Source organism: Cytobacillus gottheilii (assembly GCF_001636345.1).
Classification (GTDB): Bacteria; Bacillota; Bacilli; order Bacillales; family Cytobacillaceae; genus Cytobacillus; species Cytobacillus gottheilii.
The window spans coordinates 2,063,988-2,121,658 of the sequence record NZ_KV440945.1 but is presented as its reverse complement, the minus strand read 5'-3'; the positions used below and the strand labels follow the sequence as shown (position 1 = coordinate 2,121,658).

Here is a 57,671-nt window from a genome sequence, read left to right as displayed (position 1 = left end):
TATTGCTCATCTTCACCGGTTTGGTAGCTAGAAATAAGTGAATCACTCATATAATGTTCTTTTACATACTTTTGCACGGTAACACCGTCCCCGTTTTTACTCCACATGAAAAAAGCAATTAATAGGACTACAATCATAATCATGATTAATTTATATTTTTTCATTCCTTTGCCTTCTGTTGAAGCACTGAGTTTTTACTCACGAAACAGATTGCCCTTTCATCCTTCCATTAATATCAGTATACTTGCTTCTAAATAGTTAGGTAACAAATAATTGTGCACAGGGGTTAAAATACATAATAAGGCTATATTTTAATGGCATTTCATCGTTCAAGAGACTGTTATGCTCCAAAAATAAAAAACTAGACGGAAATATGATTCCTCGTCTAGTTCATTTGTTTCCCTATTGTTTAGGCTTTATTCTTGAGAAAACCAATTTATGTTTTAAACTTCAACTATTGGTCCTAATGACTTTTCTTCCATACATTTTTGAAGCAATTCTTGTACTGCAATAGCTTTTACAGGCTTACTGAACAAGTATCCCTGATATTCGTCACAGCCATCCTGCTTTAAGGATAACAGCTGTTCATTTGTTTCCACACCTTCAGCTATTACATTTAGATCAAGGCTATTAGCCATATTAATAATTGTTTTGACAATGGCTGCATCTTTCCCGCTTTCGTTGACTGTACTAATAAATGAACGGTCAATTTTTAATGTATCAAGCGGAAAGGACTTTAAATAGCTTAATGAAGAATACCCTGTACCGAAATCATCCAGGGATAATTTTATGCCCATCTCTTTTAATTGATTAAGCACTGGAATCGCATAAACCGGATCTTGTACAATCGTTTCCGTTAATTCAAGTTCCAGGTATTGTGGATCAATTTTAGTATTTTCGATAATTTCCATCACCGTATCTACAAACGAGGTCTGCTGGAATTGGCGTGCAGAGATATTTATACTCATTCTTACGGGAGCATATCCCTGTATCTCCCATTCCTTTGCTTGTCGGCATGCCGTTTCAATTACCCAAGTTCCAATCTGGATAATCAATCCTGTCTCTTCAGCGAGTGGGATAAAATCTGCAGGTGAAACGATGCCCATCTTAGGATGGTTCCAGCGGATTAATGCTTCAACCCCCATAATATGACCAGTGTTCACCTGTATTTGCGGCTGATAATATAGTTCTAATTCGTTATTAATGACCGCTTTGCGCAATCCAATCTCTAGTCTCATTTTTTTTGCCATCAGCTCATTCATATCGGCTGTAAAGAATTGAAAATTGTTTTTTCCATTCTCTTTTGCCCTGTACATTGCTGTGTCGGCATTTTTCACAAGCAAATCAGCTTCACTGCCATCTTCAGGATACATACTGATGCCAATGGAAGCCGAGATAAACAGTTCGTTATCCTCAAAATGAAATGGCATTAACAATTCATCTAAAATCTGCTGTGAAATTTTTGCAGCATGCTGATGATTCATTTGCGGGAAGATTAATATATATTCATCTCCTCCCTGTCTGGCAAGCATGTCCTTTTTCTCAATATATTTAGACATTCGCTTCGATACTTCCACGAGAAGCTGATCACCGACACTGTGGCCGAGTGTATCATTTATATATTTAAAACGGTCAAGGTCAATAAAAAGAACTGCCAATGATTGATGATTGATTGCTGCCTGTTCGATACTTAAGGAAAGATAATTATTCAAGAACCTTCTATTCGGTAAGTTTGTTAATGGATCACGATAAACAAGCTCCGTTATTTTCTTCTCATTCTTTTTCCGTTCAGAAATGTCCCGGATGATTCCACTGAAATACGTATTTTCATCATTCGTCAAGGTTGATAGTGTTAATTCAATTGCAAAGACCTCTCCATTTTTGCGAAGAGCTTCTAACTCAACCGACTTTCCAATAATTTGTTCTTTTCCAGTAGCAACATAATCCTTCAAACCCTTACTATGCGCCTTGCGGTAGCTAACAGGAATAATAACGTCCAGACTCTGCCCAAGAATTTCATTTTCTTTGTAGTAGAATATAGCTTCAGCTGCGTTATTCCAGGCAATAATGGTTCCCTCACTGTCAGCTAAAACAATCGCATCATTCGCAGTCATAATAATGGATTGATACATATTATCCAAAAATTGAAGCTGATCGGTTTTCTGCTGAAATCTTCTATCTAAAAATGTACTAACCAAAATAATGGTGAGAAGCAGAAACATTCCAATTCCTATAGTGAACCCCATGACTGTTGTATAGATTGCAGCTGAGGAATGAGCGTGTGCGTGATTGTGTTCAATTCCCATAGATTCATATGTCGCTGCAGCCATCCCGGTAAAATGCATGCCGGAGATTGCGGCACCCATAACTAAAGAACTCGCTATCTTTTTTAGATGTGTGTACTTTTGATTTGCATTTTTTTCAAAATAAAAGAATAAATATAAGGCCGCTAATGAAGCAACAAAAGCAATAATAATCGACAAAACGAATAATAATGGATCATAAATAATCGCAGCATCCATTACCATGGCTGCCATTCCTACATAATGCATTAATGCAATTCCAGCTGATAAAAAGGCAGCTCCTATAAAGATAAATAATCCCCGGTTTAAGCCTACACTAACAATAGCAAAAGCAATGGCACATGCAACTACAGCCAAAACAATTGATAAAACCACCAGAAAGGTATCGTACATAACAGGAATACTAAGATGATGAGCCAACATGGCAATAAAGTGCATAGACCAGATACCAAAGCCTAATGAAAAAGCACCAGCAGTAAGCCAAATATAACGAACCATACCTGAAGATCTTCTTAGGCGGCTGACAATATTTAAGGATGCGTATGAAGCAATAACAGCAATTAAAATGGAAATGAAAACAAGAGTTATATTATAGTAGCTGGTAAGCTCCATGGAATGTACCTTGCCTCTCTTAAAATTCTATAGTGGTAATGAATTATTATAGTTAAATGTTCCTATACGTCATATTATAATAGGTAAAAATGTTATTTACCGTATTTAAAATATTTAATTTTTTCGTAAAAGAATCAGATTTTTTAAAATAGATTATCTCTCTCATGCAATTACCTTTTTAGAGTATAAAAAAAGCCTTTCCTTTTCGGATAGGCTTTTCGCATGTATGTAGACAATCATACGAGTTTGCGCCTAAGGACCCGGGGTTGAAAATAAATCCCTGTGGGCCCAAACGCTTGTTTATTCGTTTAGACAGAGGTATTTTCCTTTGTAACTTCCCTGTTTTCTTTCCAGATTTTATAATGAGTAAACATTGTAAATAGCAAGAAGAAGTTCATCGCCCAAATTGAAATCACAGGACTTAAGCCTCCAAATTGAATGGTTGATGATCCTTTTAGGTACATAGCGATATATGATTCAATAACGATCAGAACAATTGCTCCAAAACCGGAAAATGCAATACGAATCATGATTTCTCACTCCTTCACCTTATTTATAATAATTATAAATTAGATTATGAAGGAATACAATCAAAACGTTCAAAAAATCGTAAAATATTTCTTTGAAATATTATTGACAAATACAATTATACCGAGAAAATAAAAAAAGGATTAGCGACGTTTCAAGTCACTAATCCTTTTCTCATTAAAGCTCATCAAATCCGTTATCGACTTGATTCACTTTCGTATATTGACGTGATTTTTGCTCGAAAAAGTCTGATTTGCCTTGGTCAACTTCTTCATATGCTACAATCCAGCGCAGTGGATTTGTTCTAAAACCTTCAAACGGTCGTTCAAAACCGAGCTGGTTGCTGCGCACATTTGCGTAAAATTTAATATACGCTTCAAGATCACTTAGCAGAACACCTTCTAATTTATTACCAATAACAGTACGTGCCCATTCAATTTCAAGCTCTGCCGCTTCTTTAAATGTTTCTTTCACAAACATTTTTAGTTCTGGTGTATCCAATTCAGGATTTTCAGCTATTATTTCTTTAAAGATCTTCACAAATAAATCCACGTGAATTTGTTCATCACGATTTATATAGTTAATCATCGTGGATGTGGAAACCATTTTTTGATTTCTTGCAAGATAGTAGAAGAAAGCAAAGCCGGAATAGAAGAACAAACCTTCTAATACCACATCGTAAACAATAGACTTTAATAGATTTTCAGCAGTTGGGTCCTTTGCAAAATCTTTATAGCCGTTTGTAACAAATTCATTTCTTTTTATTAATGTTTCTTCTGTACGCCAGTATTCAAAAACTTCGTCCTGCTTTTGTTTTGAAACAATACTTGATAGTACATATGAATATGAATGATTGTGAATGACTTCTTGCTGTGCAAGAATGATCATCAAGGCTGAAAGGCTGGAATCTGTCAGATAATCTGCAACCTTGCCGGCATAATCCGTCTGGATACTATCAAGCAGAGCTAATAACCCGATAATTTTCAAGAAGGAATCTTGTTCATCTTTTGATAATGCAGGAAACTGCTTAATGTCTTGAGACATATTAATTTCAAATGGCGTCCAAAAGTTAGCCAGCATTTTTTTGTATTTAGGATATGCCCAAGAATAACGGACATCATCCCAGTTTAATATATTTGAAGTTGAGCCATTGATAATAGCCGTAGACCGGTTTGGGGCGGTCTCATCCATAATTTTTCTTTTATTGATCGTTACCATTCGTATTTCCCCTTTCAAATCAGCTGGAGCATGATTCACAATCTTCAATTTCAGAAGATGTTGATCGAATATAATAGCTAGTTTTTAACTTTTCTTTCCAAGCTGTTGTATGAAGATCAAGAAGGTCTTTTGCTTTGATTGTATTTGGTACATATAAGTTAAAAGAGATTGCCTGATCAATATGTTTTTGACGCTGCGCATTCTGCAGAATACTCCATTTTTGATCCAATAAGTAAGCAGATTTATAATACCATGTTGTCTCACTGTTAAGGTCTGGAGCAGTTACAGGGATACGATAATCCTTTTTCTCTTCAGAATATTGCTTATTGAAAATAGGATCGATGCTTGGTGTGCTTCCTGCGATCAATGCTGTTGAAGCATTAGGAGCTACTGCTAATAAATAAGCATTTCTCATTCCATTTTTTTGCACAGACTCCATTAACCCTTGCCAATCCAGATTGCTGTCTGACTGCAGATATCCGCGTTTTTCAAAATATGCTCCAGTATCCCAATCTGAGCCTTCAAATGCAGGATATGATTCTTTTTCAGCAGCAAGTTCCATAGAGCTTTGAATCGTTAAATAAGCGATTTTTTCATATAGCTCGTCTGCAAATTGAACTGCTCTTTCGCTTTCCCAAGCAATTTTACTGATCGCAAGCAAATGATGCCAGCCAAATGTCCCTAAGCCAATTGCACGGTACTTTTGGTTTGTTAACTGCCCTTGTATAACAGGAATCGTATTAATATCGATAACATTATCAAGCATTCTAACCTGGACCTTAATAAGTCTTTCCAAAGCAGAATCGCTGACAGCACGTGCTAGGTTAATGGAAGAAAGATTACATACAACAAAGTCTCCTGGCGTTTTTTCGATCACGATTTTGCCGTCCTTTGTATATTCCTCTATTCTTTTTGTAACACTTTGGTTTTGAACTATCTCTGTACAAAGATTTGTGCAATAGATCATTCCCTTATGTCCATTTGCATTTTTACGATTCACTTCATCACGATAGAACATAAACGGAGTGCCTGTTTCAAGCTGGCTTCTAAGAACGGATTTCATAATTTCGATAGCTGGAATGGTTTCACGGCTAAGCTGCTCATTATCAATACACTCTTGATACTTTTCTCTGAAAGAGCCCTCACCATCTTTTTCATCAAAATAATCCTCCAGCGAGAACCCCATTACTCTTCTGACTTCATGAGGATCAAATAAATGCCAGTCTCCTCTATTCTCAACAGCCTCCATGAATAAATCAGGGATACAGATGCCAGTGAAAAGGTCATGTGTACGCAAACGCTCGTCCCCATTGTTTAATTTAGCATCTAAGAAAGAGAAAATATCCTTATGCCATACATCTAAATAAACACTGATTGCTCCTTGTCTCTGACCAAGCTGATCTACACTTACCGCTGTATTGTTTAACTGCTTCATCCATGGCAAAACGCCGGAAGATGCCCCTTTAAAGCCTTTAATATCACTGCCTCTGCTGCGGATTTTGCCTAAGTAGACACCAATTCCTCCGCCATTTTTAGATAATGCAGCAATATCCGTATTGCTGTCGTAAATAGAATCTAAGCTATCGTCAACTGTTTCAATAAAGCAGCTTGAAAGCTGCCCCCATTTTTTCCCGGCGTTTGACATAGTCGGTGTTGCTACAGTCATATATAAATTACTTAGTGCCCAGTAAGCTTCTTTTACTAGTTCAACTCTTTGAGAGCGAGCTTCATTTTGCATCAAAATCATACTGATCACCATGAATCTCTCCTGAGGCAATTCATAGATATTCTTTTGACGGTCTTTCGCTAAATATCGATCAGCGAGCATCTTAATCCCTAAATAAGTAAATAACTGATCTTTTTCAGGGTTAATAAAACGCCCTAGCTCATCAATTTCAGCTCTATCATATTTCTCTATTAGTTTACCTTCATATATATCTAATGAGACGAGTTTATGTAATAGATCATAAAAGCTGCCATATTTGTGATCTGCCTGATATCCTCGATTCTCACCTGCATGACGATATAATTGCTGTAAATATAAATGAGCTGCAACATATGTCCAATTAGGTTCATCCATTGAAATAAAGGATAAGCACTCTAGTATTAGCTGATCATAAAAAGAATTTTCATTTAGGCTGTCTAATTGCGCAGCTTTCTTTTCTAAATTTTGCATTTGCAGTTCAGGAAACATTTCCTGCAGTTCCTGAAAGTTAACAACTTTTGTTAAACTCGTCATTGATAATTCCTCCTTCAACATGAAAGAATCAGCGGAATGCTGTTCTTTTGGAAACACATTATGCACCTGATGCACATTATGTAAATGTCCTTTTTCAGGTGTCTTTAAACAGTCGAGAATACGCTCTATCCCACAGATTTGAGCCAAGCAAAACGAAAATTAAAGGTTTCATGCTGTATGCTGCTTCAATTTAACCAGAATCAAAAAAGTTTTTGATGTTTCCAGGAAACATCGATCATCTTTTTGACCGTTGCTGATTATCATTTTCACAAAAAAAAACACTTCCCGAAGAAAGAAACTTTTGCTCGCGCAAGCAGTTTCTCTGGCTTGTGCATTTTTTTAACTAGTTGCCCCTCACGTCATATTGCCATTTGCAACTATTTATATCAGTGGTTCACTATTTTGATTGCTGCTTAAGATGATAGGCGCAATCATCAGCGTTCTAGCGAATTCCCTCTTAAGTCCGGATGGTCTTGTGTAATTATCTATATATAGTTAACACTATCAAGAGCAACACTAGATATTGTATGTAATTCTATCATATGCAAAAATATAATTCAATTTTTTTATTTTGCTAGAACACTCTGTTTTTACCCTTTCTTCCCGAAAAACACTTGTTCCAGCACGATTTCCCAATAAAAAAATATTTTTATCAGATTAAAAAAATAATAGAACGTGCTATAAATACACGTTCTACGATTCTCTATACAACATCATATCCTTGTTCATCAATTGCTGCTTTGATCTTATCTAGTGTAACAGATGCAGGATTATATTCAACCTCAACCTTGCCGCTTTCAAGATGAACTTTCACCTTGCTTACTCCAGATAATTCGCCGACACTGTCCTCTATTGCTTTTACACAATGGCCGCAGGACATGCCGCTGGCTTGTAAAGTTATGTACTCCATATGTGCCCCTCATTTCTTCATCAATTTTTGAACGGTTGTAAGAAATTCATCTAATACCTTGTCATCACCTTCATGAATACGCTCAACTATACAGCTCTTCAAGTGACCTTCCAGCAGCAGTTTTGCCACGCTATTTAAAGCAGATTGAGTAGCAGATATTTGTGTAATGACATCATCACAATATGTATCTTTTTCAATGAGACCTTTTATGCCCCTAATTTGACCTTCAATTCGATTTAACCTGGTAGTCAGGTTTTTCTTGACCTCATCTGAATGATGGCTTTTACGAACATTTTGATGATCGCAAGCTGTATGATCTGCAGCATCCATATTCATGGGCTAGCCCCCTTTTTTAAGGGTATTATACTCTGGCAACGTATTTAAAGGCAACAACATTGATACTTTGTTAACTTCCCCTTGCTTCAATTATTTTAACACTACATACTTAAGGATGCATTCGACCTTTGGCTGTTTTACACTTGTACAAAGATAAAGAGCCGCCTATATAGGCAACTCTTTACATCTCTCTAAGATCTGAAATAGCTACTTCTGTTCGCTCTTCTAAAGGGCCGCGCAAATGCACTGTTGCCATTTTATTTTCTTCATTGATGCCATCGATCCAAACAGATGCACCATTATATTGAACCTCAATATCTGCACTTGATGATAAAATTTGTTTCACACGGTTTATTTCCACCAGGACACCCCTTTTCCCTTGTATGTGATCAGAGTTATTTTAAACAGTTCTGCAAGTTTTATACGCTACTTTAGAATCCTGGAAAATAAATAATCATCTAACTTTTTTATCATTAATAAGACGATTATTAAACAGATGCCAAACAGTACTGGATGCCAGTATTGGTTTATATGCAATATTCCGGCCCTCTCTAAGATAACATTAATTGAAAAATCACCTACCAGCAGGATGGAACAAGCTGAGAAAGAAAAAAAGTATAGAACAATAGCTGCTAAAAGCAAGCTATAAACCATCCAGTATGCAGTATTAAATGCAATACTATCTCTTGATAATTCAGAAAACCAGCCAATAGTATAATGGTGAGTTCTCCAGAACGCTTGAATAATAATCGTCAGCCCTTGCATACATGTGGTAATTGCCATATAGATTGTCAAAAACCTAGTAAACGGAATTTGCAGCTTAAGCAAGTTTCTCCACATTTTCAAAACGTAAATAGAAATGAATAAAATGATAATCGTATACCAAGATTTCCACCAGTAATGCTCATAGATGTTGATCCAGGTAAAAACCTCCTCTATCAAAAAAACACCAAATAATAAGAGCACAACAATTCTTAGCTTCATTTTGAAAGTAATCATTACCATTAACAGACTTGGAATAAATAGTGCCTGTGACATACTCGATCCAACTGTGTTATCATACCAATGGTCCCGAAATACTTTTGGGTGATATGCATATGCATCAAATAATATTAGTACAAAGAAATCCAAAAAAAAAGCAAGTCCCATGGTGAAAATATATAAAGCAATGTACAATCGTAAATCTGTTTTTTTGTATGTGAACCTAATCATTATACAGCCGATGATTCCTAAAATTGCATACCATAACATGTTTTGCATTTAATCACATCCAGCAGGAATCTTTCATTCACGTTATTTTTTCCTATCAACACCATAATATGCAACAGCTGATTGATTGACGTATTCCAATTATTCTCCTATACTTTTGTAGTGCTGAATCGGACAATAGTCCAAGTATGCTACGATAACATTTAAAAAAGGTGAGCATATAAATGGATTTTGAAATTAAGTTCTTATCATTTTATGTAATTAATATACACGGTGAAGGCGAAAACGTAAGTAAGTCGAATAAACATTACCAGACATTAGATCAGGCTGCTTACGAAGAAAGTCCGCTAAAGGATTTTCTTGATGGAGAACTCACTAAGATTAATAAAAGAAAAGTAGAAAGACATCCTAAATCAGAAAATGCACCAACTAAAATTGGCCGCTTTATTACGGAAGAAGGACATGATCTCACCTCTAATCCAAACTATAATGTATTTGCAAAGGTTAGAAACGCTGCTACTAAAGAAGAGTTTCAAGATGCCAACGAAGCAATTGTAGGAGCTTATGCGGATACAGCTGCAATTCGGGGCGGTGTGCTGCTCATTATTTCAGCAAAACTTCGAAAGTACTTTGATGAACCTTTTCTATTTATTATGAAGTGTGATTTCGAGCCAAAAGTAGCGTCTATCTCTGATGAAGCAACCCTAATCAGAAATGTCGAAATGGCCATTACAACAAAGAATATGAAATCAATACAATATCCTTACATGCCCGAAGAAGGAATAATTGAGCCGAATGAAGTTAAGATTCACCAGGCATCACATGCCCGCTATTTTGAAGACTTTTTAAAGTATGTGGAGTACGGAGAATCAATGCCGGAAATTATTAAGTCTCAAGTAATGACAATGGTTCAATCACATATAGAGGAATCATTTGAAGGCGAAAGCGAAGAAAGAGAACAATTCGAAACTGCAATGGATGTTTGGGCAACTAGCCCTAAAAGAGAACTGCAGGAACGATTTAGTACAGAACAAGTAGTAGAGGCCACAGCACAAATTACAGAGCTAACACCCGAAGCTGAGCTGAAAATGAAGTTAGATCATATTTCAATAAAGGGACTGTTAAGCGATTACGGTGAGCAGATTCATTTGGCCAAAATCAATCAAAAATATGTGCTGCTGATAGAAGCTGATATGATTCAATTTGAACAAGGCTACTCTCCTATAGAGCTGCTCCGCCCCGACGAACTTGATACCGTCCTAGACAAAATGAAAAAGAAATATTAACAGGAATAACTTCGGTAAAGACTGCAAACACTATAAAGGAACAAACTGTTTAAGTGCTCGGTGATACACAGCAAAATGCAAAAAGCTGGCAATATGTATGCCAGCTTTCAAAATCAAGAAATGGTTTATTTAGTTGAAAAAATACTGCTGTTGTTTACAACTTGCAATTCTTTTATGTTTTCCTTCATTTCATTGTTACAGATAGGGCAAAGAGGCTTCTCGCTGCTTTTAAAATTGTCTCGCACCCAGCAATTACATGTTTCGGATGTACATTCCCAAATCTTAACCTCTTCCGTTTTTACTTCTTCCATGTTTCTTCTTCCAAATCCCTTTGCCATAAACAGGCACCTCCTAGAAAGAGTAAAACCCTATGAGAAAATAAAAATCACACGTTAATATAAAGAACGTTTGTTATAGGTTCTTTATAACAAGTGTGGTCAAAGCACAAAAATATTCAAATATTTATCTTTTTTATTATAACACCTTTTGTCTTAGTCGTCAAAGCCGGAAGTTTTGAGCAAAATAGACCAAAGATTTTCATTGTTATACTAAAAAAGTGTATAATGGCTAAGTTGACTGTTAGAAGGAAAGGATGAACATAACATGAATATCAATAGTTATACTGTTGAACAAATAAAAGATCCTACTGGAATACTCTCAGGTTTAAGATATGAGTTTTTCTTAAGTTTAGAAGTTGATGAAGAGGATGAATTATATTCAGAAGCTGGTATTAGCTTACGCGTCTTATATTTTAAAGATGAACAGGATTCCCGAATTTTAAATTACCATTTCCAAACAGGAACTGGTGAAATTCTTGATTTCGCTTTAGAGGAAGATGAAGAATCTGAGATCCTGCAATTCTGCAATGAGCACGCTGCTTCCGCAGAATAAGAACAAAGCAAAAAGCTGAACCATGATTGTGGTTCAGCTTTCTCTTTTCGCTCTAAACTTCTATTGTTTTGCCTTCTTCAATAATATGGTACATTAAATGAGCTAAATGATGGATTGGAGTATAGATTTCCTCATCTTCCTCCTCATCCTCTTCCAGTTCTTCATTAAATTCCAGATCATTCAAATGCAGGGCCGCAAATTGGTAAAAATCTTTTAATTCAAAAGCATAACAAGCATCTGGCTCCTCTTCTTCCCCTTCATAATGAAGGACCATATAGGATTCCTTGCCATTCTCATCTACACCATCAAAATATACAAAGAAACCAATATTAGTATCTAATTCAAAAAGGTGCCTTGTACCGCCCTCTGTGGCTCTTTGAAAATCTTCTTCATTTAATTTTAATACATTCATTGCATCGACACGGTCTTCTTTATGAAACTTAACAGAAAATGCTTTCATTTTGTTCGCCACGCTTTCTCAATTGATCATAGCATAAATAGTTTGATTTTAGTATTATAAACCATTTTATCATTCATCAAACATAATCTTTGTATACAAACCTCATTCATTTACAGTAAGATTAATACAAATCGTACGTTCATTTTTAATAATCAGTTTTTTCTTATTACTATTTCATCTGGGGGAATCATGAAATGCTAACTTCAAAGGAACTTGAGCAAATTCAGATGCTGCAAATTCTTTGTGAGAACCATGACAATATTCAATTGAAGCTAAATTGGGATATGCTAAAGAACAGAAATGATGAATTGAAAACTGACTTTTTTTATTATCACAATCAAATGTTAGCAGGTTTTGCTGCAATATATGGATTTGGCAGTGAGGCAGAGATTTGCGGGATGGTTCATCCAGATTATAGAAGAAGGGGCATCTTTTCAGCCTTGCTCGCTGAAGCTAAACCTATATTAAAGACATATCAAAGTATATTAATTAATGCTCCATCAAACTCAGCCGCAGCAAAATCATTCCTAAATGCGAAAGAGTATAAATATTCTTTTTCAGAGCACCAGATGAAATGGATACCAAAAGAATTAGCTTTAGAGAAAGATCATGTTATACTGCGTCATGCAATTCAATCTGATTTAGAGAAAATGAGTTTGATTGACCATCTCTGCTTCGGTATTACAATAGAGAACGCTATTGTTACAAATAGAAAAGCACTTAGTAATAATGATCAAACAAATTATGTCATTGCCTTCGAGCAAGAAGATGTTGGAAAAATTCGCATCCAAAATGATGGGACAGGGTTCTGGATATATGCGTTTGCCATTCATCCCTCATTTCAGGGCAAAGGGATTGGCAGAGCTGCATTAACCTCATGTTTAAAATCACTAACTAAAAAAGGTGGCGAATCCATCCATTTAGATGTAGTCGCCACCAATTATAATGCTCTTAAGCTATATCATTCCTGCGGCTTCAAAGAATATGGCTCACAGGACTATTATTCATATTCAATTTAATATAATGACCAAAAATAAAAAGCCGAAAACGGCTTTTTATTTTTTGCTTAGTTTTTTGTTACATTTACAGCTTGAGGGCCACGCTGGCCATCTTCTATATCAAATTGAACTTCTTGGCCTTCTTCAAGTGTTTTAAAGCCTTCCGTTTGAATTGCAGAGTAATGTACAAATACATCCTCTCCACCCTCTACTTCGATAAAGCCAAAACCTTTTTCAGAATTAAACCATTTTACTTTTCCTGTTGCCATTTTTGTTTCCTCCTAATATCTTTAAATCAGAGCAGAAAATAACTGCCTATAATCATTATGCCTAATTTATCTGGATTTTATAATTCATTATTGCGATTTCTATTTCTTCTGCGGTCTCTATCTCTTCCACTTTCTCTGCGATCACGGCCGCGGTCTCTGTTTCCACGCGGTCTATCGGTATAGCGTTTACGATCACGCGTACCGCTTTTTGGCTTTTTAGAGCGCAGTGGTTCTACTGCAGTCAATTTAACCGGAGTAACGTCAGGATCTTTTGTAAGAAGCTTTAAAGCTGCAGCTAGCATTGTTACAGAGTCTGTATCTTCAAGCAAAGATTCTGCAATACGCTTGTAGTCGCCATGTTCATTTTTTTCTACAACATTCATTAATTTATTAATAGTTGCCTGCTGATTGCCTGCCAATACGTCTTTGAAAGATGGAACTGGCTGTTTCGCCATTTTGCTCTTTGTTACATTTTCAATGATCTTTAAATGATCGATTTCTCTAGGTGTTACAAATGTAACAGCCAATCCTTTTTTACCTGCACGTCCCGTTCTTCCAATTCTGTGAACATATGATTCAGGATCTTGAGGAATGTCAAAGTTGTAAACGTGAGAAACACCAGAAATATCAAGTCCGCGTGCAGCAACGTCAGTCGCAACCATGATATCAATTGTCTGTTCTTTAAAACGGCGGATTACTTGATCACGTTTTGCTTGCGGAATATCACCGTGAATTCCTTCAGCTGAGTAGCCACGCTTAATTAATCCTTCAACCACTTCATCAACACGTTTTTTTGTGCGTCCAAAAACAATAGCAAGTTCTGGTGACTGAATATCCAGCAAGCTGCAGAGTACATCAAATTTTTGTTTCTCATGTACCTCCATATAGCTTTGCTCAATATTTTTAACTGTCATTTCTTTTGCCTTAACTTTTACGATTTGTGGTTCAACCATAAACTTTTCAGCAAGAGCTTGAATTCTCTTTGGCATAGTTGCTGAGAACAATAGTGTTTGACGCTCACCTTTGATCTCGCTTAAAATTCTTTCAATATCTTCAATAAAGCCCATATTCAGCATTTCATCTGCTTCATCAAGAACAACCGTTTTAATATTAGCAAGCCTGATTGTTTTTCTTTCGATATGGTCAATTAATCGACCAGGTGTTGCAGCAATAATTTGCGGTCTATTTTTCAAAGCGCGAATTTGACGGTTTATATCTTGCCCGCCATAGACTGGAAGTGTACGAATGCCCTTTACCTGACCAATTCGGTTTAATTCCTCGGCAACCTGAACAGCAAGCTCACGAGTAGGCGCAAGAACAAGACCCTGTATTCCTTCATCTGCTTGAATTTTTTCCAGTAGCGGCACACCAAAAGCAGTCGTTTTACCAGTACCTGTTTGTGCCTGGCCAATCATGTCCTGACCAGTAATGGCGATTGGAATAGCCTGTGCCTGAATAGGTGTTGGCTCCTCGAAACCCATATTAGATAGAGCTTTTACTAGCTCTGTGCTTAAACCAAAATCTGAAAAAGTTGTCAAAATGTATTTCCTCCTTAATTCTTTCCATGCTAATTTTATCAATAATGCTAGTTTTCCCAGCTTTTAATTGTTTTTATCATTATTTTGAATTTAATTTTTATGATTTCTTCTTAGGTCTTTACCTCATTCAAAAAAAAAGAAAACTTTTAATTGATAGTCTTGAATAAATGAGGCAATATTCAAAAACACATAACGTATTTATTTCCTGGTGATCTTACTAGTGCTAATTCAGATCTCTTTCAGTTAGAAACATATAAATATATTTAATTGTTGATGATTATGAAAAACATAATAAACATAATGTCACTTCTATTGACAGGATTTATAAAACCGTTTTCCTGCCACAGCTAATAGTGGATGGAATTCCTTTTGAAGAAATAAAAGAAGTCGGCTTGTGTGGAGTCAGAAAGGGACAAAATATTATGTCAAAGATCTTATAAAGAAAACTTGCCGATTGGCGAGCCTCCGAAGGCGATGCCAGAGGCTAACACTTTTACTTAACCTAAATATCATCAGCTGTAGTGATATTCTCTCAGCTGATCATTTTATGTTCTTAAAGTGCAATAAAAAGGCGATGCATGGCTTTCATGCATCACCTCATGTTAGCAATAATTATGCTTTTGTAACGTTAGCAGCTTGAGGTCCACGGTTACCTTCAACGATTTCGAAAGTTACGTCTTGACCTTCTTCTAAAGTTTTGAAACCTTCAGATTGGATAGCTGAAAAGTGAACGAATACGTCTTGACCTTCAGAAGTTTCGATGAAACCAAAACCTTTTTCTGCGTTAAACCATTTTACTTTACCTGTGTTCATGATAATACCTCCAAAAATGTGTTCACTATAAGTCTTGATTATATAAGCTTAAACATAAAAAGATCGCAACCACTCGAAATGAGGAGTAAAATCGCCTACATTTCAATGCAGTTACGACCACTTATCCATAAAATATATATAACGAACATTACAGCGTTAGCTTTATAATAAGTGATTTAATCCGATATGTCAAATTAATTGTTAGTTCGGGTACTGCATAATTACTGGAAAATTATCCTAAAATGATATTGAATCACCTTTAACTTAAGTTTCGAAATAACATTATAAAGTTGAAGTCTTTTTCGACATACCCTTTTCTGCTGCAATTACTGTATGTTTAAGGAGCATCGAAATGGTGACAGGCCCGACACCGCCAGGAACCGGAGTAATAGCTGATGCTTTTTCAGCACAGCTTTCATAATCTGCATCTCCAATATTTCCTTTATTATAACCAGCATCCAATACCACTGCGCCCTCTTTAATCCATGCACCCTGAATAAAATTAGGTTTCCCTACGGCTGCGACAACAATATCTGCTTGTTTAACAAACTGTTCAAGATTTGTTGTGTAAGAATGACAAGTGGTTACTGTTGCATTTCTATTTAGCAGTAGTGCAGAAACAGGCTTTCCAAGGATGGGACTTCTTCCAACTACGACTGCATGCTTCCCTGAAGCATCAATATTATAGAAATCCATTATTTCTAATATTGCGGCAGGAGTACAGGAAGGATAGACACCAAATCCAAATGCTGTTTGCCCATATCCAAGGCTTGTTACTCCATCAACGTCCTTCTCAATAGCAATCGTCTCAAATGCTTTTCGTTCATCAATTTGCTCTGGAACAGGGTGCTGTAGAAGAATGCCATGAACATTTTCATCTTCATTCAGTCCGGTGATCGTTTCAAGCAGTTCTTCTGTAGTTGTTTCTTTTGGAAGATGGATTCGTTTAGAAATAATTCCTAACTTTTCACATGCATTGCCCTTCATTCTTACATAGGTTTCTGAAGAAGGGTCATCCCCAACAAGGATCGTAGCTAAGCACGGTGTAATTCCCGCTTGTGCTAAAAGGGTAATTCTTTCTTTTAAACTTTCCTTTACACTTGCAGCAACTGCATTTCCATCTAAAATCATTTTCTTCTCCATGTATATCCCTCCAATTAATAAGAAAAGAGACAAGGAAATCCCTCTCTCTGCCCAGACGACCGGCTATACATAGACGCAGCTCCCCAGCGGTTCATTCCGCATTGTCGTCAGTTACTGCGATTTTTAAACATATCCAATTTTTCAATATCATTTTAACACAAAAGACATATAATTCAATATTTTTCATCTCTATCGTTCGGAAAATAGCTCTGGATACATATTATGTTAAAAAAATCATTGGACTCCGCTTATGTTAGAAGGAAGCTGTGCTTCTTGACAGTAATCCAGTGTCCTACCGATTTTTATTTAAAGCAGCTGTTTCTGCAATAGTATTTTAAGATGACAAAGAAACCCAAACGTTTAAACAGATAATAGAAATGATATCTGCTAAACGTTCGGGTTTGTTATCAGCTGACATGCTAATCCGTCAGCATATTTAATATTTGAGAACCGCGATCCTTTTACCTAAAACAATGAAAGCCCTTCCTCTCTTCCATCCTTACAGCTCCTTGGCTGTTCCAGTGGGAATCAGGATTTCAAGGTATCTTGATAAAAGCAACTCTATATTCGTGAATTATAAAATGATCAGCCTGAGGTCGGCCGTTTTAGATTTGGAGAAAGTATACGGTTATGAAAGAAGATGATATAAGAAGAAATCCAACATATAGTTGTCCACAAAATTATTTCTTAATTGACATACCAATTACTCGCTCAGTTATTAAGAGCCGCTTTTCTTATTATTGTCTCTGCCAGAATGAAATGGCGTCTTTATTGCTCAAATACTACAATTGGAATTATACTGGATATCACTGTTGGTGTCAAGGGAATTTACTTTATAACAATTTTTTGAACATTATGAAGTTATTGTTTTGTTTTTCAGTTGCTCTATAAGGATTAGTACAGTCCATGAAAAGTAAGAGGTTTCCAGGTCAAATCTGCACAATTCCCCTTACCTCAAATGGAAAAACTTTTTGAAGCGATTCAGAATTATTCACTCCGTGTTCTCATACGTCTCCTATTTCTCCGGAAATGGTAGAGCTTTAAAAACAGAGCAAAAGCGATGAGCCAAACAGCTCCTGCAGAAAAACCAGCAAGAACATCGCTTGGATAATGAACACCTAAGTATATTCTAGATAGTCCAATTCCAATAATCATCAATCCCATTATAAAGCAGCCTAGCAGGGCATATACTTTCCTGCTCGCTAATAAGAAGATTAGATACGCAACCGTTCCATAGAAGATAAATGAACCCATTGAATGACCGCTCGGAAAAGAAAAACCCGCTTCTGTAATTAAGGGCTGTATGTCCGGCCTTTCTCGCTGAAAGATCCATTTCAGCAGCAGATTGAATAAACCGCCAAATAAATTAACAGCAGCTGCTAAGATTGCCAGGTCCACTTTTTTCAGAAGCAGTAAAATGATTACAGTAACAATGGTACCAATTGTGATCCAAAGAACTGAACCAAAGAAAGTAAAAAAAATGATGATTTCTGTAAGGGTTGGATGAAGAAATCCCTGTACATATGAAATCACAAGCATTTCATAGGATAATAATTCACTCTCATCCAAAGCATCTACCAGTTGAAAAAATATGAACAAAAAAATAGAAATGCTCCCAATAATGAAAGACCAGTATACGATTTGCCGTTGTGTAAAGTTTTTAAATTTCATCTCAATATATACTTCTCCATATCGTTTTTATTCTAATACCCAATGTGCTGTGGAAAAAACCATTCTCTCAATCGTCAATTTATTCTTATCATTGTATCTTATCATTTAGTCTATATCCAAATTTACATCATTTAAAAATGCTCTTTCATTAAAAAGACCCGGACGACTACGCAGAGAAAAAATTCCTGCTAATCTGCCGGGTTATTTATTTTTGAAATTTTCTAGCCCTTTTCTTACGCTTCTTTTTTCACCTTTGTACTCACACGCTTCTTCTTAGCAGTTGCTGTTTTTGTTTTGGGTTTTGTCTTATCAATAGAAGCCTGCAATGCAGCCATTAGATCCGTAACATTCGTTGCCGGTGTCTTTTCAGCTGCTATTACAACTTCTTTGCCAGTTTGTTTTGATTCAATCAATTCAAGCAGTGCTGTACGGTAATCATCTTTATACTTTTCAGGTTCAAAAGAGGTAGTTAACTGATCAATAAGCATGATGGCTGTTTCTAATTCCTTGCCTGTCACCTTGTCCTCAACCGGAACATTCGGTACATCCTGAGGTTTTCTTACTTCATCCGGAAAGTGAATGGTTTCCATGACGATTGTATTTTCATACACACGGACAACTGCAAGCTGTTCCTTAGAACGGATTATTATTTTCGCAATACCGACCTTTTCGGAGTTCAAAAGAGCTTTGCGAAGAAGGCCGTATGCCTTCCCTCCCCCATCTCCTGGCGACATATAATATGTGCGGTCAAAATAGATAGGATCGATCTCCTGAATTTTCACAAAGTCAATAATTTCAACTGCTTTATCTTCATTTTCTTTACGAAGCTTTTCTAATTCCTCTGCTTCTAATACAACAAATTTGCCTTTTGTATATTCATATGCCTTAACAAGGTCTTCATTTTGGACCTCCACTTCACAAACAGGACATACCTTTTCATATTTTATTGGTGAATGACATTCCTTATGAAGTGTCCGTAATTTTATATCTTTATCTTCCGTTGCTGTATGCAGCTTAATCGGTATATTAACCAGGCCGAAGCTAATGCTTCCCTTCCACATCGTATGCATGTTAGGTCCTCCTTCAGTGTTCTACAGCAGATACTTTTATCGTTAAGTTACGCTATAGCAGCTGAATTCACACTATAGAAATTAAGGAAATTATGATTTGAAATGCAGGGCATACTATAGAACACCAATATGCAGAGGGAGGTAGCTTATGAAACCAATGCTCCCAACATTAACCTTTGAAGCCGTCAAAGGAGATGATTGGCATCATGAAGTAAAATATGACGGTTTTCGGGCAATTCTTGAGTGGAATAAGGACGGAATTTTCATCAAAAGCAGAAATGAAAAACCACTTGGAGATCTTTTTCCGGAAATCATGCAGTTTTTACTGGACAATAAGAAGACCTTTTTGCCTTATGTACCTTTTATATTAGATGGAGAGCTTGTGTCTTTGGAGGATTCGTTCAAAGCAAATTTTTCAGCAATTCAAATTAGGGGCCGCATGAGAGCTAAAGATAAAATACTAGAGAAAGCACATAACCGCCCTTGCCGACTTCTTGTATTCGATCTCCTATTATTGAAAGGTGTATCACAGGTTAACAAATCCTATCTTGAAAGGAAAACCATCCTAACTGACTTTTTCTCTATGTGTAATCTTCCTTTAAAACCAAATGAACGAAGCAAAGAACTCATCCAATTAATCCCTGGAACAAATGATTTCCCGGCACTATGGCAGCAGGTCGTTCTTTCAGATGGAGAGGGCATTGTAAGTAAACGGAATTCGTATAGCTATGACGCTGGTAAAAGGTCCGCAGGGTGGCTAAAGTTTAAAAATTGGAAGTATGTAAACTGTTTTATCATAAAGTATGAAAAATCAAACGGTTATTTTTATGCAGGTGTCTTTGATCAGCATGATCATATTATTGGAATCGGCCAGTTTCTATTTGGACTTAAGCCTGATGAAAAAAACGCATTAATGCAAATCATAAAAAATAATAAAACGGATGAAGATCAAAATTTCATTTATGTTGAGCCTGCTATATGCACAGAAATCAAATACTTGGAAATGTATGATGAACAAATGCGCGAGCCTCATTTTCACCGTTTTCGATTTGATCTTCAGCCTGAAAAATGTACATATCAGGATTTTGCACAGCAGCGAAAAAATCTTCCAGCTGAAATAAATATAACCCATCCAGAAAAGCCATTATGGACAAAACCCGATATTAAAAAAATGGATTACATCCATTTCTTGCAAGAAGTATCACCTTATTTGCTGCCCTTTTTACAGGATCGAATTTTAACCGTTATTCGTTATCCTCATGGCATGCTTGGAGAACCTTTTTATCAAAAAAATGTGCCAGATTATGCCCCGAGCTTTATCGAAACAAAGCAGCATGAAGACATTGAGTATATTGTGTGCAACAATCTGCAGAGTCTTCTATGGCTTGGAAATCAGCTTGCTTTTGAATTTCATATTCCTTTTCAAACGATCCATTCAAAAGGACCGAGTGAGATTGTCTTTGACCTGGATCCTCCTTCAGCAGAAGGATTTCATTTAGCGATAAAAGCAGCCCTGCTAATTAAAGAGGTTTTAGATGGCTTGTCCTTAACAGGTTATATTAAAACTTCCGGCAGTAAAGGACTGCAAGTATACATCCCACTGCCAGAAAATCAATTTACGTATGATGATACAAGGCTATTTACAACGTTTATTGCTCACTATTTAATTACAAAAGATCCAGATTCCTTCACAATTGAGCGGCTGAAAAAAAATCGGGGTAATCGTCTGTATGTGGATTATATTCAGCATGCTGAAGGAAAAACCATTATTGCTCCCTATTCTCCGCGAGGAAAAGAACAGGCAAGTGTAGCTGCTCCATTGTATTGGGAAGAAGTGGACCAAACGCTGCAAATTGGAAACTATACGATCATCAACATGATTGAAAGGTTAAAAAATACAGGCGATCCCTTTCATTCGTATTTTGATTCAAAAGTAACTCAGCCTTTTTCTCCTGTTCTGTCCTTTTTAAAACAAGAGGAAAAAAAGATCCCAAAAGTGTAAGATGCTTTTGGGATCCTATTACCTACAAATATTCTGCTAAAAAAGAGGAAGCTTGCATTTCCAGCTCTTTATATTGAGCTATTTCTTCTTGGTATCCCTCTTTATTTTTAATATTGAATTCATTGGCATTCAAGTCAGCACTTACTTGGCAGCTAAAAACGTATGATGCATTACCAATCAAATCAATATGATCTTTATGTACAACACATCTTACTTTACCGCCATTATTATATACTTCTATGATTTCTTCCTTGTTGTTCAATTCCAGTAAGCATGTAACAAGGCTTGAAGCCGACATTGCCGTTCCGCATGCATTTGTAAATCCAACACCGCGCTCAAACGTACGAACATAAATATGTCCTTTTCTAAGAGGCAATACAAAACTGACATTTACACCGTCCGGAAACAAATCATTCGGACCGTTTACATACTCGCTCATACCTTTTTGAATATCAGATTGAAGCTGCTCCTTTTCTACAACCGCAATTATATGCGGATTAGGCACTGCTAAAGCAGTAAATTTTAAGTCTTCAGACAAGGATGGCAGGGGACGCTGTATTAATTCCTGTTCTTCAATATGCAGTGGCAAGTCTTTAACATTAAAAGAGATCGGAGAAATTTCAACTAAATACGTAGGAACGCCATCGTACAAATCATTCTGGACACTTACCTGCAAATCTGCTTTCATTGTTTCAATCACGGCTTCTTTTAAAGAAAGCTTTTCACATACATAGCGCGCAACACAGCGAAGACCATTGCCGCACATTGAAGCTTCGGATCCGTCCGAGTTAAACACACGCATACGTGCATCAGCTCGTTCGCTTGCTTGAACAAATAGAATTCCATCGGCTCCTCCAAGCTCATATTCCCGATTGCAAAGCAAAATAGTTAAGCTGCTTCGCTGCTGATCTGTTAAATCATATGGATGTGTTATTTCATCTATTATAAAAAAGTCATTTCCTGATCCGTGACACTTAATTACGTTAAATTCCATTAAATAATCCTCCTTAATAAGCAATTATAAAAAGATTGCCATAAAAGTTCACTTTCATCAAATGAAAAACAAAGCACCTTCTCATTATTTTAATGGCCAGCGGTTTCATTTACCGCTAAAAGTGACTCGGTCCATTCAATTGCATCTGTATAAATCTTAAATAAATTAGGGCTCGTTATATTTAAACCAGCTGAAATTTGCTCAATCTTTTCCCAATTAGCACTTTCCACCGCTGTCGCGAGATCAAGGACAATTTTTAAATGATTTTCTTTCCCATTAAGTGCATCACAAATAACTTCATCTAATGGAAGATCTCTCAAGATTACTGCCATGGGACTATGAACAAGAGATTCCATCAACGAAAACATGCCTGTAATAAAGTAGCTTGAAGATGAAAACGCCGCACCGGTTATTGCACATATACCTTCACACATTTTTGCACGAATAAGTGACAGCTGAATGATTTCATCACAATTTCCAGCTTGTTTAAAGGACGCTTCTCGCACCAGCATAATATAAATCCATTTTTCAAGCTCATTTAATCCGAGCAGCATAATAGCCTGCCTTATTGAACTTATTCGATTTTTCGGGCGATAAGCCGGTGAATTTATTAATTTTAACAGTTTATATGAAAGAGATATATCTCTTTCAAACAATTCAGCAACTTTATCGATATCCGGATTTCCATTAGAGATATTATTTATAATTTCATAGTATGTATGAAGAGATGCAGGCACATCATATGTTGAAATCGTCACAGGCTTTGAGAAAAAATAACCTTGAAAATAATCATAGCCTCTCCTTTTTGCATCTTCAAAGGCTTCTCTTGTTTCTACTTTTTCAGCAAGCAAAGAAATATTTAATTTTTTTGCTACAAATTCACTTTTTAGCCTATTTTCTTCCGGCGTATTTAATAAATCAATTTTTATAATATCTACGATTCTTAATAAATGGAAGCTATATTTATTATTTTCATCAAGAATAAAATCGTCCAACGCGATTCGATAGCCTAATTGCTTTAATTCAAGGCAAATATCAATCAATTCCTGTGTTGGTTTCACTGATTCCAGTATTTCAACAACCAGTTCATTATGGTCAAAAAAAACAGGAAGCCTCTGTTCAAGCAGCTTTTCTGTAAAATTCACAAAACATGGCTTCCCTGCAGACAACTTATCTATTCCGATATTCAAAAATCCGTTTACAATAACATCAGCTGTTGCTTGGTCACCATCAACTTCAGCGTTCAGCTGATTTCCTCTATATAAAAGCTCGTATGCAAATATTTCCTCATTTTTCGTTAATATCGGCTGTCTTGCAACAAATACCTCCATGATGCTCCCCCTTAACCAGAACAGATATATATACCTAGGATAATAGTACTGTATAAGCATAAAGATTTTTGTCGAAATTTGGCGAAAATTTATTTAACAATATTTACATGTTTTTAATTAGTATATATTCCTGCTCAATTGCCGTTTTTTCAACACAAAAAAAAGCAGAGGAGGCTCCTCTGCTTAATTTTTAGATCTTATAGATTATGAACCTATTACATGAAAAACAAAATTAAACAAAAACAATGCCGCAATGACATAGAGAGGAATCGATACTTCTTTTGCTTTTCCAATAGCAATCTTAAGAATTGGATACAAAATAAAGCCAATAGCAATTCCATCTGCAATACTATACGTAAACGGAATCATTGCAATTAGAAAGAGTGCAGGAAAGCTTTCACTCATATCCTTCATATCTAAATTACGGATGTTCTGCAGCATTAATCCGCCAATAATAATAAGAATTGGTGCGATTGCACTGTTTGGAATCAGCTTAATAACTGGTATAAAAAACGCTGAAGCCAAAAAGAGCATCCCTGCAGTCACAGTCGTCAGTCCAGTTCTTCCACCTGCCGCCATACTAGCAGCACTTTCAACAGTTGAGACAGTAGGACTTGTGCCAAAAACCCCTGATAAAAGAGCTGAAACCGAATTGGCTTGAAACGCACGTGAAAAGCGATCATTTCGATTAATAAAGGATACATGTCCATGGACCAGACCAATATTTTCAAAAACCAGTACCATAGTTAATGAAAAAACAGCGATCCAAAAGGTTATGGACAGGATATTATCAAACGACATACTTCCAAAAACTTGAAAATATTCATTGAACGCAAAATGACCGTTCTGAGAGTCTTGTGGCTGAATCGTTCCAAATAACCAGGCAATTAGTGTTCCTGCCACAACCGTAATCAGGAAATTCCCAGGAACATTGCGGATGAAAAGTACCAATGCCAGTAAAAAGGTTATAATGGTCGCCAATACATGGGGTTCCCCCAGATGACCAAGCGCAATCAATGAGTTTGTTCCTTTTACAACAATACCGCCTTTTTCAAGGCCAATCAGCATAAGAAACAATCCTAACCCAACTGTGATTGCTTCCTTAAGAGACTGAGGAATTGCAGCACTTAATGCAGCTGCAAACCGCGAAAATGCAATCACTACAAAAATAAGTCCCGAAACAAACACAACTGCTAAAGCCTCTTGCCATGAAAGACCCATAGACTGTACCATAGTATATGAAAACAGTGCATTAATCCCCATTCCCGGAACAAGCAGGATTGGAACGTTTGCCCAGAATCCCATGATCAGACATCCGACAACTGATGTGATAATCGTTGCCATAATAGCTGCTTCAAGAGGAATGCCCGCTTCAGAAAGAATGAGTGAATTGACTGCGATAATATACACAATAGTAAAAAAGCCAATAAATCCTGCCATGATTTCTTTTTTGACAGTTGTGCCATTACTGGTGAGCTGAAAAAGCTGATTTAACCACTTATTCATTGTATTACCTAACTATTCAATTAGCCCTCTCCCTACCCGCTCTCCCTGCTAAGACAGGTGAGCCACAAGTCAATATTGTAACAAAAAAAGTGCAAACTGCCAATAGGATACCTAAACCAGCTCAAAGAAAAACTTATTGAAACTTTCTGCTTTTTTAACCGTATAAAAATTAACTTAAAATGAGAGGAATTAAGGATTTTGAATGAAACGAAACAGTATCTAAACGAAGAATTAGCTAAGATTAATGAATGGGAAAAAGATCAGTCGGATTTATGGTTCTGGGAAAAGTTGGGCCGTCTTCCTTTTAAACTGCTCGATAAATTCACACCACAGTTTCTGCAGAATAAAGTTGGGGTCATCTTAGATGAACTTGGCAGCTATATTCAATCTGGCGGCAAATATTTAAGTTCCGTTAAATCCTTACGATCATACTATCCTGAAAAAGGCATTACAGCCCTTGAAGAGGTCGATCGCTTGCCAATCTCCGAAATGGATGAAGCTGTAACAAAGCTTTCAGGAAACAGAAAACGAATAGCCACTGTTCAAGGAGCTAGCACTGGATTTGGAGGTATTTTCACGTTATCCATTGATATTCCGCTTTTGCTTGGAATGCAATTAAAGACATTGCAGGATATCGCCCTCTGCTACGGTTATGATCCAAATGATAAACAGGAACGTATGTTTATTGTAAAGATTCTTCAGTTTGTTTCCTCTGATATAGTTGGCAAAAAAGCAATTTTAAATCAAATTACGCATATGAATAACCCAAGTCTTCCAGCTAATAGAGAAGTTATATCCGAGCTTCAAGGCTGGCGTGAAGTTGTATTTTCATATAGAGATCAAATCGGCTGGAAAAAACTTTTCCAAATGATTCCTGTTGCCGGCCTGTTATTCGGTGCCTTTATTAATCGATCGGCTGTAAATGATATCGCAGAAGCAGGAATGATGCTGTATCGCAAAAGAAAAATTATGGAACGACTGCAGAGCGTGACAGAAGTAATTGAGGAATAGATAAAAAGCAGCGGACAAGTCTGGGTCCGCTGCTCTTTTAGTTCCCTTTAGGCTCTGTTTTTTCTGCTGACAGGCACTTTGGGGGCGTCTTAGATCCCTTCAAGCTTTGTTTTTTCTGCTGGAGGGCACCACTTTGGGAGCGACTTAGTTCCCTCCAGACTCTGTTTTCTCTGCTGACGGGCACTTCTTTTCATGACCGGCTTAATAGCCCTCTAATATTTTTATGGAAGTTTCAAAATTTGATTCTCCATATATTCTTCATCAAGGGTACCTAAAACGATATGGCGGATTACGCCATCTGAATCAATAAAATAGGATGTCGGATAGCCAACCACATCATAATCCCTGCTTACAACTCCATCTGTATCCATTGGAATTGGGAAAGTCAGTTCATGCCTTTTCACGAATTTTTCAGCATCATCATCGTTTCGCTCACTTTGACTCATATTAACTGCAAAAACGGCAAATCCTTCATCTTTATATTTCTGATACAGCTTTTCCATATGCGGCATCTCGATTTCACAGGGTCCGCACCAGCTCGCCCAAAAATTTAAAAGTACTTTTTTCCCGCGCAGCTCACTAAGCTTCTGAGTGTTGCCCTCCATATCAAGCAGGTCAATTTCTGGGGCTAGCTCTCCTACTTCTAAACCCATATTTAAATCATCCACATTTTCAATTTTTTCATATTTTTCTACGCCAAAAGAAATTGGCATAATTCCTTTGTCTTTTAAGATCGTTACATCTATGATGAACATCACAGCGAGTACTGCAATAACAATGATCACTAACTTTTTCACTCTTATCACCTCATGCAAAGCCAATTATATCACTGTTTATAGCACTCGTATATGTTTTCACAAAATTTTAAAAAAGTGAAGAATCATGCTGGCCATAGATGGAAAGCCTTAATGTTCTACTGTAGACAAATAGTCAGCGAGAATAGCTAAAACACTTAATTTTTCTATGTGGCTAAGTTCTTTATGAAAGGTTAATAGCGGTGTATTTGCGTCTTTAAAAAATGATTGATACGAAAGCGGCATATATCCTTTTTGCAATACAACTGCTTCAGATGAAGAGTTAATAAATATTTTAGCATCCATTCGAAACAGAGCATGCTCAAGATAATAACTTTTAGAGCGTTCATAATCCAGAAACTCAATGAATCCTTTACTCCTCTGGTCTTTAAAATGCAATACTGCCTTTTCATTTAATCCAATCAGTTCAATTGTATTTTTCTTTATAAGGATCGTAGCATTCAGCCTGCCGCTATGATCATATAGACCATACGTTTTAGTCAATAATTTTTCTGCAAAATAAGGCATAAACCATCGAACCGCTTTCTGATTTATATCTCTTAGCTCCCCTGCCAAAAATCCATTATGATCATATAGCTGCATATGCAAATTAGGCGAAGGCAAAAACATAATTAATAGCTTTTCGATTGAGGTAACATCCTGTTCAAGGCTGACAGCTGCTTCTCCCATAACACTCTTTGTTTCCTCACTTCTTTTCTTGTTTAAGACAAATACATAATAACAAATAAAGCTATAAACCAGAAATGGACATAATAGCCATACGAAGTATCTATGAAGCGGATCAATCAGACCATACACGGTAAAATATACCGGCGGAATCAGCGCAGCTATTCCTGCATTTAATGCGATAATCGCTTTTTGTTTATAATACATATGCATGTTCAATTTACTCACCTACTATTTTGGACTTATCAATCTCCTACTCTAGTAAGTCTATTATGAGCCTTTTATTTTCATGATAGAATCCACTAAAAATTATATAAAAATAAAATTCTACTGCCGTTTGAACGATTGCATTTCTACCATGCTTACACAAGTTCTCTCTTTGAAAAGATAAATATCGAAGAACTTATAAAAACTAAGATACTAATAACAGTAATAGTTAAAACGCTGTAAAAACCGCTGGGAAATGGTTCATTTTCCAGGACTAAGCCAGAATAGGAGCTTAATAAAGATGGATTCCAGGATAACCCTTCAGGAATCACACTGCTCACCATACTTATGAGAATCACTATAGCAAAGACAATAAACGCAATCATGCCCTGAGATTTAAAAATACTATTAAAAAACAGAAGCATTGATAAAATAAATAGCAGCCATAAGCTATATAAAGAGAGCGACTCAATAAAATCCTTAAGCGGAATAAAAGCAAATAAATTTCCTGTATAATACCATGTGGCAAAATAACCGCACAAAATTGAACATAATAATAGCAATGCTGAACTAAACCATTTCGCTAAAATATATGATGATCTCGAAACAGGTTTTGCCAGGATCATCCCCGCGCTTCCATTCTTCATTTCAGCTGATATCATCCCCATAAAAGCCAGAACAATTGTTAAGATGCCAAGAGTATTGTACTGGCCAATGGAAGCTGCAAACACTTCCTCAGCAGAGGGTGTCGGAATTTCGATCACTGTTCCCTCAGGTAGATTTCCAGCAGAATTAATAATATCTGGCAAAAAATAGAGTGATAGGGGCTGCTGTACACCAATCAAAATAAATACAATCGGCATCCAAACCCATTTATAGCTTCTCCACATTTCAAGCCATTCTTTTTCTGCAAATAATCGCCATTGTTTCACTTTTGATCAGCCACCTTTAAAAACATTTCTTCCAAACTAGTGCTGCTTATTTCCAATTTAAGCGTCCGCCAATTTCTTGCTAATACTTCCTTCATTAATAATTGCTGTGCTGCATAACAATCCTCTGAAAAAATATGAATCATTTGTCCTTCACTTTCCATTTTAAAGTATGGAAATGCAGATTGTAATTGGGCCATAACAACCTGCATATCTTCCTCAAACACAATTGATAGTTTATTTTTTTTATATTTCTTCTTTAAAGACTGCAGTGACCCTCCCTCTACAATCTGCCCTCTATCAAGGAAGATAATTTCATCACTGACTTCCTCGGCATCATGTAATATATGTGTAGAATAAAACACAGTTGTATGTTTTTTCAGCTGCTGAAATAAGGTGAGAACCTCTCTTCTTCCAACCAGATCCAGTGCGGAAACTGGCTCATCGAGCAGCAATATATCCGGCTGATGCGTAATCGCTTGTGCGATTCCTAATCTTTGGCGCATTCCTCCTGAATATTGAGCTATTCTGTTGTTGCCCGCATCACCAAGACCTACGATTTCAAGTAAACTTAGCGCTCTATCGTAAGCAGCCTTTTTGGTTGCACCTGTTAATCTAGTAGAGTATATGAGGTATTCCAAACCTGTCATCCAATCAAAGAAGGCTGGATTTTGAGGTAAATACCCTATGGCAGTTCTTCGTTTTTTTATAGATGCTGATCCATTTACAATTATTTGCCCTTCAGTTGGGTGAATGATTCCAGCCAGCATTTGGAGAATGGTCGTTTTCCCTGCGCCATTTGCCCCTAATAAAGCAATACATGTATTCGCCGGAAGATCAAAATGAATACCTTTAATAACTTCCTTTTTTAAATACTTCTTCTTTAAGTTTTCAGCTCTCAATGTAATCATCTATTTTGCCTCCTTCCAATTACAAAATAAAGAATGGAACCTAAAATATTTCCAACAAGAACAATAAGAATCCACATCCATTTAGGGCCATTTAGTTGTTTATTCCTGAAAATATCAATTAGGGCAAGGATTAAAAGAATACCTTGTAAAATAAAAAATGGCAGCAGTAACTCCCAATTGATTTCATTTATAACTTCCATGCAGTTCCTCCCAGTTCATATTTTTTACTTTCGCGGCTTATTCGCCATCTTAAGCAGTAAAAATGAAAAGCAGCCTGAACCTCCTATTGGCTGAAACACCTTCATTACAGATAAGACGAATAAGTTCAGAAATCGTTCAAAAAATCTTCCCAAACGTACAAAAACTTCTAAAAAAAGAAAAAGCCCCGGAAGGAATCTCCTCCGGGGCTGCTACGCATTATAAAATTCGAAACACTAATGGGATACGGTATCCTTTTCCTTCAAATGCCTTGATGGCAGCGATAATGGTGAAAACAAAAGCTAAGACACCGATTATCCAAATGGTTACAAATCCAATTAATACGATCATTAATACAACACTAATAATGGAATAAACACTGTAAGAAATAAAGAAGTTCAAATACTCTCTTCCATGGTGATCAACGAACGAAGAAGAATCCTTCTTTAAAAGCCAAATAATCAGCGGTCCAAGAAAGGCTGAAAAAAAGCTCGTCACATAAATGGCGGCTGCGATTAACCGCTCGTCTTGAGAAGGACTTCCCATTTTATCTAAATTCATTTTAGCGCTCCTATTCATTTAATAATTATTTTCTTCTTATCTTATTTTACGTACCCGCTCTCTAAAAGTTTCATTCAATTTTTTAGAGTTCTTGATTTGGACAACCTGAATAAAATGAAACAAGGCTGTAATTCCTTAGGCTATATTTTAAAACACTATATTATATCTTTCAAAGGGTGATGGTTTTGTTATCGAAAATTGAGGCTTTTATATTAGGAATTATCCAAGGATTAACTGAATTTATTCCAATATCAAGTACAGGGCACCTCTATATAGGAAGACATTTATTTGGCTTAGACGAAGCTGGGCTTTTTTTAGATACTATGCTTCATATTGGAACGTTATTAGCTGTTATTGTGGTTTATAAAAACGAACTGCTCCAGATTATTAAAAAGCCATTTGGAAAGCTATCCCTGCTCCTGATCGTCGGTACGATTCCTGCCGTTATCATCGGACTTACTTTTAATGACTTGTTCGAGAGCATTTCAAAAACTGGTGTAACTATTGGATGGGAGTTTATTTTTACTGGCTTTATTTTATGGATGGCCGACTCTGTTAAAAAAGGATCGAAACAAATGCACGATCTGTCATATGGCGATGCCATTTTTATTGGTTCTTTTCAGGCAGCTGCTATATTTCCTGCTGTTTCGCGTTCCGGACTGACAATCGCTGCTGGGCTATTTCGGAAACTTGATCGCGAAACAGCCGCCTATTTTTCCTTTCTACTTTCCATTCCGGTTATTGCCGGCGGAATTGTAATGAAGTTTGGCGATATGGTAAATGGACATATAGAAGCTGTTTCTCTTGGCAGTTTACTTATAGCTACTCTGTCATCCGCTCTGTTTGGCTATTTTGCTGTTGTTTGGATGATTAACTTTCTAAAAAAGAAATCGTTAAAAGTATTTGCCGTTTATGTTTGGATATTAGGTGTGACAGTCGTCCTGCTTCAAATAACTGGAGTATTTTGATCTATAGCCTATTCAAGAATAATCGCTGATCATTAGACTTTCATCATAAAAAAACTTGGCAAGAAAATGAGGGAATGCTAAACATTTTTTTACGCAGGTAAATAGAAGTTATATATGAACATAGCACTTCTACAAAACTTGCCGATTGTACATTCTTTGCATAAAAGGGAGAAAAAAATGACAAAAAAGATATTACTGAAGGATGCTTATATTAATCCCATTACTAGATCACCATTTTTAGGAGATGTGTATGTTTCTGATGGAATAATCAGCAAGCTTGCTCCAAGTATTCCAATATCAGAGGATTGTACAGTAATTGAATGTGGTAAACGTCCATTGTTCCCCGGATTTATTGATGTTCACACACATTTAGGGTTATATGATGAAGGAACAGGCTGGGCAGGCAATGATGCAAATGAAACAATCGAACCGCTAACTCCGCATATTCGTGCTATGGATGGTGTCTACCCATTAGATCCGGCATTTTCCGATGCAATTAAATATGGGATCACAACTGTTCATATTATGCCAGGAAGCGCCAACGTTATCGGAGGTACAACCTCAGTTATTAAAACTTATGGAAAAAACATACAAAAAATGCTCGTTCAAGAAACAGCAGGATTAAAGGTTGCTTTAGGTGAGAACCCTAAAAGAATGCATAGTCATGGAAACAAAGAATCTATTACAAGAATGGGCATAATGGGTATGCTGCGTGAAGCCTTTTATTCTGCTTATTATACAGATCATCCAGAAGATATCCGTTTTCGTCCTATCATTCAAGCTCTTAAAGGAGAGATCCCTGTAAGGGTGCATGCCCATCGTGCAGATGATATTATTTCAGCCTTGCGTTTTGCCGAAGAATTCAACCTTGATTTACGGATTGAACATTGTACGGAAGGCCATTTAATAGCAGATGAGCTTAAAAATCGTGCTTTAAAAGTTTCTGTTGGACCGACCTTAACAAGAAAATCTAAAATTGAATTAAAAAATAAAACATGGAATACGTATCAAGAATTAGCACAACGGCAGGTTGAGGTATCCATAACTACAGATCATCCCTATACACCTATACAATACTTAAATGTTTGTGCTGCCGTTGCAGTTAGAGAAGGATTATCTGAGCAAAAAGCTTTAGAAGGAATAACGATCCTTCCCGCACGCAATTTGAAAATAGACCATAAACTTGGAAGCATTGAACAGAACAAAGATGCAGATCTTGTATTATGGAGCTCTCATCCCTTCCATTTCTCTTCTAAACCGATCTGGACAATGATAAACGGCGAAATCATTCATCATTAAGTTTTCACTACCGTGTTTATATATAATAAAGCACAAATTTGCCAAAAACAAACTGCATAAACAATGTAGAAATATGCCAAAAAATGATGAAAAAAATAAGAAAAAAATCTATTCCCTTTTTCTATTTTTTTTAGTATTATACGATAGTAATGAAAATATAGAGACGATGATCTTAAAAAGGGAGCAATAATACATTTTTGTTTGTATATAAAAAGCAGTAGTATATAGGGAAGGCAAATGGTGCGCCACCAGTATAACTGGTTCTAGTGGGTTCGATTCCCACCCCGAAATTTTTTAGCAACATTTACAAAAAATTTCGAGGGTGGACCGGATTCTCTATTTGACGTGGAGAAGGACTGTCCTCAGTTTGGAGGGACCCCCCATGCTTAAGAAACGCGATCTTCAAGATTGCCATGATTTGTACGAATTAATGACGCATCCAGATGTCTTCCCTTTCGTGCGCCAAAAAGCATACTCTGATGATGAATTTTTATTTTTAACTAAACAAACGATTGAAGCTGAAGAACGCGGTGAACTTATATCACGCACCATTCTTGATGAGTGGGGTTCTCCAATCGGCACAATTAATCTTTTTGATATTCAAGAAAATGCTGGTTTCTTAGGCACTTGGCTTGGCAAAGAATATCACGGAAAAGGTTATAACAAATTGGCTAAAGATGCTTTTTTCGAGGAATTATTTTATGATTTAGGCATTGAAACCATTTATATGAGAATACGGGTAGAAAATATCCGTTCTCAGAAAGCCGCTGAAAAACTTCCTTATGTTGTAAAAGCAAATGAAACAAGAAAATCATTATTACAGCAATTAAATGCCAATGGAGCTACTTATAATTTGTACGAAATTCCAAAGGACTTGTATACATTACATGTCCTAAGAACAAATACTGCTATTGTTGAAGATAGCTCTCATTTGTTAGAAGCATAAATATAAAGAAAAAAAGCAGCCCTGAGACAATCGTCTCAGGGTGCTTTTTTCTGCTGCTCAATTTTCGCCTCGCTCCTGAAATATATGACTATTCTGTCTATAATTTATGTATTTTCCCCAAAACATCTTTTCCCCCAGTTACTGGTATGATGCTCCCAGTAATGAAACTGGATTTGTCTTCAACTAAAAAGCTAATTAATCTTGCAATGTCCTCTCCCGTTCCCGGTCTTCCGACTGGTGTATCTTTATCATCCACATGAATGGCATTCTCTATCTCTTTCTCTTTCCATTCGCCCACAATATCACCAGGTGATATCATATTTGCTGTTATGCCATATTGAGCTTCTTCCATTGCCAATGTTTTTGTTAATGAAGCAACAGCCGATTTACTCGCCGCGAAAGCCGATCTGTAGATCCATCCTGAAGAAGCTTCAGCACGGTCAAATCCTATGGTGATAATACGTCCCCATTGTTGAGCTCTCATTTTAGGAATGACTAATTTTGATAAATAAAATACTGCATTTAAATTGCCGTCTACAAGGTATCTCCATTCATCTAATGTGTATTCTGTCATCCTTTTTCGCTCATGTATGTAGGGACCGGCATTATGAATAATAATATCAATATATTCACATTTTTTTAATGCTTCGCTAATAAGAAATTCGCAGTCATCACTGTTCGTTATATCTCCTCGGATGCAAATATTATTGGTTCCAAATTCTTTTGTTAAATGCTGACAAAGTTCTTCCGCTTCTTTCTGACTGTGACGATAATTAATCACGAGATTAATTCCCTCTTGTGCGAGTTTATATGCTGTCATCTTACCGATTCCAGTTGCTCCTCCTGTAATTAAAGCAGTTCTTATTCCCACAAATAATTACCTCGTTTTGTTTTTTATTGTACAGACCTATTATCATTATACTAGTTAGTACCATTCATATATGCAACAAAAACGTTAAAATGAAAAAAATTACACCACATTAGAAGTACAAAAAGTGGTACAAATGCATAGATTATCATGTATATAACTCATGCTAGCTTTCATGTTAACGTAATATTGTTTTCTCAATATAGTCATGAATTCATTCTTACCCATTTAATTGTTTTGCTCTGTTGAAAGGATGATTGTGATGTTTCCGTGGAACTTATTCCCTTTTAATAAAGAAATGAAAAATAACTTCCAGGATTTTAAAAAAATGAAACCGGAAGAAATAAATAAATATGTTCATAATATAATGGGAAATGTATTTCCCCAGCAATCAAATGGCATGCCAAACTTCAATGATATTTTCGGCGGTCTTAACCCTGAAAATGCCGAGTCTAAAAATAATCAGACATCCGCAAAATTGAATGCTTCCGTCTTTGATACCCATGATGATGTTTATGTAAAAGTATTTATAGAAGATAAAGGCTGGCTTCATCAAATGAAGTTATATCATACATCAAATCAAATGATTATTGAGGCAATCCCTGCTTATGAGGATAAAACAACCATTACTTTGCCAGCAGCTGTAAAACGGAAAGGATCAAAGGCTAATTATCAGGATGGCATTCTTGAAATAAAATTACCTAAAAATGCTGAAGCTCAATTTACTGAAATAGAGTTTACTAAACATGAGTGATTACAAAAAAAATAAAGAGCAGCCAGCTGGCTGCTCTTTATCACAAAATTATTTTCCGATAAACATTTGAGTCCAATAATTTCCATCTGCAACATGACCTACACCAAGATGTGTGAAGTTTGCATTTAAGATGTTTTTACGGTGTCCTTCACTGTTCATCCATGCAGTAACTACTTCTTGTGGTGAACGCTGACCCATAGCAATGTTTTCACCTGCAGTTTTATAGCTAATGCCAAACTGCTTCATCATATCAAACGGTGAACCATATGTTGGGCTATTATGGTCAAAGTAACCTTTTGCTTTCATATCATTTGACTTTTCACGCGCTACCTTGCTAAGTTCTGTATCAAGCTTAAGAGCAGGTACACCATACTTTGCACGCTCAGCATTTGTTAAATCAAGTACTTGCTGTTCGAATGCAGATACTTGAGATTTTGCTTGAGTAGCTGTGTTTGATTGAGCTGGTGCTTTTGTTTGTGTATTTGCTGTTGGAGCAGTTGTTTCAGCTTTCGGTTTTTCAGTTTGCACTGGTGCTTTTGCTGGAGCTTCTGTTTTTGGCTTTTCAGTTTGCACTGGTGCTTTTACTGGTGCTTCTGTTTTTGGCTTTTCAGTTTGCACTGGTGCTTTTACTGGTGCTTCTGTTTTTGGCTTTTCAGTTTGCACTGGTGCTTTTACTGGTGCTTCTGTTTTTGGCTTTTCAGCTTGTACTGGCGCTTTTGCCGGTGCTTCTGCTTTTGGCTTTTCAGTTTGTACTGGTGCTTTTGCCGGCGCTTTTGTTTTTGCCTTTTCTGTTTGTACTGGTGTTTTTACTGCCGTTTCTTGTTTAGCCTGCTGCTGAATAGCTGTTTTTTGCAGCAATGCATTTAAGTCTAAATTATAGTAGTTTTTCATATATTTTTGAAGAATGCTATTGATCTGTTCAAAGTTCACATTACTAGCTTGATAGTGATACACTTTTGTTTCTACTTTTGCTTGAACTGGTGAAGCAGCATCTGCTTTATTGATTCCAGGTGCTGACATTAATAGTGTTGCTGCTGCTGCGACTGAAAAAATCATTTTTTTATTCATCTATTTGTTTCCTCCCTGATATCTGTAAAGTTTTTTGTGCTGTCTTGCTTGCAGAATCATCATACCACGGGTTTTTCCGTAATAATTGAGGGAGGATTTAACAAATAGGTATATTGATAGATCATAAATAGTGATATTCATTTGAAGCAATGAGTAAAACTTAATAGCCATCTATGTTTTTCTCAAACTCTGCTGGTTAATTATTCTAAGGTTCTATTATACTAAATTGGCAATGAGCTTAAGAGAATACCAATTATATACTAAGAAATGAGCATTGACAGGTTTTAAGGAGAGGATCTGCCGTTACGTTTATTACACATATGTAACAAAGCTTGCCTATTAAAGACAAGCTTTGTGTAATTCTCTATTAGATGACTGGCAGCAATACTTTTACGGTAGTTCCTTCATTTACTTTGCTCGAAATCAATAGTTCTCCGCCATGCAGCTGGACAAGCTTCTCTGCAATAGCCAAGCCCAGCCCTGTTCCTCCATCACTCCGCGTTCTAGCCTTATTGACACGATAAAAGCGCTGCTTTACCTTTTCTAAGTCTTCCTGAGGAATTCCTAATCCAGTATCAGTCACTTCTATACAGCAGCCATTTTTTGCGGCATATAAAGAAATTGATATTCCGCCTTCTTTTGTATATCGAATAGCATTATCCATTATGTTTTGAATCACTTGTTCTATTCGCCCTTCGTCACCATTAATAATAATGTCAGGATCCAGATTTTTCATTAAGGATAATTTCTTTTCTTTAAGAGTTGAACCGTATTTTTGAAGTGCATCTTCAATTAATTGAGCAAGCGGCAGAGGCATCTTTTCTAATCGATATTCATCTGTTTCCAGCTTCGAAAGATCTAATAAATCTCCAACCAGTCTTTCCATTCTTCCAGATTCGCGATGAATTAAATGTAAATATCTAATTCTATCTTCCTCAGAAGTAACCATATTTGTCATTAATGCATCACTATAACCTTTAACATAAGAAATAGGAGTTCTCAATTCATGAGAAACATTTGCAAGAAACTCCCTCTTTCTTTCATCCTCACGTCTTATTGAATCAGCCATATGGTTAAAGGCAAATGCAAGCTCCCCAATTTCATCCTTGGATTGAATGTTCAGATGCACACCATAGTCTCCTTTTGAAACCGAATCGGCAGCCTGCTTCATATCTAATAGCGGCTTTGTTAGTCTTTTAACCAGCCATGCACCTGTACCTAAAGCAACAATCAGAAATAGAAAGGAAGCAATCATCCAGAGGTAAGCAAAGTCTTGTGTGATTTCTGTAATTTTGGCTAATGGCAAATAAATATAAATAATTCCTTCTAAACGGTCTTGATCAAGAAGAGGAATGATAACACCCATAATGTTTCGGTCAAAGCGTTCCTCAAACCCTTCTTTAAAAACTGCATTCCCCTGCAGCAGCTCTTCACGTTCAGCTTCGCCAATTAATGTTTCGTAATCAATATCAAACGGCAAACAAGCACTTAATTCCCTTGGATTACTGACAATAAAAATCTCAGAGTCTGATTTCGTGTTATACCACTCTACCTGTTCCTTAAGCTCCGTTGTTAAAGGTCCGCCTTCATAGTCCTCAGCAAGGGCCATTCCTTCTTCAAACAAAGATTCTTCAATATCCTCTACATAAAGTTTTTCATAGAATAAATAAGAAAGAAAATAGGAATATAGAATAGTAATCAGAATGGCTGCTGTAACAGTGAGCCAAAGTTTTTTTGCCAGTGTATTGGTTAAATGCTTCATGCAGAAGGAACCTCCAGCTTATATCCAACACCCCAAACCGTTTCAATATAATCGCCTTCCTGCAGTTTCATCCTAAGTGTTTTTACGTGTGTATCTACTGTTCGCAAACTGCCTTCATAGTCTATTCCCCAAACATGCTCAAGAAGCTGTTCTCTTGAAAGAGCCTGATTGCGGTGATCCATAAAAAAAAGCAGCAGTTCAAACTCTTTTAAAGTAAGGTTAACCGTTCGCTGATCAACCATTACTTTTCGTGCTTTTTTATCTAAGCTGATTCTTCCAATCGTGTTAATAGCTGATTCCTGCTTAGAGAGACCAGTTCTCCTTAATACTGCATGAATTCTAGCAACGAGTTCTCCAGGACTAAGCGGTTTAACGATATAATCATCCCCGCCTAATTGGAGGGCTTTAACTTTATCCCACTCTTCACCTTTAGCGGATAGAAATATGATAGGGGTATTATATTTTTTTCTTAAATTGGCACAGACCATATAGCCATCTTCACCAGGCATCATGATATCAAGAATAATTAAATCAATTTTTCGCTTCTCCATCACTTCATAAGCTTCCGTGCCGCTGCCGGCAGAAACACATAAAAAGCCTGAATTTGCAAGATACATTTCGGTTAAATGCCTCATATCAGCTTCATCATCAATGATTAAAACGGTAATGCTGCTCATTCTGTCTTCTCCCTCAATACAATTTTAAATGGGCCATTGCCTACTTCAATTTTATCTTCTTCCTCTAAATTTTCAGGATTGATAAATGAAAGATCATTGCTGTCATAACCGGCAACAAGAAGTGTATGATCTGACGTTAAAGCCAATTCAAAAGGATTTGCTCCAACTTTGACTGTCCCCATAATATTCCCATCAAGATCCATTTTATAGAGCTGATTTGAACCGTGGCTCAAAACAAAAATAGATTGCTGGTACTGCAGAAAGTTAATTGGCATAACAGGAGCGGGTATTTTTTTGATAAACTCTCCGTCACTGGCATTATACACATGAATATCCTTTTCAATCGTCGCTCCTTCACCATGTCCCCCTAACCAAAGCTGAGTTCCGTCCTCTAACAAAAGGGCACCAGAGGCAGCACCATGTATAGGATAATCGCCGATTGTTTTTTTCGTTTTCAAATTCACTTTAGATAAAGTTTGATTTTTAAAACTTAAAACAAATAATACTCCCTCTTCCTCGCTTTCCACAATCGAAAGCGGTGAAGATTCTGTTTGTGCTTCTGCAAGCTTCTCTCCATCTAAATCATAAAAAATCACTGAACTATTATTTTGATTTACAAGAGCTATTTCTTTTTGATCATTTATTACCTTTGCATTGACAATTCCTTTCCCTGTGTCCCAACTTGCCTTTTTTTCACCAGTTTGCAAAGAAAACAAATCCGCCGTTTCCATCTCTTTTCCATACAATAAAAAAGTATCGCCATCAGGAAAAACAATTCCGCCTGTATAAGGTTTTTCAAGCTGCCATTCTGCTGCAATTTCACGTTTTTCTACATCAATAAATGTTACAGACATACTTTTCATATTTACAGTTGCTGCCAATGAAATATCTGAAGAAATGGGCTCATATGTATGATTGCTGCATGAAGCTAAGAAAACGATCAAAGATATACTGTATAAGAAGGCTTTGAATACTGACATCTTTCTATTCCCCTTTGTCATTCTATGCCTATACTATAAGACTTTTTTGTGTGTAATTTGTGAACTATTTCTTACTTTCTTAATTGTTCCATTAGGGAAATATGAATAGAAATAATCTCTTCTTTATCTTCTGCAACCAAACTTGATTCGTTAATCCTTTTAATCGCCTGATAGAATTTTTCATATAAGGACTTGCGTACTCGTGGGTGTGCATTTTCATCCAGCAGCTCTCGCTGAATTGTCATTTTTAAAACTTGCTCCGGGGTATTTTCATCCGTGATTAATTGCCGGTTTTGCCATAGGCTTTTGTATTGATTCAATAAATATTCGTATTTCATGGTTTTCTCCCTTTTCATTCTTTTTTACTCTACTTAGTATTTTCACATAAAAAAAAGTAAAAATGCAAAATATAAGATATAGCTATGTTTGCTTGTTCCTTAGGATTAGAATAGCCAAAATAAATAATTGGATAAATAGGCATATTCTTATGTTATTTGCTTGTCACAATGAACTTCTTGCCCAAAGTTGTTATCTACTCTGCTCATTGCAAAAATGAGGCAGATATTGAAAGGAGAAAACAAATGAGTGCACCCTATTGTTGTCCCAACTGTAAAACAAATCGCAGCAGATTTAATATCATTGAACAAGTTTCAAAACCAGTAAAATTGGATCCTTTTACAGGTGATACCGTTGAGGAATATTCTGCAAATGATCTATCACCTTTTCACATTCCGTATAAAGGACCAAATCATAAAGTTCAATGCGCTGCCTGTGGTTTAGTTGAAGATGAAAAAACGTTTATTGCTTTTGGTGAAAAAAAATAAGCTTGAGAGATTCCCTCTCAAGCTTATTTTTTTGGTTCAGTCAAAAACTGCTTATGGTCTTCGAAAAATTGGAGAGTATCTACCTTCCAGGGACCAGCTGCTGAAAATCTGACTAAAACAATCTTACCGTTAAATAGTTGTTTTCCATGCTCTTTTATATACCACTCGATTTTAACAGGAACCTCTAATACTAAATCTGACAGATAAGATGTTTCTTCCGAAAGCTCAACAGCTGACAGTTTTGCATTTTCAATTTCCGGGAAAACGGTTTTCCAACTAATTGTCTGCAAAGATAAAAACTCTGCAATTTGTTCGTCATGTTCCTTTAAACCTGTGACATAAGAGTGTATCACTTCCTCAGCACTGGCAAGTGTTAAATATGGGTATAACCTGCCAGAAGCTTTGAATATCATTAATTTATGGGATAGATCCATCTCATTGGTGCGATGAGTGGTGCTGCCGTAAAAGTGAATGCAAAAATGACCTGGAAAATTATTAGGCAATGCACCAGCTCCATGAGGCATTCCGTGCATGGATGCGGCAATCCACCTATCCTTAGTGATCACAATAATCGACCTTCTTCTCCAGCTCCACTTGCCATTATAAATTTCCTTCATTATTTTTGTATCCTTTGCTGTCAGAGGCTGAACATCAGCATGATTAGATCCTGCTCTTCTCTGCACTTCGAACATTCTTCCGGACTCTGTATCCAAAACATGAAATTTACTGAATTTCGGAAGCTGTTTATTTACTTCAATCCAATCAAGCATCTCAATATGATAGCCTATCCCATGTTTGGAAGCGTCAACTTCTAGGCTGTTGAAACTAAAGAAATAGAGAAAGGTAAAAGTAAGCATCAATGTACATTTGCATGTTGTATTTTTGTCCATATTAAAAGTCTCCCTAAAATTTAGAGAGACTATTCGTTATTATATGAAGTTATTCTCTGTTTTCTTTCCATTCCTTCGCTTTATCAATGGCTATTGGAATGGCGCGCCCTTCCTCATAGTCCTCATCCAAAAGGGCATTTGCAATCTCAATTGCTTTGTTTCGGACTGTAGGGTCTAAATTTTTCATAGCATCCGGATAATCATTTTTGCTCCATGGCATATCGATCAACTCCTTTAATGGAGTCATTCCCTTTTAGCATGAAAGAAAACCTAAAGATTAGACAGACTCAAGAGCTTTTAATTGAGACTTAAGGTTATGCCAATCTATATTTTCACCGATAAATACCAAATTCAAGGGCATTTTCATGTTTTCAGGCAGAAAAATCGGCATGCCATATGAATACTGAAAAAGCTCAGGATACAACGAATTTGTAAATTGAATGTATCCTTTCATTCTATAAATGGTATCAGGCAGTCCATGAAGAAAGCTCATAAAATCTTCTCGATGGACAGGCTGTTTAAATGTGTATACAAAAGTGCTTAAGTTTAAATCTTGAACTACATGAGCCGTTTCATTTGCTCCTTTTTTACCGGCAGATAAGTTTCTAACCTTTTCCATTGGTACTTTTGAAAAGGTGGTCAGCAATGCTAGCACTTTTGGATTGAGTCCTTGAACATCAAAGACAAGCTGAGCTTGCTGTGATTCTGTCAGCTGATCTGCTTTATTTAATAGAAGTAAGTCTGAATGCTTTACCTGTTCGACAAGAAGCTGTCTGATTTGCGGACTTAATTTGTTTCTTTCTAACCAAAGATGCCCATCTAATACAGAAATAATGCCTTTTACATGCAACTGATCTGCAAAAATAGGCGATAATATTCCATCTAAAACTTCAATGGGATGAGCAGCACCAGTTGACTCTATATAGATTACTTCAGGCTTTTCCATTATTAATAATTCTTGAAGCTGTGCTTCCAGTTTATCTTGAATCGTACAGCATATACAGCCTTCGAGAAGCTCTTTTAAAGGAACATCTGTATCAACTGCGTCAGAATCAATGGATACTTTTCCAAGCTCATTCATCATAACAGCTGTTTTTCTTCCCTTCTCTTTTTCTGCCTGCAGCAATTGCTTTAGAAGGGTTGTTTTCCCGCTTCCTAAAAAGCCTGATAGAATATATATTTCTGTTTTATTCATTACGTTCACCATTTTCCGCTCTCTCTTCCAGCATTTCTTTCATCATTTCGTGAAGCATTTTTCCTACATCCGAAATTGTACGTCTTGTAAGATAACCAACCTTTTGAAACATTTCTTGTTTACATTTCCATATTGGAATATAAGCGTTTGGATAGTATTCATCATCATTTTCGACACCAATCTCTAAAAAAGACTCATAATTAGGTGTGAACAGGTCTTCCTGTGCTGCTTTTTTGCCTTTTTGAATCCTTATGACCTCTATAATTAAATCTTCATTAAAGGTAATGAACTTTTGGTGGTAGATGTTAAAAATCTCATTCGCAATGACTTCCCATTTACATTCAATTGCAGCAACTTCCTGTCTAATATGTTCATCAAATTGAACAATCTGTCTCAAGAAATCACCTCGTTTACAATATTCCATTTTTATTATGAGACTCTAAATAATTATTTTAAAGGTTTTGCCCGGAACGTACAAATGATTTATCTCGTGAGCAGAAACATGCAAAAAAAGAACCGAACAATTGAATTGTCCGGGTCATCACCAACTCACTGTGCCTCTGATGATCATTTTCATCATTTTTTATCAAAAATATGAATCAGTTTTCTTCTTTGTCTGATTCTGGCTTCATAATTTCTTCTTTTTTCACTTCATTGAAGAATTGTTTTAAGGCCTCTGTATTTTCCTCAAGATTCATTTCCAGTACGGCACCAGCATGATTGTAGCTTTTGTTTTCGTAGCTGTCAGCGACAGGAACTCTTAATGTTTCAATTTCCGTAATGGGATTAAGCAAGAAGGAAGTACCAATAGAAAATGCTTGTTCAAAGTTTAAGTCCGTCTCCACATAGTTCATAACTTCTTTCAGCATTTCCGGAAATTTTACTAATCCTTCTGGAGTTGTAAATTGCTTCATCACTTGATCTTTAATCGAAACTAATACCTCCTGCTGACGATCTACTCTTCCAAAGTCGCTTTTTGCATCATGGCGAAAGCGAACATAGGAAAGGAGCTGATCGCCGTTAAGCTTTTGTTTGCCTGGTGTTACATCAAGTTTCATATCATCAATCAGCTGCTGTGAAACTTCAACCTCTATACCATCTGGAGCCAGAATGTCCATCATAGCAGCAAACCCATTAAAGTCAATTACGGCTGTATGATCAATTTTAATGCCGAAATTTTCTTGGATCGTATCCTTTAACAACTCTTGACCGCCTAAATAGTAAGCATGATTTAATTTGCTGTATTCAAATGGGTAGTCAGGAATTTTCACATAGCTGTCACGCATAAGTGATACAATTTTCATTGAATGATCATCCGGTTCATAGCGGGCAACAAGGATTGCATCCGATCTGGATTCCTCTTCCCCTCTGCTGTCTACTCCCAGCAAAAGAAAGTTTTTATGATCTGATGAATAGTTAATAGGCTCTGACTCTTTCTCTGTTAAAGGATCTGCATTTAAGCAGCCAGACAAAATTAACACCGTAAATAATAGTAAGAGACTTACTCTTTTTTCCATAACTGCTCACCTCTAAGTTAGGAGTAAAAATTTCTCCTTTTACAACCATTGTGATACAGATGGATCTTTTCTATACGTAATCAATTAAATACAGAACTTTGGCCTATATATAATGAAACAGAATCGTGCATAAGTTACAGACTCCTGCTTTGCTTAAAATTCAAGGTAAGAATAAATAAACTCCCCACCTGATAGTGGGGAGCAAATTATTACGAATTAAGTTTTTCTTTTAATAATTCTGTTGCTTTTAATATTTGAGTATCATTTTCATCAATTAGTGCTCTTAATTCTTCCATCAGCTTAAGTGTTGTTTGGCCTGTAAGTACGCCTGTTTCTTCAAGCTGAGCAGACTTTTGAAATTCTTTAACAGCTGTTTCTGTTTGTTCATCAAAGAATCCATCCGTTCTGCCTGGATCAATGTCTAATGCAGCAAGCATTTGCTGTGCTGATTGGACTTGTGTGGAAGAAGAAGAAAGCTTCAATTCAAGATCTGGACTGACATATGGCAATGAAGCATACTCAGGCAATGCTACTTCATAGTCTGGCTGGATTCCTTTTTTGTGAATCCAATTGCCTTCAGGTGTCAGCCATTTCTCTGTAGTGAACTTCATATTTGATCCATCAGAGAAATCTTGTGCACGCTGTACTGTACCTTTACCGAAGGATTTCTGGCCAACAAGCGGAACATCTGCTGACTCTTGTACTGCTCCAGCTAAAATTTCCGATGCACTTGCGCTTCCTTGGTCAATAACAACAACTAGCGGCATGTCTGTGTTTTCTTGTGCAGTAGACTGCATGGCTTCTCGATTGCCTTCACGATCTTCAATTTGGAATAAGATTTCTCCTTCAGGAACAAACAAGCTTGAAATTAAAATCGCTTGATCAAGAAGACCACCTGGATTCTGTCTAAGATCCAGAACAAGTCCCTTCATCCCTTCACCTTGAAGGTTATTCAAGGTCTCCACTAGCTCTTCACCCGTTTTTTCAGAGAAAGAGGTGATTTGGACTTTTGCTATCTCATCGTCAATCATTTCTCCATAAACAGTTTCAATTGGAATTGTATCACGAACAATCGGGAATGTGATCGGCTCAGTTGTGCCTGGGCGCTGGATGGCAAGCTCCACCGTCGATCCTTTCTCGCCTCGAATCAGCAGAACTGCTTCTGTTGAACTCATCCCTTGAATACTTTCTCCATCTACTGATAAAACGACATCATTAGGTTTTAATCCAGCTTTTTCTGCAGGTGATCCTTTTAATGGTGAAACAATTACAATGGATCCTTCCTGTTCAGTAATTTCAGCTCCAATGCCTTCAAAAGAAGAAGAAATGCTTTCATGGAAGTTCTTAGCTTCTTCAACATCCATATAATCTGAATATGGATCATCTAAAGATTCAAGCATTCCATTAATGGCTCCATTAATGAGGGTATTATCTTCTACTTCTTGGAAGTAACCATTCTTTAATGTATCAAAAGCCGTATACAATTTATCAAATTCACTTCGACTTGTTTCATTTCCTACGCTGACTGCTTTCTCGTCTCCAAATGCCAAAGCAAAAGTTGTTATGCCAGCAGACAAAAAGACAATGATAAATAAAAGCATAACAAATTGGAATTTCTTCATTTTTATAAAACTTGATTGCTTTTCTGTTGATTCTTGATTTATGTTCTCATCTTGCAAACCCTTCACCACTTTCATAACCGTTAGGTACTAACGAAGCTTCTTTTGATTAGAATACCATTTTTTCATGGTGATTAACAAAAAAATCATTCTTTTTCACTAAGAGACATTTATAAAAACCTGTTCAAATTATACACCATTCATTTAACAATTGGATAATAAAAAATCATTTCAAGCAGTATGAACACATCTTCCTTCTAGCCTTTATTATTGCAAAATATGAGTCAGGTTAACAATTCCAAAAACTGACTGCTAAAAGGTGAAAGCATTCACTCTTCAAATTTTCTTTACCAAATTAAAGTATTCTTCCAAGGTTAACTTATTTTCGAAAATCGTTTTGGCTGCTTCTTGTCCTACATACCGATAATGCCAAGGCTCAAAGCTATAGCCCGTTATACTTTCTTTCCCTTTAGGATAGCGCAAAATAAATCCAAAGGAATGTGCATGATTTGCAAGCCACTTTCCCTCAGCCGTATTCGCAAATTCTTCAGACAGCATGAAGTCAGCACTTTGGCTTGAAATATCCATTGCCAGTCCTGATTGATGCTCACTGCTGCCTGGATATGCAACTACTTGAGCTGCCAGTTCCTCGCCAACTTTTGCTACCTCAGCCTTAAAAAGATCGTTTTGTCTAGCATAAGACCGATAACCAGATACAGCAAAAAGGTTTATCTTTTCTTTTTTTGCTTGTAAAAACATCTTCTCTAAAGCCAGTGCTGCTTCCTTGCGCATATAGCTTTTTTCGATATCCTGATCTCCAAAAGAAAACGCCACGTTTGGTCTTACAAGATCAGCGGGAGTATATTTTTCAATATAATAATATTCCTTGTTCACTAATGCCATTACATTCTCTGGATTTTGAATGAAATTTTTCCCATCGACAACCTTAATATCATTAAAGAATGAAGCTTCCAGCACCAATTGATCTTCTTGCTTTGTTGGTTCTTCATTATCTGATTTTTCTGCATCGGTGTCTTTCTGCGGTTCATTTTTAACTTCTTCTTCAGGATTCTTGTCGTCATTTTGCACAGGTTCAGTTTCATTTTGTGAACCATTTTCACTCGCGTTTCCTATAAAAGGAATTTTTTCTAAATATCCGTCCAATTGGCTGCAGCCTGCTAAAAGGACACTTAGCAATCCTAACAGCACTATTTGCTTTTTCAATGTTCTCACCTATCTTTTTCTAAATCATTCCACTCTATTTTAGCATGATCAAGAAATGAATGCGAAAAATGTCGTTAATGGTAAATTTTATACAATTTTTCATAACCGTCTTTACTCGATTGTCAAAATAAAAAACTGGCCAAACCGGCCAGTTTAGTTTATCATTGCTTATTCTTTAATAGCTGCTTCTAAAGCAACTTCGATCATTTCGTTGAAGGTTGTTTGTCTTTCTTCTGCTGTCGTTTCTTCACCAGTTAAAATATGATCGCTTACCGTTAACACAGATAATGCTTTGCGATCCAGTTTAGCAGCAAGCGTGTAGAGTGCAGCTGTTTCCATTTCAATCGCAAGAATTTGATATTTAGCCCATTTTTCCAGCTCAGCATTATCGTTATAAAACATATCTGCAGTAAAAACATTTCCAACTTTTAAGTTCAAGCCTTTTTCAAGACCGGAATCATATGCTTTCTTTAAAAGATCAAAATTAGCAGTTGGTGCATAATCAACACCGCCAAAAGTAAGCCTATTCATTTGAGAATCTGTTGAAGCAGTCATCGCAAGGATAACATCTCTAACTTTTACATCCTTTTGGATTGCTCCACAAGTACCTACCCTTATTAGGTTTTGGACATTATAGCTGTTCATTAATTCATTAATGTAAATAGATATGGATGGAACCCCCATGCCAGTTCCCTGAACTGAAATGCGTTTTCCTTTATATGTGCCTGTATATCCGAACATATTACGGACTTCGTTATAGCATTCTGCACCTTCCAAAAAGGTCTCAGCAATATATTTTGCTCTGAGGGGATCTCCCGGCAATAACACCGTCTCAGCAATTTGGCCTTCTTTTGCTCCAATATGTACACTCATTAAAAAAACCTCCCAATTTCTAACTGTGTTAACTCTTGTTACATTCACAATATACCATATAGATACTTGCGAAGAAACCTTCAGCACCAGAATGAGAATACTCATCATGGACAAACTATTGTTAGCTTCTCAAGTTTTTAGTGAGAAATGCACAGCTAACACATATTCCGCAGTATCTTTAAAAAAAGGAAGGGGAACCAATATGGGAAAAAAACATCGCAATCGAATTAATTCACCAAAGAAAAATAATCATATTCCCGAAGAAGCAATAATCGCCGAACAAGAGGCTCACGGAAAAGAATATTCAGCTAGCGGGGGGCGTAAAAACGGTCCCGGTTCACATAAATAATAGAGAATAAAATGAAAACTCCCTAAAAGAAGGGAAGGTTCACTCCTTCTTTTAGGGAAAATAGATTACCGTATATGAATTCGATTAATTTCCTGCCAGCCGCCTGGCTGAAGCTGGTAATAGCGCTGGCCGCGACGACCCTCATCTATATAGAGGATATCTCCAGTAGAAATATATCTGCCCCGAAAATCAGCAGGAAGCCGATCTAGTACATTAAATTTTTTGAACACACTGCCTAAACATTCATCATGATCTGCACTTTCCACCATGATGCGGTAAACTTGTTTATACCCCTTTTTCTGGTTAAACATTGGTGTTTGAAAAATAGTGACATCAAATTGTTTCTTTCTAGTTTTTGTTAATTCCTTCAGCATCTACATCCCTCCAAATGTTTACATAGTAATGGATATAACTAAGTCCTTTCCTTGTATAACAGTTTAGAGATTAGGCTTGTCGTTTCCTTTATCAGAAACATTCTATTTTTGTCGATTTAGAAAAGATATTTTACATTTTTTTAGCTAAGTCGAGCAATTCCTGCTTTTTTAAACATTATGTATGCCCAGAGAGAAGGTTCGGTCCCATTTTCTGACAAAAAAAAGATGAGGCCATTCCCCATCTTTTTTTCCTTTATGAATACTGTGCAATGACTGATTGCAATTTCTGCTGCAGATTTGGTATATCGCTTTGATGAATCATTAACCTTAAATTAGACTCATCCATTGACAATGCTTCTGATAAGAAGCCGCCTAAACCGCGCGCTTTTCGATCAACCTGCATTAAGATTTCTGTCTGGTTTTGGGAGACAGGGAAAAAGACGATTTCAAGCTCATCCAAGCGTCCTCGGAAAGCACCTGATGTTGGGACAAACTCAAATTCTTGGATAAATGGAAGTCTTTTTCGTAAACGATGAGGTGCCTGTTCGCACTCAACTTCCCTGATTCGGAATCCCAGGTTAGAAACCGCATGTAAAACGGAATTTACTAATTCATTCGGTATGACTGTAATATAATCCTTGTCAGTTGGATCAACAGCATTTTTTATATCAAGGCCCGTTGCCAGCCAGACTTTCGTTCTACCATAAGAGAGCGGTGTATCTAACGGCAGAATAAAAGAAAAGGGAATCTCTCTTCTTTCATTGGCGTTTAATGTAAAAGCTTCAGTAATATGATAACGTTCAATTTGTCCTGTCACATTTACTTTCTTATCATCTGATTCTTTAATATAGGTTGTATTTAAAGTTAAATAGATGTCAGAAATATGCTGCTCTGTATTTCCTCCCTGAATCTCAACAATTCCCTTTACTTCACTCCCAGGCATTACTTTATCACTTTCAAGTTTTGTATCAACTTTAGCAGATCCAATCCCTACACTAGCCAGCATCTTATTAAAAAAAGACATCCTATTCCCTCCCGGATCATTACAAAGGTATTTTAAATTTCTGTATGTATACGTTTTAAAAGAATTTAAGTTTCATTAAAATGCAAAAATGGCGAATGTTATTCGCCATCTTGATCGTCACCTATTTGGTCCTGGATTAAACTTTTATTCATCGTCTATTTGTTCGTCAATGATGCATTTTTGCAGTAAATATTCAAATGTAATGTCAGCCAGATCGTCTAATTCACCCTCAGTTGGGACATACCCCCGTTTCGCCAGCTCATGAAAGAAAAATTCTGCAATCTCCTCCGTATCAATAAAAACCTCAATTTCCCTCATAGCAACGCCCCCTTTGTACCAAATGTATGACAGACAGTACTGTTTCATGTGCACATATTACATTCCTATCTATTAATACCTCTTATTTGAAAGCAAATCGTTCTAGACAGACTAAAAATGGCATAGAGATAGATTCATATACAGCTTTCATCCCACTATTTATCCGGAGGTAATGACATGAAAAAAATATCCTGCTTAGCCGAAGCATTTATTGAAGATGTAAATGATGATCAAGGTAAAATAATAAATTTCTTAAATAAAGGGCTTCAAAAAATGTTCCAGACCTTTTTATTAATAGGGATTCCGGTTGTTGGGTATAGCATCCTTCAACTTTTCATCTAGTTAAACGGTGCTTTTGCCATCATTTTCAGCTAAGTTTTTTAATTTTCTAATAATCATACGCATAATATATTTGTATTCTTCATCCTGGAACAAACGGTATAAGATCTGATAATCATTATAAATATCAAGGAGTCCATCGATTAGCTCCTGCTTATCCTGCTTGATTGCCAGAAGGTCTTTCTCGGCTTTTCTGAAAGTGGCTTTTGATTCCTTTAATTCAGGCAATTTTTCTTTTTTGTTCATTAAATAAAGAGTACCGAGTTTTTGTATAAAAGCCTCAGCACTTTCTGCATCAGCAAGAAGTGTTATTTCTTCTTCTGAGGCTTCCAGCCATTCGCCATCATTCATCCTTGAGAGCTCATAGATTACATCCTCCCAGGCATCCTCTTTGTATCTCCATATTTCAGTACGAAAACCTACAATTTTGAAAATATCTGTTCCATATCCTCTTACTTGCACTAAATCACCGATAAAATATTGATATTCAATATCAACATGCTCCTTTTCGACAATACTTCCTTTGTAATCTGATAACAACTGTAAGCTTGATTCAACATATAGGCCTTCACTTTTATTCACTTCATACACATACATATCATCCAGCCATTTTACATCTGTTATTTTCCCAACCGTACCATATATAATAATGACGACTGTATCGCCGATATTGTATTTTGCTTTCTTCCGATTATTCATTTCCTCCATCCTCTCAATGAATCACCGCAGCTTTTGAATACAATAGTATATGCATAAACGATAAAATTCGCTTCTTCAGATTTGAATCTGCCATTTGAAGTACACAGCAAAAAAACACTCCAGCGTAATGAGTGTTTTTTCCAATTATATGGTGTTGTGTCAAAAAGACAGTATGTTATCCTTCAGAAAGCAAATAAAGCTCCCATGCTTCATCAAAAACCATCATACTTTGTAAATAACTCCCATTCAACTCGAGATACGAGCTAATTTCTTCGTAGTTTTCAGAAGTTTTTGGGAAGCTATGATCCTCGTAAGCGTCATTAGCAAACTGGCTAATTTCGTCTTTTGGATTCGGATGTCTGTACTTCATTAAAAAATGATAAAAGGTTTTAGCCATATTAAACGCCTCTCTGTTTCATTAAGAATTAGTTATATGATGATTGAATAGACAAAATAAATCAAGAAGAAAAATATGCGACCATATAAATTCATAAACTGAGACGCTGTATTTCAGTGGAACAAAACTTAAATAAGACCCGGCACACGCCAGGCCTCATTTAGGAATACGGCTTCTGTCTTATTCTAATGAAGAGGATTGAAGAAATTCGAGAATTTGTTTTTTATATTTTTCAGGTTCATCATGAAAAACACCGTGACCACTTTCTTCAAAAGGAACAAGCTTTGCATTAGGAAGCTGGTCAGCCAGCTGCACGCTAAAATCATATGGACAAATTTGATCTTTTTTCCCATGAAGGATCGTGATTGGTGCTGCAATACCTGACAGCTCATTGCGAAGGTCTTCATCTCTTAATGCAATAGCTGAGTGTATGGTACCATATGAAGATGAAGAAATAGCCATATTTAAGAACCATTGTTGAAATTCTTCAGAAGGCTCCTTCTCAAAGAACTTTTCTCCAAAAGATGCAATTGCGTGTGGACGATCTTTCTTCAGCTGATCAATCAGAGTGTCTACCTCCTCTTTCTCCATTCCAAAAGGGTAGTCATCCCGTTTTGTAAAAATAGGTGCTGCTGGGCTAAGTAACAGCAGTTTTGAAATTCTGTCTCCATCGTAGCGCGACATATATCTGAGAGCGATTGGCCCGCCCATTGAAAAACCGGCTAATACAGCATCTTTAAGATCAAGCTTTTGAATAACTTCATGAAGATCGTCTGCCATTGTATCATAATCATAACCATTAAATGGTCGATCTGATTTTCCATAACCACGCAGATCAATTCCAATAAACCTGAACTCATGTTTTGGGAGCTCATTCATTTGATATTCAAACATTCCATGATTTAATGGCCAGCCATGCAGGAAAATAACCGGCTGTCCTTCTCCGATATCTTCTGCATATATTTGTACATTGTTTTCGGTGTTGATGTAGTGTCCCATAAAAATCTCCTTTCAAATTGATTCCGGATGTTTGATTAATTTTCATTCGTTTTTCTTTACCCTTTAGATTGAAGTCGGAAACAGTACTTGGCATATGAGATCCTAACCAAATCAAACAAATTAGTTACGCTTCGTAATACCGTAAAAAAGAGAGCTCTGCCGTCGCAGAACTCTCTTGCTTTGTCACTCGGTTGCTTCAATTAAAAATTTTGTACAAGCTAAAGTCGCGAATTTCAGCAAGCACTTTAACAAGAAGCAAGCTGGTGATTTCTTATTTAGACTGGTTCTAATCGTTAAGACCCAACTGAAGATCTAAATCAAGAATTGAAAAATCTTCCGCCTTCTTTTCCTCATTCATATTTCCAAGGTTAAGGCCAAGGTCAAGCCATAATGCAGATTCCTCATCATTTAATGCAGCTAGACCTAAATCTGTGTTAACTCCCAGAATTGAAAAATCATGTTCTTCGGTTTTGGCCAATTCTGTGTTAGAACAATGGGTTGAGCTTTCCGAATTATCTGATGTCAGAACTCCTAGGCTAAGCACAGAGTTTAAGTCAACCAAAGAATCATTGTTCTTTCCGTCAGCACAAAGAAAATGCGTCCCTTCTTTTGTCATCAAAGCTTCAAGATCCAATTCTGTGTTCAAATCAATTAGAGATCCGTCTTCCTTAACAGTTGCAATGATGTCTTCAAATGTTCCAGAACAAGAATTTACCGTTTCACCTTTTACTGTTGGCAGGACTTCCACATTCAAGTCCGTGTTCACATCCACTATAGACGTTTTTTCGTCTTCCTTTACTCCTGATGCAAGGTCTTCTTTTGTTTCTGTACATGGACTTACCGTTTCACCATTCTCTGTTGGCAGGACTTCCACATTCAAGTCCGTGTTTACATCCACTAAAGACGTTTTTTCGTCTTTCTTTACTCCTGATGCAAGGTCTTCTTTTGTTTCTGTACAGATAGTTGAAGTCTCTTCATTTTCTGCATCCGTATTTTCTTCTTTTGCATCCACATTGGAATCAACTGATGTTGTTTCTTCTTTTACTACCTCAGTATCGTCTTCTTTTTGTTCAGTAGCAGGAGATGAAGGATCATGGTTTTCTGTATCTGCCTCATGATTTGTTTCCAAATTGGAATCACTTGATGTCTTGTCTTCCTCTTCCTTTGTTACTTCAGAATTTTCATCTTTTTCTTCAGCACAAGGGCAAGGGGTTTCAGTTTTTTCTGCATTCGCAGTTTCATCATTGGTAACCAGATCTGAATCATCAGAAACTGATTCTTCCTCATCATTTATTACATCATTGCTATCCTCTTGTGATTCAGTAGAAGTGGACTGTGTAACTTCCCATTTCTCTGTTGTTAACGCTTCAACATCCAAGTCCGCGTTTACACCAATTAGAGATAATACTTTCTCTTCCTTGCTTACTGAATCGTGTATTTCTATTCCTTCAGTATGAGAAGAAGATACAGCTTCTTTTTCTGTTGTTAATGCTTCAACATCTAAGTCCGCTATTACATCAACTAAAGATGATGCTTTTTCTTCCTTGTTTACTGAATCGTGTGTTTCTTTTCCTTTGGCATGGGAAGTAGATAAAGCTTCTTTTTCTGTTGTTAATGCTTCAACATCTACGTCCGCTATTACATCAACTAAAGATGATACTTTTTCTTCCTTGTTTACTGAATCGTGTGTTTCTTTTCCTTTGGCATGGGAAGAAAATAAAGCTTCTTTTTCTCTTGTTAACGCTTCAACATCTAAATCTGCTTTTACATCTAATAGAGACGATGTTTTCTCTTCCTTACTTACTGTCTCCTGTGTTTCTTTTGCTTCAGGATGAGAAGAAGTTACAGCTTCTTTTTCTGTTGTTAACGCTTCAACATCTGCGTCCTCTTTTACATCTACTAGTGACGATGTTTTCTCTTCCTTACTTACTTTCTCCTGTGTTTCTTTTGCTTCAGGATGAGAGGAAGTTACAGCTTCTTTTTCTGTTGTTAATGCTTCAACATCTGCGTCCGCTTTAACATCTATTAAGGCTGATTCTTCCTTACTTACAGGTAAATCTGCTTTTTTGTCTTCCCATTGAGAAGAATCCTTCGTTTTATCGAAATCAACACTTTCTTGTTCATTAGCCAAATCAGCAGCATCTTCACTACATTCAGCAGAACTTTCTTTACTTTTTGAATCACTTGAACCAGATAATAAATTCAAATCAATCTTTATGTTTGAATCCAATAAAGCTTTCTCATCATTCGAATGGATACCTGCCAAGGCTGTATCTGAAAGATCTGCTGCTCCATCGCTGCTTTTCTCAGATGCAAAAGTGCTGGAGCCTCCTGCCAGGAAACCTGCTGCTGCAAAACCTGTGATCGCTAATGTTTTTAATAAGTGTCTCTTTTTCAATCGTATTCTCTCCTTCTTCTTTTAAGTTTTTATATAAAAACGTATGAGAAGAAGGATGGTTGCGGCGGCTGTGAAGGAGGTGCATTTAACCATTGATCATAGAAAAAGGCAACATTTCCGTGATAGCTCAGTACGCCAGACCATTCACCTAGCAATGCTAGATCCGCAAAGTATAAGGAAGGAAATGATGCTCCTCCGGATAAAGATTGTCCTCCAGTTGCGCTGATGGTGATTGAACTGTTTGATCCATGATTCGCTTGGACAATTATTGCAGGCTGATGAAAAGGCTTATCAGCTGCTTTCTGAACAGCATGGTCATCAAAGGGAACTTTAATGAAGGCCTCTTCATTTTTGTTTTCGTTCTCAGAAAAATCCTGTTTCTTAAGAGCTTGATCATCAGCTGCATTTTTAAGTGGATCTGCTTCTATAGAATTCTTAATATCTTCCTCAAATGAGAGATCTGTTTCTTTCTTTAACTCCACTTGATCGTCGTCAGCTTCCGTGATAACAGGTGTGATTGTTTCAGCAAGCTCTTCTGGAACAGTTACAGGTTTTTCCTCAGTATGTTCTTTAGGAACCTCTGTATGAGACTCTGGATATGTAACGTCAGCAGAGTCAGTAACATCATTTTCACTGTTCGAATTTGGTGGCTCTGTTACTGCTACAGATTCTGAAGGTCCAGATTCATGATTGTTCTCCTTAGATGTACCACCTGCTTTAATAGAAGCGTCTACATCTGCTTGCGCTATTGGTGTTTTAATAGAAATAGTGTCAGATACATTTACATCTGCGACTGGTGTCTCCAGCTTAACGGATTCTCCTATTTCTGCGTTCGCGACTGGAGTCTTGACAGAGATTTTCTTGGATACCTCTACCTCTGCTATCTTAGCATCCACCTTAATAGACGGTTTTTCAGAAAGGCTGACATTCAATAAGGACTCATCTTCTGCATGATTCTGCTCTTCAGTATCCACATCCAATGATCGGCTTAACCACAGATTTGACAGTGGTTCCTACTGTTTCTGCTACCATACCTAGAATAGAGGAGTTTTTCTCATTATCATCAGAATTATTTTGCTGAAGGCTTTGAGCTTTATTTTCTTCATTCTGCTGCAACGGAACTGTTTCTGTTTCAGCACTTTCTGCCCTGTCACTGTCCGATTCCGGCAAACTATTTGCCAATACAGTTGAGGGAATAATAAAAAAGGAAGCAAGAACCAATGCTTGTACAAATCTAGTTGACACTCGCTATGCTCACCTCCTTTCAACGGAAGATTGTTTATTTCGAAAATTAAAATAAATCATTCTCCACCTCTTTACCCGGAGTAAAAACTTGTAAACTCCAGTTTTTCTCACAAAATTTGGATATATTCAACTGTAAACAATACTCTTTACCAAAAGGGGACTAATATTTTTAAAAAGAAAACTAGCCTAAAGATTCAAATTGTACAACAAGTAAAAGGCACTCAATCTGAGTGCCTTTTATAACTAGTATGCTTAGGAAGAAAAATCAAAATAATTTCTTTTCAGCAACCTTGGTAATTCCATTAATTCCTTATATTCAATAGAACTATTAATTTTCTTCGTATCCACTATAAATAATTGATCCTCAATCTCCTTTGTCACCATATCTGTCTGATAGATCATCCCACATTCAGAACAAATAATGGCAGGTGCATTCTTAATCTCAATTGCCCTTGTTCCATCTGGCAGTTCCCAATAAACCATTCCACTGCCTGCTGCCGCTTTGCCACCACACCATTCACAAGCCGATTCATTACTCATTCAGTATCTTCCTTTCTATATTTCTTCTGTTCTGCTTTGTATTTTTTATCTTTTAGCTCATCTCGCTTTTCCCGCTTATCCTTTAAGGAGTTATGAGCAGGGTCCTGATCATACAGTTCACGCCGATTTAATCGCTGAAGTCCTTTTGGGACAAGGTTGAATGCTGTGTCATTCATTAACGCTGCAATACCTACATTGGATTGCTTTTTTGAAACATCAGGGTAGATTTGTGCAAAATAATCATCCGCTTTTCCTGCTGTATAATTCTCTGGCTCTGGATACGTTGTAATCACGCCCTCAAAATTACGCAGCACCGTTTTTTCTGCACTTTGGGAAATCACATAATTAGGCTGTAATGCAATTTTTCCGCCGCCGCCAGGTGCATCGACGACGAAGGTTGGAACTGCATACCCCGAAGTATGCCCCCTCAGTCCTTCAATGATCTCCAGCCCTTTTGCTACTGGTGCACGGAAATGTCCGATTCCTTCAGATAAATCACACTGATAAATATAATATGGACGTACTCGGATTTTAACGAGATCATGCATCAGTTTTTTCATAATCGGAACGCTGTCATTGATACCAGCGAGTATAACTGCCTGATTACCAACAGGAACTCCTGCATCAGCGAGCATTTCGCATGCTTTTTTTGCTTCTTCCGTTATTTCAATGGATGTGTTGAAGTGGGTATTGAGCCAAACAGGATGGTATTTTTTCAAAATATTGCATAAATTCTCGGTAATCCTCTGTGGAAATACAACTGGCGCTCTAGTGCCAATTCGAATAATTTCCACATGATCAATTTCACGCAGTCTTTTTAAAATATATTCTAAAATCTGATCATTAATTAACAGTCCGTCACCGCCTGAAATAAGAACATCCCTAACTTCTTCGGCAGAT

Annotated in this window: 63 protein-coding genes and 1 riboswitch (2 of these 64 cut by a window edge); of the genes, 12 read left to right on the top strand and 51 right to left on the bottom strand. The window is 36.7% G+C overall.

The features are described 5' to 3' along the window. The 9 genes from A6754_RS10280 to A6754_RS10240 all read right to left on the bottom strand — a co-directional run. On the bottom strand, nucleotides 1-164 hold the 5' portion of the coding sequence (locus A6754_RS10280; RefSeq protein WP_066444738.1) for a hypothetical protein. 829 nt of this gene lie to the left of the window's left edge; 164 of the gene's 993 nt are visible here — the first part of the coding sequence; the start codon lies at nucleotides 162-164; its stop codon lies beyond the left edge, outside the window. Between the two features lie 279 nt (nucleotides 165-443). Next, entirely contained in the window at nucleotides 444-2,915 is a 2,472-nt protein-coding gene (locus A6754_RS10275) for a bifunctional diguanylate cyclase/phosphodiesterase (RefSeq protein WP_066444736.1), read from the bottom strand. A 308-nt stretch (nucleotides 2,916-3,223) separates the two neighbouring features. Next, nucleotides 3,224-3,445 (bottom strand): hypothetical protein, encoded by a 222-nt coding sequence (locus A6754_RS10270; protein ID WP_066444734.1) that lies wholly within the window; start codon nucleotides 3,443-3,445, stop codon nucleotides 3,224-3,226. Between the two features lie 175 nt (nucleotides 3,446-3,620). Next, nucleotides 3,621-4,661, bottom strand: a complete 1,041-nt coding sequence (locus A6754_RS10265) for a ribonucleotide-diphosphate reductase subunit beta (protein WP_066444726.1) — start codon at nucleotides 4,659-4,661, stop codon at nucleotides 3,621-3,623. Between the two features lie 19 nt (nucleotides 4,662-4,680). Continuing rightward, a complete protein-coding gene (locus tag A6754_RS10260) occupies nucleotides 4,681-6,900 on the bottom strand; it encodes a ribonucleoside-diphosphate reductase subunit alpha (RefSeq protein ID WP_066444723.1) in 2,220 nt (739 codons plus the stop codon). Between the two features lie 703 nt (nucleotides 6,901-7,603). Then, entirely contained in the window at nucleotides 7,604-7,810 is a 207-nt protein-coding gene (copZ, locus tag A6754_RS10255) for a copper chaperone CopZ (protein ID WP_066444719.1), read from the bottom strand. A 9-nt stretch (nucleotides 7,811-7,819) separates the two neighbouring features. Then, nucleotides 7,820-8,146, bottom strand: coding sequence for a metal-sensitive transcriptional regulator (locus A6754_RS10250; protein ID WP_066444717.1), 327 nt, complete (start codon nucleotides 8,144-8,146; stop codon nucleotides 7,820-7,822). A 181-nt stretch (nucleotides 8,147-8,327) separates the two neighbouring features. Further along, nucleotides 8,328-8,507, bottom strand: coding sequence for an H-type small acid-soluble spore protein (locus A6754_RS10245; RefSeq protein ID WP_066444715.1), 180 nt, complete (start codon nucleotides 8,505-8,507; stop codon nucleotides 8,328-8,330). Between the two features lie 65 nt (nucleotides 8,508-8,572). Continuing rightward, nucleotides 8,573-9,406: a hypothetical protein gene (locus tag A6754_RS10240; protein ID WP_066444712.1), complete on the bottom strand. Its 834-nt coding sequence runs from the start codon at nucleotides 9,404-9,406 to the stop codon at nucleotides 8,573-8,575. A 173-nt stretch (nucleotides 9,407-9,579) separates the two neighbouring features. Between A6754_RS10240 and A6754_RS10235 the strand changes: the two genes are divergently transcribed. Continuing rightward, nucleotides 9,580-10,641, top strand: coding sequence for a DUF3900 domain-containing protein (locus tag A6754_RS10235; protein WP_066444707.1), 1,062 nt, complete (start codon nucleotides 9,580-9,582; stop codon nucleotides 10,639-10,641). Nucleotides 10,642-10,766: 125 nt separating this feature from the next. On the opposite strand, the gene A6754_RS10230 is transcribed toward A6754_RS10235, so the two are convergent. After that, a complete protein-coding gene (locus tag A6754_RS10230; protein WP_066444704.1) occupies nucleotides 10,767-10,979 on the bottom strand; it encodes a cold-shock protein in 213 nt (70 codons plus the stop codon). A gap of 265 nt (nucleotides 10,980-11,244) precedes the next feature. Between A6754_RS10230 and A6754_RS10225 the strand changes: the two genes are divergently transcribed. Further along, complete coding sequence (locus tag A6754_RS10225; protein ID WP_066444701.1) at nucleotides 11,245-11,532, top strand: DUF6509 family protein; 288 nt, start codon at nucleotides 11,245-11,247, stop codon at nucleotides 11,530-11,532. A gap of 52 nt (nucleotides 11,533-11,584) precedes the next feature. Here A6754_RS10225 and A6754_RS10220 read toward each other — a convergent pair whose 3' ends face one another. Then, a complete protein-coding gene (locus A6754_RS10220) occupies nucleotides 11,585-11,992 on the bottom strand; it encodes a cytosolic protein (protein WP_066444699.1) in 408 nt (135 codons plus the stop codon). Nucleotides 11,993-12,186: 194 nt separating this feature from the next. Between A6754_RS10220 and A6754_RS10215 the strand changes: the two genes are divergently transcribed. After that, entirely contained in the window at nucleotides 12,187-13,011 is an 825-nt protein-coding gene (locus tag A6754_RS10215) for a GNAT family N-acetyltransferase (RefSeq protein ID WP_066444696.1), read from the top strand. Between the two features lie 47 nt (nucleotides 13,012-13,058). On the opposite strand, the gene A6754_RS10210 is transcribed toward A6754_RS10215, so the two are convergent. From A6754_RS10210 to ku, 6 genes are all read right to left on the bottom strand, one after another. Next, complete coding sequence (locus tag A6754_RS10210) at nucleotides 13,059-13,259, bottom strand: cold-shock protein (protein ID WP_066444694.1); 201 nt, start codon at nucleotides 13,257-13,259, stop codon at nucleotides 13,059-13,061. 77 nt (nucleotides 13,260-13,336) lie between these two features. Further along, nucleotides 13,337-14,797, bottom strand: a complete 1,461-nt coding sequence (gene cshA, locus A6754_RS10205; protein ID WP_066444692.1) for a degradosome RNA helicase CshA — start codon at nucleotides 14,795-14,797, stop codon at nucleotides 13,337-13,339. Between the two features lie 612 nt (nucleotides 14,798-15,409). Beyond that, nucleotides 15,410-15,610, bottom strand: a complete 201-nt coding sequence (locus tag A6754_RS10200; protein ID WP_066444687.1) for a cold-shock protein — start codon at nucleotides 15,608-15,610, stop codon at nucleotides 15,410-15,412. A 282-nt stretch (nucleotides 15,611-15,892) separates the two neighbouring features. Then, nucleotides 15,893-16,753, bottom strand: coding sequence for a bifunctional 5,10-methylenetetrahydrofolate dehydrogenase/5,10-methenyltetrahydrofolate cyclohydrolase (locus A6754_RS10195; RefSeq protein WP_066444685.1), 861 nt, complete (start codon nucleotides 16,751-16,753; stop codon nucleotides 15,893-15,895). A 42-nt stretch (nucleotides 16,754-16,795) separates the two neighbouring features. Continuing rightward, nucleotides 16,796-16,878, bottom strand: a riboswitch (ZMP/ZTP riboswitch). Between the two features lie 862 nt (nucleotides 16,879-17,740). Beyond that, nucleotides 17,741-18,352, bottom strand: a complete 612-nt coding sequence (locus A6754_RS10190) for a phosphatase PAP2 family protein (protein ID WP_240056543.1) — start codon at nucleotides 18,350-18,352, stop codon at nucleotides 17,741-17,743. 305 nt (nucleotides 18,353-18,657) lie between these two features. Then, nucleotides 18,658-19,494: a non-homologous end joining protein Ku gene (gene ku / locus A6754_RS10185; RefSeq protein ID WP_066444679.1), complete on the bottom strand. Its 837-nt coding sequence runs from the start codon at nucleotides 19,492-19,494 to the stop codon at nucleotides 18,658-18,660. 148 nt (nucleotides 19,495-19,642) lie between these two features. On the opposite strand from ku, the gene A6754_RS10180 reads away from it, so the two are divergent. Then, on the top strand, nucleotides 19,643-21,496 hold the full coding sequence (locus tag A6754_RS10180) for a DNA ligase D (protein WP_066444677.1): 1,854 nt from the start codon (nucleotides 19,643-19,645) through the stop codon (nucleotides 21,494-21,496). A 22-nt stretch (nucleotides 21,497-21,518) separates the two neighbouring features. On the opposite strand, the gene dapF is transcribed toward A6754_RS10180, so the two are convergent. From dapF to A6754_RS10165, 3 genes are all read right to left on the bottom strand, one after another. Then, nucleotides 21,519-22,490, bottom strand: a complete 972-nt coding sequence (dapF, locus tag A6754_RS10175; RefSeq protein WP_066444675.1) for a diaminopimelate epimerase — start codon at nucleotides 22,488-22,490, stop codon at nucleotides 21,519-21,521. An 89-nt stretch (nucleotides 22,491-22,579) separates the two neighbouring features. Then, nucleotides 22,580-23,821: an EAL and HDOD domain-containing protein gene (locus A6754_RS10170; protein WP_066444673.1), complete on the bottom strand. Its 1,242-nt coding sequence runs from the start codon at nucleotides 23,819-23,821 to the stop codon at nucleotides 22,580-22,582. A 204-nt stretch (nucleotides 23,822-24,025) separates the two neighbouring features. Then, nucleotides 24,026-25,327, bottom strand: a complete 1,302-nt coding sequence (locus A6754_RS10165) for an NCS2 family permease (protein WP_066444671.1) — start codon at nucleotides 25,325-25,327, stop codon at nucleotides 24,026-24,028. Between the two features lie 198 nt (nucleotides 25,328-25,525). Between A6754_RS10165 and A6754_RS10160 the strand changes: the two genes are divergently transcribed. After that, nucleotides 25,526-26,338 carry an EcsC family protein gene (locus tag A6754_RS10160; protein ID WP_066444668.1) on the top strand — a complete coding sequence of 271 codons (813 nt, stop codon included), beginning with the start codon at nucleotides 25,526-25,528 and terminating at the stop codon, nucleotides 26,336-26,338. Nucleotides 26,339-26,559: 221 nt separating this feature from the next. Here the strand turns inward: A6754_RS10160 and A6754_RS10155 are convergent, their stop codons facing one another. From A6754_RS10155 to A6754_RS10130, 6 genes are all read right to left on the bottom strand, one after another. Beyond that, on the bottom strand, nucleotides 26,560-27,135 hold the full coding sequence (locus A6754_RS10155) for a TlpA disulfide reductase family protein (RefSeq protein WP_066444665.1): 576 nt from the start codon (nucleotides 27,133-27,135) through the stop codon (nucleotides 26,560-26,562). A gap of 108 nt (nucleotides 27,136-27,243) precedes the next feature. After that, a complete protein-coding gene (locus tag A6754_RS10150) occupies nucleotides 27,244-28,038 on the bottom strand; it encodes a hypothetical protein (RefSeq protein WP_156495754.1) in 795 nt (264 codons plus the stop codon). Nucleotides 28,039-28,181: 143 nt separating this feature from the next. Then, entirely contained in the window at nucleotides 28,182-28,958 is a 777-nt protein-coding gene (locus A6754_RS10145; protein WP_240056545.1) for an ABC transporter permease, read from the bottom strand. Then, complete coding sequence (locus A6754_RS10140; protein ID WP_066444658.1) at nucleotides 28,955-29,866, bottom strand: ABC transporter ATP-binding protein; 912 nt, start codon at nucleotides 29,864-29,866, stop codon at nucleotides 28,955-28,957. The genes A6754_RS10145 and A6754_RS10140 overlap by 4 nt, the downstream gene beginning before the upstream one ends. Then, complete coding sequence (locus tag A6754_RS10135) at nucleotides 29,863-30,066, bottom strand: PLD nuclease N-terminal domain-containing protein (RefSeq protein WP_066444656.1); 204 nt, start codon at nucleotides 30,064-30,066, stop codon at nucleotides 29,863-29,865. Before A6754_RS10135 ends, A6754_RS10140 begins: the two co-directional genes overlap by 4 nt. 217 nt (nucleotides 30,067-30,283) lie before the next feature. After that, entirely contained in the window at nucleotides 30,284-30,625 is a 342-nt protein-coding gene (locus A6754_RS10130; RefSeq protein ID WP_066444651.1) for a DUF4870 domain-containing protein, read from the bottom strand. Between the two features lie 185 nt (nucleotides 30,626-30,810). Between A6754_RS10130 and A6754_RS10125 the strand changes: the two genes are divergently transcribed. The 3 genes from A6754_RS10125 (at nucleotide 30,811) to A6754_RS10115 (ending at nucleotide 33,838) form a co-directional block, all read left to right on the top strand. Next, a complete protein-coding gene (locus tag A6754_RS10125; protein ID WP_257297438.1) occupies nucleotides 30,811-31,593 on the top strand; it encodes an undecaprenyl-diphosphate phosphatase in 783 nt (260 codons plus the stop codon). A 177-nt stretch (nucleotides 31,594-31,770) separates the two neighbouring features. Next, complete coding sequence (locus tag A6754_RS10120) at nucleotides 31,771-32,892, top strand: amidohydrolase (RefSeq protein WP_066444643.1); 1,122 nt, start codon at nucleotides 31,771-31,773, stop codon at nucleotides 32,890-32,892. Between the two features lie 382 nt (nucleotides 32,893-33,274). Then, a complete protein-coding gene (locus A6754_RS10115) occupies nucleotides 33,275-33,838 on the top strand; it encodes a GNAT family N-acetyltransferase (protein WP_066444640.1) in 564 nt (187 codons plus the stop codon). 97 nt (nucleotides 33,839-33,935) lie between these two features. On the opposite strand, the gene A6754_RS10110 is transcribed toward A6754_RS10115, so the two are convergent. Then, nucleotides 33,936-34,658: an SDR family oxidoreductase gene (locus A6754_RS10110; protein WP_066451553.1), complete on the bottom strand. Its 723-nt coding sequence runs from the start codon at nucleotides 34,656-34,658 to the stop codon at nucleotides 33,936-33,938. Between the two features lie 310 nt (nucleotides 34,659-34,968). On the opposite strand from A6754_RS10110, the gene A6754_RS10105 reads away from it, so the two are divergent. Then, nucleotides 34,969-35,460 carry an Hsp20/alpha crystallin family protein gene (locus A6754_RS10105; RefSeq protein ID WP_066444638.1) on the top strand — a complete coding sequence of 164 codons (492 nt, stop codon included), beginning with the start codon at nucleotides 34,969-34,971 and terminating at the stop codon, nucleotides 35,458-35,460. Nucleotides 35,461-35,508: 48 nt separating this feature from the next. On the opposite strand, the gene A6754_RS22350 is transcribed toward A6754_RS10105, so the two are convergent. The 5 genes from A6754_RS22350 to yoyC all read right to left on the bottom strand — a co-directional run bounded on the left by A6754_RS22350 (nucleotide 35,509) and on the right by yoyC (nucleotide 40,285). Further along, the gene (locus A6754_RS22350) at nucleotides 35,509-36,528 is read right to left on the bottom strand and encodes a CAP domain-containing protein (RefSeq protein WP_156495750.1); all 1,020 of its coding nucleotides are present in this window, start codon (nucleotides 36,526-36,528) and stop codon (nucleotides 35,509-35,511) included. 367 nt (nucleotides 36,529-36,895) lie between these two features. Next, entirely contained in the window at nucleotides 36,896-38,290 is a 1,395-nt protein-coding gene (locus tag A6754_RS10095; RefSeq protein ID WP_066444635.1) for a sensor histidine kinase, read from the bottom strand. Beyond that, complete coding sequence (locus tag A6754_RS10090; RefSeq protein WP_066444632.1) at nucleotides 38,287-38,967, bottom strand: response regulator transcription factor; 681 nt, start codon at nucleotides 38,965-38,967, stop codon at nucleotides 38,287-38,289. The genes A6754_RS10095 and A6754_RS10090 overlap by 4 nt, the downstream gene beginning before the upstream one ends. After that, entirely contained in the window at nucleotides 38,964-39,947 is a 984-nt protein-coding gene (locus A6754_RS10085; protein ID WP_066444630.1) for a YncE family protein, read from the bottom strand. Before A6754_RS10085 ends, A6754_RS10090 begins: the two co-directional genes overlap by 4 nt. A gap of 71 nt (nucleotides 39,948-40,018) precedes the next feature. Beyond that, complete coding sequence (gene yoyC, locus A6754_RS10080) at nucleotides 40,019-40,285, bottom strand: protein YoyC (RefSeq protein WP_066444627.1); 267 nt, start codon at nucleotides 40,283-40,285, stop codon at nucleotides 40,019-40,021. A 243-nt stretch (nucleotides 40,286-40,528) separates the two neighbouring features. Here yoyC and A6754_RS10075 point away from each other — a divergent pair, with 243 nt between their 5' ends. Continuing rightward, on the top strand, nucleotides 40,529-40,771 hold the full coding sequence (locus A6754_RS10075) for a DNA alkylation repair protein (RefSeq protein ID WP_066444617.1): 243 nt from the start codon (nucleotides 40,529-40,531) through the stop codon (nucleotides 40,769-40,771). Between the two features lie 23 nt (nucleotides 40,772-40,794). On the opposite strand, the gene A6754_RS10070 is transcribed toward A6754_RS10075, so the two are convergent. The 8 genes from A6754_RS10070 to deoD all read right to left on the bottom strand — a co-directional run bounded on the left by A6754_RS10070 (nucleotide 40,795) and on the right by deoD (nucleotide 48,089). Continuing rightward, entirely contained in the window at nucleotides 40,795-41,661 is an 867-nt protein-coding gene (locus tag A6754_RS10070) for a hypothetical protein (RefSeq protein WP_156495748.1), read from the bottom strand. Nucleotides 41,662-41,710: 49 nt separating this feature from the next. Next, a complete protein-coding gene (locus A6754_RS22955; protein ID WP_180320209.1) occupies nucleotides 41,711-41,881 on the bottom strand; it encodes a DUF2188 domain-containing protein in 171 nt (56 codons plus the stop codon). Nucleotides 41,882-41,938: 57 nt separating this feature from the next. After that, entirely contained in the window at nucleotides 41,939-42,856 is a 918-nt protein-coding gene (locus A6754_RS10065) for a CobW family GTP-binding protein (protein WP_066444614.1), read from the bottom strand. Next, entirely contained in the window at nucleotides 42,849-43,253 is a 405-nt protein-coding gene (locus tag A6754_RS10060; protein WP_066444607.1) for a hypothetical protein, read from the bottom strand. Before A6754_RS10060 ends, A6754_RS10065 begins: the two co-directional genes overlap by 8 nt. Nucleotides 43,254-43,455: 202 nt before the next feature. After that, complete coding sequence (locus A6754_RS10055) at nucleotides 43,456-44,373, bottom strand: LCP family protein (RefSeq protein WP_066444603.1); 918 nt, start codon at nucleotides 44,371-44,373, stop codon at nucleotides 43,456-43,458. 209 nt (nucleotides 44,374-44,582) lie between these two features. Continuing rightward, nucleotides 44,583-46,070 carry a lmo1851 family serine protease gene (locus A6754_RS10050; protein WP_066444600.1) on the bottom strand — a complete coding sequence of 496 codons (1,488 nt, stop codon included), beginning with the start codon at nucleotides 46,068-46,070 and terminating at the stop codon, nucleotides 44,583-44,585. 258 nt (nucleotides 46,071-46,328) lie between these two features. Beyond that, nucleotides 46,329-47,216, bottom strand: a complete 888-nt coding sequence (locus A6754_RS10045) for a M15 family metallopeptidase (RefSeq protein WP_066444597.1) — start codon at nucleotides 47,214-47,216, stop codon at nucleotides 46,329-46,331. A 168-nt stretch (nucleotides 47,217-47,384) separates the two neighbouring features. Beyond that, nucleotides 47,385-48,089, bottom strand: a complete 705-nt coding sequence (deoD, locus tag A6754_RS10040; protein ID WP_066444594.1) for a purine-nucleoside phosphorylase — start codon at nucleotides 48,087-48,089, stop codon at nucleotides 47,385-47,387. 202 nt (nucleotides 48,090-48,291) lie between these two features. Between deoD and yoyE the strand changes: the two genes are divergently transcribed. Next, entirely contained in the window at nucleotides 48,292-48,438 is a 147-nt protein-coding gene (gene yoyE / locus A6754_RS23440) for a protein YoyE (RefSeq protein ID WP_176215169.1), read from the top strand. Nucleotides 48,439-48,503: 65 nt separating this feature from the next. Here yoyE and A6754_RS10030 read toward each other — a convergent pair whose 3' ends face one another. The 3 genes from A6754_RS10030 to A6754_RS10020 all read right to left on the bottom strand — a co-directional run bounded on the left by A6754_RS10030 (nucleotide 48,504) and on the right by A6754_RS10020 (nucleotide 50,154). Beyond that, nucleotides 48,504-48,812: a YodL domain-containing protein gene (locus A6754_RS10030; RefSeq protein ID WP_066444588.1), complete on the bottom strand. Its 309-nt coding sequence runs from the start codon at nucleotides 48,810-48,812 to the stop codon at nucleotides 48,504-48,506. Nucleotides 48,813-49,065: 253 nt separating this feature from the next. Further along, nucleotides 49,066-49,836, bottom strand: a complete 771-nt coding sequence (locus A6754_RS10025; RefSeq protein WP_066444585.1) for a sporulation protein — start codon at nucleotides 49,834-49,836, stop codon at nucleotides 49,066-49,068. Nucleotides 49,837-49,980: 144 nt separating this feature from the next. Continuing rightward, nucleotides 49,981-50,154, bottom strand: a complete 174-nt coding sequence (locus tag A6754_RS10020; RefSeq protein ID WP_066444583.1) for a YozD family protein — start codon at nucleotides 50,152-50,154, stop codon at nucleotides 49,981-49,983. A gap of 177 nt (nucleotides 50,155-50,331) precedes the next feature. On the opposite strand from A6754_RS10020, the gene A6754_RS22750 reads away from it, so the two are divergent. After that, nucleotides 50,332-50,496 (top strand): hypothetical protein, encoded by a 165-nt coding sequence (locus A6754_RS22750; protein WP_156495746.1) that lies wholly within the window; start codon nucleotides 50,332-50,334, stop codon nucleotides 50,494-50,496. Here A6754_RS22750 and yodN read toward each other — a convergent pair whose 3' ends face one another. The 8 genes from yodN to kamA form a co-directional block, all read right to left on the bottom strand. Beyond that, entirely contained in the window at nucleotides 50,497-51,192 is a 696-nt protein-coding gene (yodN, locus tag A6754_RS10015; RefSeq protein ID WP_066444578.1) for a germination protein YodN, read from the bottom strand. 175 nt (nucleotides 51,193-51,367) lie between these two features. Further along, nucleotides 51,368-51,589 (bottom strand): YozE family protein, encoded by a 222-nt coding sequence (locus A6754_RS10010; protein WP_066444575.1) that lies wholly within the window; start codon nucleotides 51,587-51,589, stop codon nucleotides 51,368-51,370. Nucleotides 51,590-51,769: 180 nt separating this feature from the next. Next, nucleotides 51,770-52,588, bottom strand: coding sequence for an alpha/beta fold hydrolase (locus A6754_RS10005; RefSeq protein WP_066444571.1), 819 nt, complete (start codon nucleotides 52,586-52,588; stop codon nucleotides 51,770-51,772). Between the two features lie 286 nt (nucleotides 52,589-52,874). Continuing rightward, nucleotides 52,875-54,986 carry a hypothetical protein gene (locus tag A6754_RS10000; RefSeq protein WP_066444569.1) on the bottom strand — a complete coding sequence of 704 codons (2,112 nt, stop codon included), beginning with the start codon at nucleotides 54,984-54,986 and terminating at the stop codon, nucleotides 52,875-52,877. Between the two features lie 29 nt (nucleotides 54,987-55,015). Continuing rightward, nucleotides 55,016-55,966, bottom strand: coding sequence for a hypothetical protein (locus A6754_RS09995; protein ID WP_066444568.1), 951 nt, complete (start codon nucleotides 55,964-55,966; stop codon nucleotides 55,016-55,018). After that, the gene (locus A6754_RS09990) at nucleotides 55,950-56,231 is read right to left on the bottom strand and encodes a hypothetical protein (protein ID WP_066444565.1); all 282 of its coding nucleotides are present in this window, start codon (nucleotides 56,229-56,231) and stop codon (nucleotides 55,950-55,952) included. Before A6754_RS09990 ends, A6754_RS09995 begins: the two co-directional genes overlap by 17 nt. Nucleotides 56,232-56,483: 252 nt before the next feature. Beyond that, nucleotides 56,484-56,771 carry a YokU family protein gene (locus tag A6754_RS09985; RefSeq protein WP_066444564.1) on the bottom strand — a complete coding sequence of 96 codons (288 nt, stop codon included), beginning with the start codon at nucleotides 56,769-56,771 and terminating at the stop codon, nucleotides 56,484-56,486. After that, nucleotides 56,768-57,671, bottom strand: the 3' portion of a protein-coding gene (kamA, locus tag A6754_RS09980; protein WP_066444561.1) for a lysine 2,3-aminomutase. 500 nt of this gene lie beyond the right edge of the window; the window shows 904 of its 1,404 coding nt (coding positions 501-1,404); its start codon lies off the right edge, out of view; the stop codon is at nucleotides 56,768-56,770. The genes A6754_RS09985 and kamA overlap by 4 nt, the downstream gene beginning before the upstream one ends.

Coding starts and splice junctions, on each gene's coding strand:
- A6754_RS10275 (WP_066444736.1), bottom strand. CDS start 2,915: ATGGAGCTTACCAGCTACTATAATATAACTCTTGTTTTCATTTCCATT.
- A6754_RS10270 (WP_066444734.1), bottom strand. CDS start 3,445: ATGATTCGTATTGCATTTTCCGGTTTTGGAGCAATTGTTCTGATCGTT.
- A6754_RS10265 (WP_066444726.1), bottom strand. CDS start 4,661: ATGGTAACGATCAATAAAAGAAAAATTATGGATGAGACCGCCCCAAAC.
- A6754_RS10260 (WP_066444723.1), bottom strand. CDS start 6,900: ATGACGAGTTTAACAAAAGTTGTTAACTTTCAGGAACTGCAGGAAATG.
- copZ (WP_066444719.1), bottom strand. CDS start 7,810: ATGGAGTACATAACTTTACAAGCCAGCGGCATGTCCTGCGGCCATTGT.
- A6754_RS10250 (WP_066444717.1), bottom strand. CDS start 8,146: ATGAATATGGATGCTGCAGATCATACAGCTTGCGATCATCAAAATGTT.
- A6754_RS10240 (WP_066444712.1), bottom strand. CDS start 9,406: ATGCAAAACATGTTATGGTATGCAATTTTAGGAATCATCGGCTGTATA.
- A6754_RS10235 (WP_066444707.1), top strand. CDS start 9,580: ATGGATTTTGAAATTAAGTTCTTATCATTTTATGTAATTAATATACAC.
- A6754_RS10230 (WP_066444704.1), bottom strand. CDS start 10,979: ATGGCAAAGGGATTTGGAAGAAGAAACATGGAAGAAGTAAAAACGGAA.
- A6754_RS10225 (WP_066444701.1), top strand. CDS start 11,245: ATGAATATCAATAGTTATACTGTTGAACAAATAAAAGATCCTACTGGA.
- A6754_RS10220 (WP_066444699.1), bottom strand. CDS start 11,992: ATGAAAGCATTTTCTGTTAAGTTTCATAAAGAAGACCGTGTCGATGCA.
- A6754_RS10215 (WP_066444696.1), top strand. CDS start 12,187: ATGCTAACTTCAAAGGAACTTGAGCAAATTCAGATGCTGCAAATTCTT.
- A6754_RS10210 (WP_066444694.1), bottom strand. CDS start 13,259: ATGGCAACAGGAAAAGTAAAATGGTTTAATTCTGAAAAAGGTTTTGGC.
- A6754_RS10200 (WP_066444687.1), bottom strand. CDS start 15,610: ATGAACACAGGTAAAGTAAAATGGTTTAACGCAGAAAAAGGTTTTGGT.
- A6754_RS10195 (WP_066444685.1), bottom strand. CDS start 16,753: ATGGAGAAGAAAATGATTTTAGATGGAAATGCAGTTGCTGCAAGTGTA.
- ku (WP_066444679.1), bottom strand. CDS start 19,494: ATGCATACGATGTGGAAGGGAAGCATTAGCTTCGGCCTGGTTAATATA.
- A6754_RS10180 (WP_066444677.1), top strand. CDS start 19,643: ATGAAACCAATGCTCCCAACATTAACCTTTGAAGCCGTCAAAGGAGAT.
- dapF (WP_066444675.1), bottom strand. CDS start 22,490: ATGGAATTTAACGTAATTAAGTGTCACGGATCAGGAAATGACTTTTTT.
- A6754_RS10170 (WP_066444673.1), bottom strand. CDS start 23,821: ATGGAGGTATTTGTTGCAAGACAGCCGATATTAACGAAAAATGAGGAA.
- A6754_RS10165 (WP_066444671.1), bottom strand. CDS start 25,327: ATGAATAAGTGGTTAAATCAGCTTTTTCAGCTCACCAGTAATGGCACA.
- A6754_RS10140 (WP_066444658.1), bottom strand. CDS start 29,866: ATGATTACATTGAGAGCTGAAAACTTAAAGAAGAAGTATTTAAAAAAG.
- A6754_RS10135 (WP_066444656.1), bottom strand. CDS start 30,066: ATGGAAGTTATAAATGAAATCAATTGGGAGTTACTGCTGCCATTTTTT.
- A6754_RS10130 (WP_066444651.1), bottom strand. CDS start 30,625: ATGAATTTAGATAAAATGGGAAGTCCTTCTCAAGACGAGCGGTTAATC.
- A6754_RS10120 (WP_066444643.1), top strand. CDS start 31,771: ATGACAAAAAAGATATTACTGAAGGATGCTTATATTAATCCCATTACT.
- A6754_RS10115 (WP_066444640.1), top strand. CDS start 33,275: ATGCTTAAGAAACGCGATCTTCAAGATTGCCATGATTTGTACGAATTA.
- A6754_RS10110 (WP_066451553.1), bottom strand. CDS start 34,658: ATGACAGCATATAAACTCGCACAAGAGGGAATTAATCTCGTGATTAAT.
- A6754_RS10105 (WP_066444638.1), top strand. CDS start 34,969: ATGTTTCCGTGGAACTTATTCCCTTTTAATAAAGAAATGAAAAATAAC.
- A6754_RS22350 (WP_156495750.1), bottom strand. CDS start 36,528: ATGAATAAAAAAATGATTTTTTCAGTCGCAGCAGCAGCAACACTATTA.
- A6754_RS10095 (WP_066444635.1), bottom strand. CDS start 38,290: ATGAAGCATTTAACCAATACACTGGCAAAAAAACTTTGGCTCACTGTT.
- A6754_RS10090 (WP_066444632.1), bottom strand. CDS start 38,967: ATGAGCAGCATTACCGTTTTAATCATTGATGATGAAGCTGATATGAGG.
- A6754_RS10085 (WP_066444630.1), bottom strand. CDS start 39,947: ATGTCAGTATTCAAAGCCTTCTTATACAGTATATCTTTGATCGTTTTC.
- yoyC (WP_066444627.1), bottom strand. CDS start 40,285: ATGAAATACGAATATTTATTGAATCAATACAAAAGCCTATGGCAAAAC.
- A6754_RS10075 (WP_066444617.1), top strand. CDS start 40,529: ATGAGTGCACCCTATTGTTGTCCCAACTGTAAAACAAATCGCAGCAGA.
- A6754_RS10070 (WP_156495748.1), bottom strand. CDS start 41,661: ATGGACAAAAATACAACATGCAAATGTACATTGATGCTTACTTTTACC.
- A6754_RS22955 (WP_180320209.1), bottom strand. CDS start 41,881: ATGCCATGGAGCAAAAATGATTATCCGGATGCTATGAAAAATTTAGAC.
- A6754_RS10065 (WP_066444614.1), bottom strand. CDS start 42,856: ATGAATAAAACAGAAATATATATTCTATCAGGCTTTTTAGGAAGCGGG.
- A6754_RS10055 (WP_066444603.1), bottom strand. CDS start 44,373: ATGGAAAAAAGAGTAAGTCTCTTACTATTATTTACGGTGTTAATTTTG.
- A6754_RS10050 (WP_066444600.1), bottom strand. CDS start 46,070: ATGAAAGTGGTGAAGGGTTTGCAAGATGAGAACATAAATCAAGAATCA.
- deoD (WP_066444594.1), bottom strand. CDS start 48,089: ATGAGTGTACATATTGGAGCAAAAGAAGGCCAAATTGCTGAGACGGTG.
- yoyE (WP_176215169.1), top strand. CDS start 48,292: ATGGGAAAAAAACATCGCAATCGAATTAATTCACCAAAGAAAAATAAT.
- A6754_RS10030 (WP_066444588.1), bottom strand. CDS start 48,812: ATGCTGAAGGAATTAACAAAAACTAGAAAGAAACAATTTGATGTCACT.
- A6754_RS10025 (WP_066444585.1), bottom strand. CDS start 49,836: ATGTCTTTTTTTAATAAGATGCTGGCTAGTGTAGGGATTGGATCTGCT.
- A6754_RS10020 (WP_066444583.1), bottom strand. CDS start 50,154: ATGAGGGAAATTGAGGTTTTTATTGATACGGAGGAGATTGCAGAATTT.
- A6754_RS22750 (WP_156495746.1), top strand. CDS start 50,332: ATGAAAAAAATATCCTGCTTAGCCGAAGCATTTATTGAAGATGTAAAT.
- yodN (WP_066444578.1), bottom strand. CDS start 51,192: ATGAATAATCGGAAGAAAGCAAAATACAATATCGGCGATACAGTCGTC.
- A6754_RS10010 (WP_066444575.1), bottom strand. CDS start 51,589: ATGGCTAAAACCTTTTATCATTTTTTAATGAAGTACAGACATCCGAAT.
- A6754_RS10005 (WP_066444571.1), bottom strand. CDS start 52,588: ATGGGACACTACATCAACACCGAAAACAATGTACAAATATATGCAGAA.
- A6754_RS09985 (WP_066444564.1), bottom strand. CDS start 56,771: ATGAGTAATGAATCGGCTTGTGAATGGTGTGGTGGCAAAGCGGCAGCA.